Genomic DNA, 53,025 nt, shown 5'->3' on the forward strand with positions numbered 1-53,025 from the left:
GCAGCGTAATGGCATAGGTATAGTTACCAGAACCACCCACAGTAAATGAAGCAGCGGCAACCGGACCCGTATTGTTCGGAAGTGTTACACCACCTGATGAACTGCGGAGACCGGTCGGGGGAAGGGTAACCGTACCGACGGCTCCATTTGTCGCCACATTACCGAAGTTCATGTCGACGTTTTTGGCAATACTGATTGGCGCAACAATTGTTGCTGTTGCACTTGCAGTGACTGAAGCTTGCGCGAAAGCGGTGGTAGCGAAAGCTACGCCAATAAGGGCGATGCCCATGGCAGTAAATAATTTTTTCATTTTATTTGTTTGTTTAGAAGATAAAGCGTGTCAAAAATTCTTTGTATGGTATTGTAAAGGTACAGTCAAGTTGCATCGCAATAAATGATAGCTATCACAATAGAGAGAGATCGTGATCACATTTTGCAAAGTCAGGTATTACACTGAGCATATACCAGTACGTTTGCTAATGTTAATAAACTCGATTATAAATCGATCTTGAAGGGTTTACCAAAAGAATATGCAGAAAGCATTATCACAATGCCAGGAATTGCAGGGAGTTAAAATGTTGGAAACAGAAATTTTAGTCAGGCTTCACTTTGGGTCTAGTGTGGTTTGCTTAGTTATGCTAAAATTTCTTAATCAAATATACATAATAATTAAATCATAATAGCTAGTGATTTCTTTTTATTTTATCATTTTTATTACATAGTATATATATTAATCAATAATATGCAGAAATAAAAAATATTCCCGTACCTTTCTCAGTTCCTGTCCCTTTCCTGAATTTTTGGCTTCTGACGATCGGCGAGTTTTCTGATAGAAAGGCTTTTGCTTTCAGTATGATCCCTTTCTATTACTGCAACCATGTAGGGAGTTCTTTGGACTTTCCCTTTGGCATTGTATCATAATACCATCAAATTAGCAGCAGTAAGGAAGCAGATGAAAGGTTAAGCGTGAGAATAGTCTATGAGTGGAATAAGTCCTTTTCCAAGATTAAAAAACAATATTTATTTAAAAAAATAAAAAGACCAAAACCCGTTTCATTTCAAAAACCAACTTTAAATCGTTTAAACCCATATTTGAAACGGGAGTTCAAAAAGCGCCTAATTTGGTTATTTTGAGGGGTTTTGATTACATTTGGAACGTACCAAAATGAGAAATTATGTATCAGTTAACGGTAAATCCTGAACAGGTAAATGAAACTTTGAGCAAACATATTTTAGCCGATGGCTTTGACCTGACCTATGACATGGAAAAAAGCCAGGGTGCTTATATTTATGATTCAAAGAACGAGCGTACATTGCTGGACTTTTTTACCTGCTTTGCTTCCGTGCCTTTGGGCTACAATCACCCGAAAATGGTCAATGATGAGGGATTTAAAAAGAATCTGCTGCTGGCAGCTTTAGCAAATCCTTCAAATTCTGATGTCTATACCCAGCAGTATGCACAGTTTGTGGATACCTTTTCCAAACATGGAATCCCGGATTATCTGCCGCATGCTTTTTTTATAGCAGGCGGAGGACTGGCCATAGAAAACGCATTGAAAGTAGCGATGGACTGGAAGGTACAAAAGAATTTTGCCCGGGGCTATAGTGAAGAAAAAGGTTTTAAGGTCCTTCACTTTGAAAAGGCTTTTCATGGCAGAACGGGCTATACACTTAGTCTCACCAATACATTGCCGGATAAAACCAAGTGGTTTGCCAGGTTTGACTGGCCGAGGGTTTCAACTCCTGTTCTGAAATTTCCATTGGAGGGCGATCACCTGCGCCAGGTTATGGAAACTGAAGCGCAGTCCTTATCCCAGGTAAAACAGGCTTTTATTGATCATAAAGACGACATCTGCGCAATTATCATTGAACCCATTCAATCGGAAGGCGGAGACAACCACTTCAGGGAAGAGTTTTTGATTGAATTAAAGGCACTTGCCGATAAGAATGAAGCCTTTCTGATCTATGATGAAGTGCAGACCGGCGTAGGACTGACCGGTAAATTCTGGTGCCATCAGCATTTTAGTGAAAAGGCGCGTCCGGATATTGTGGCATTTGGCAAGAAAATGCAGGTATGTGGAATATTGGTCGGAACAAAGGTAGATGAGGTCGAAAGCAATGTTTTTAAAGTGTCATCCAGGATCAATTCTACCTGGGGAGGGAATCTGGTAGATATGGTGCGCTCATCGCAGATCCTGCAGATCATAGCGGAAGATCATCTTTGTGAAAATGCTGCCGTAGTCGGCGAATACCTGAAATCACAGTTGGAGAAGCTTGCTGCGAAACATAGCCATATGAGTAACGTACGCGGGAGAGGTTTACTATGTGCCTTTGATTTTGAGGATAAAACCATGCGCGACACTTTTATAGAAAAAGGTTTACAGCACAACGTGATGTTTCTGGGCTGCGGCAACCAGACGATAAGGTTCAGGCCGGCACTCTGCATTGAGAAAAAACACATCGACGAGGGTGTAGCGGCGATGGAAAAGATCTTGCCGGAGCTAAACAAAAGCTGAGAAACCAGTAATGGCACGGCCGACAATCAGGGTATTGATCTCCTTGGTTCCTTCATAGGAATAAATGGCCTCGGCATCGGCCACGAAACGGGCCACATCATATTCGAGTAATATGCCATTGCCACCCATAACTCCACGGGCACGGCTCACTACATCCCGGGTGCGCATGGAGCAGAATACTTTTGCCAGTGAAGCGTGCTCGTCTGTCAGCAGACCCTGGTCCTGCAACTGAGACAAACGGAAACACAGCGTTTGCATCGCAGTCAGATTGGACAGCATCTCCACCAGGTGGTTTTGAATGAGCTGATAGGAAGCGATGGGTTTGCCAAACTGTTTCCTGGTCCTGGTATAGTGCAATGCACTTTCATAGGCGCCGCGCGCACAGCCCACCGCCTGCCAGGCTACTCCGGCCCTGGTCATCCTTAGTACTTTAGCGGTATCTTTAAATGAATTTGCATTTTGAAGTCTGTCTTCTTCATCTATCTGACAGTCGGTCAGTGTGATCAAACCGTTTTGAACAATCCGGAGTGCCATTTTATCCATCATCTTCTCGACGGCAAAACCTTTGGTTCCTTTTCTCACCAAAAAACCCTTTACTTCATTGTCATCCACATCACGGGCCCAGATAATCGTAACATCAGCAAATGTAGCATTGCCGATCCATTTCTTCTGGCCGTTGAGTACCCATTTGCTGCCCTGTCTTTTGGCTGTTGTGGTAAGGCCGCCCGCTACACCTGAGCCAACTTCCGGTTCTGTTAAGCCAAAAGCGCCTATGGTCTTCAGCTGCTGCATCGAGGGCAGCCACTGCGCTTTCTGTGCTTCTGAGCCCAAAAGGTAGATCGACCCCATGGCCAATCCGCTCTGAACACCAAAAAAAGTAGAAATCGAAGTGTCTATCCGTGCCATCTCCATAGCCAGAATCCCCTCCATGAGATTTGATTTATTGGGGCAGCCATAACCCTGATAGGTAAGGCCGCAGATGTTTAGTTCGGCTATTTTGGGAATGAGCTCAAAGGGAAATTCTGCCCGCAACCAATAATGGTTCACTATTGGTTTCACCTCTTTTTCTAAAAAAACCCTGATCTTCAATTGCAGTTCCCTGTCCTCGTCTTTGAGTGCTTCATCCCCAAGGTGATAAAAATCACCTTCTATTGGAGGCAGCTCTCTCTTTTTGGAAGGGGTATTCATCATTTTCATTAAACCCTGCAATTGGGCATCATCGAGGCCGGATACGGAGTCAACAATCTTTGTAAGGTCTACTTTTTTAGAAAGCGCATCCAGTTTTGCAAAATCAACACTTTTAAAAAGTGCGTATGCTGTTTTTAAGGACGAGAAGATACTGGCCATATTTGGAGTTTGCTGATTAAAACAAACCAGAACCCTTTTTGTTGGCTTACAGTAAATTAAAAAGGCTATCGACCCCCAGCAGCTTACGGGAAGTAAAACCTTCTGCATAGGTAGTACCTATGGATTTACCAAACTCTCTTGCCCTGCCGATCACGCTTTCAAAGAAATCCGGTGAGGAGATATATGTTTCAGGGCCGTCTTCATCCGGGTTAAAAAACTGGGTCCTGAATGCTTTTATGGAGGCGATTTTTGTTTCTATATATGGAGTAATGTCTATGATGATATCGGGCCTGATGTAACTGTCCTGGATGTATTGCAGCATCAGGTTGGGACGCCAGGCTTTTTGCTCATTTCCGTCCAGCTGTGTACTGATCTTTGAAAGGCCTGACAGGAAACAAGTGTCATTGGCAAGATCTCCTGCCCGGGCATGATCAGGGTGCCTGTCATGCAGCGCATTGGTCAGTACGATCCCGGGCTGATATTTCCGAATCATTCTGATGATTTCCAGCTGATGCACTTCATCATTTTTGAAGAACCCATCTCTGAACTTAAGGTTTTCACGGGCATGCAGGCCAAGTATTTTTGCGGAATCTGCAGCTTCCCTGTCGCGGATTTCTGCTGTACCCCGGGTACCAAGCTCACCCCTGGTAAAATCAACTATGCCAACCTTCTTTCCTTCTGCTATATGTTTTAAAATAGTTCCTGAACAGCCCAGTTCAGCGTCGTCAGGATGAACGGCAAGCACCAATATATCTAATTTCATTTTAACAATTTTTGTATTTTCTTTTTCACTTTGGAAGATTGAGGGCCGGTGAAGGGAAAAAAGTAATCAACGACTTCTCCTTTTCTGTTGATCAGATATTTATGAAAGTTCCACCTTGGCGTGGAGGTTTTGGTCAGGAACTTAAAGATAGGATTCGCCTCTTCGCCCCTTACCATCATTTTATCAAATACCGGAAACTGTACTCCGTAGTTGTCTTTGCAAAAAGTACTGATCTCGGCACCCTCAAGCGGCTCTTGCCTGCCAAAATCGTTAGAGGGAAATCCAAGCACTTCAAAACCCTGCTCCCTGAACTCTTCCCTGAGCTCCTGCAGTTCTTTGAGCTGGCCAACAAAACCGCATGCTGAGGCGATATTTACCACCAGGAGTACTTTGTCTTTATAATCGGAAAGGTTTTTGTCCTTACCAGTGATCAATTTTGCTTTAAACTGGTGTATACTTTTTGAAGGTTCAGACATGGGCTACTGGTAAAAACCTGATGATATAATGATGGATTCTATGTCTCTTTCTTCCTGGGGATTATAAGTGCTCTTTAAATTGTGCCCGACTACCCTCGCTACTGATTGATACAGAAAGGCAGTAAAGCCTCCCTTTGTTTCCTTCACGATATCGAATGTGGTCCTGCCCACTTCGCGGTCTATCAATTTGGTCAGGATCTGGCCCTGCGTGATGGTAAGTTCTTTGATTTCCCGGTTGAACATCTCTTTGATCTCCTTATCGCATTGTTTTACCAGTGCTTTCTGCTGTTTTTTTTCTGTGGTCAGTGCAATGTCCTTTTCCAGCTGCTCATATCTTCTTTTAGCATACAGGGCATAAGGCATTACTTTCATTACGTTATACCTGAGCCTGTTATAGGCAGTCCTCTCGGCCGGGGACTTAAATATGCGGTTTGCATAGATGACCACTTCATGGAGGGGTATCCAGGGGATCATTTCTCCGTCAACATTAGTACCGGCTACGCGTATTGTGTCATTTTTGCCAAGTACAGGCAACTTTACAGACGCATATCCACTCTGCGCGTTTGCCCTGGCGCAAGTAATAATGACAATTAACAGAATAAATAACCTATAAAATTTCATAAATTTATATCCCCTGCAAAAGTACGGCTAATTTTATATTTTAGTTTTTATTTATGTTCTAATATAAGGTTTTAGCGGCATATGGCCATATATTTTACGTAATTAATACAATGGTATGTTAACTATGAGAAAACATAATTATTGAAAAATTATTGTTCATATTAGTATCATATTTGCATAAAAATGAAATGAATATTTCATTGGGCCGGGATAAGTTAACAAACAAATTGAAACAGACAGATAGATGAAGAACGCATTGGTGATAGATTTAGAAGCGGAGAAACTAGAAATCCTGAAACGGTACAGGGCGCTTTTGCGCGCCTGTAAGCCAACGATGCAGAGGGGAGACAAAAAAGAGATCAGAAAAGCATTTGACATGGCATTGGAAAGCCATAAGAACATGCGCAGGAAATCCGGAGAACCTTATATTTATCACCCTATTGCGGTAGCACAGATCGCCGCCGAAGAAATAGGCCTCGGTACCACTTCTATTGTTTGCGCACTGCTTCACGATGTAGTGGAGGACACAGACATCACCCTGGAAGACATAGAGCGTGAGTTTGGAAAAAAGACAGCCAAGATCATTGACGGTCTGACTAAAATATCCGGGGTATTTGACTACAACAGCTCGCTGCAGGCTGAAAATTTCAGGAAGATGCTGCTTACGCTGGCAGATGATGTAAGGGTGATCCTGATCAAGCTGGCAGACCGTCTGCACAACATGCGTACCATGGATTTTATGCCGAGGCAGAAACAATTGAAAATAGCTTCTGAAACGATTTACCTGTACGCCCCGCTGGCTCACAGGTTGGGGCTATATGCCATTAAATCAGAATTGGAAGACCTCTCCATGAAATACCTGGAGCCGGATACTTATAAGTACATTGCCACGCAGCTTAACGAGAAAAAAACGGAAAGAACTTTGTTCATCAAAAGATTTGTGGAGCCCATCAATGAGATCCTGGCTGAGCAGGGACTAAATGCCGATGTTTATGGCAGGCCAAAATCCATCCACTCGATCTGGCACAAGATGAAAAGCAAAAACATTCCGTTTGAGGAGGTCTATGATCTTTTTGCCATCAGGATCATACTGGACAGTAACCCGGAACGTGAGAAAGCAGATTGCTGGAAGGCTTATTCTATTGTGACCGACTTATATCGTCCCAATCCGGACAGACTCCGGGACTGGGTGTCTTCTCCTAAAGGAAATGGTTATGAATCGCTGCACACTACCGTAATGGGACCGAAAGGACAGTGGGTCGAGATCCAGATCCGGACCCAGAGAATGAATGAGATAGCGGAAAAAGGCTTTGCGGCACACTGGAAATACAAAGAATCAAGTAATGACAATGGCCTTGACCAGTGGATCATGAAAGTAAGAGAGATGCTGAACAACCCGGAAGCCAATGCGCTCGATTTCCTGGACGATTTCAAGATGAACCTGTTCTCTGATGAGATCTTTATCTTCACACCTAAAGGCGCTTTGCTGCAGCTGCCCCTTGGGGCCACAGCACTCGACTTTGCCTTTGAGATCCACACTGATGTAGGTGCCAAATGTATCGGTGCCAAGGTAAACCATAAACTGGTCCCGCTGTCGTACAAATTGCAGAACGGGGACCAGGTAGAGATCATCACCTCGGGAAAGCAGGTTCCAAAAGAGGACTGGCTGAACATAGTGGTGACAGCCAAGGCAAAATCAAAGATCAAATCTTCTTTAAAGGAAGAAAAAAGAAAGATTGCGGAAACCGGTAAAGAAACCCTGGAGCGTAAACTCAAATCCCTGAAGATCACTTACAATACCGATAATTTAAACAAACTCAGCTACTTCTTTAAATTGCCGTCCACACAGGAACTGTTTATAGCCGTAGCTAATGGAAAGATCGAACTGAAAGACCTGAAGGATTACCTGGCCAGTGAAAAGGAGATAGAAAACAGGGGACATGCGGAACGGAATGAACATCAGCAGATAGAAACCATGCTGAGCAAGATCAAAGGTCCGGAGTCTGACACTTTGCTTATCGGAGAAGACCTGCAAAAGATAGACTATACGCTGGCCGCCTGCTGCAATCCTATCCCAGGAGATGATGTATTTGGCTTTGTAACGGTAAATGAAGGGATCAAGATACACCGGACCAACTGCCCGAATGCTGCGCAGCTGATGGCAAATTATGGCTACAGGGTGGTGAAAGCAAAATGGAACAAACAGCAGGAGCTGACATTTTTGACCGGACTGCACATCATCGGTATTGACGATGTGGGACTGATCAACAACATTACAAAAGTAATTTCGAACGATTTTAAGGTAAATATGCGTTCTATAACTGTGGATACCGATAACGGGATCTTTGACGGATCTATTATGATCTTTGTAAACGACAAGGAGCACCTGGACAACCTGATTGAAAATCTATTAAGAGTAAAAGGGGTTACCGGGGTTACCAGGTTTGATGCGTAATTTACTATAAATCATTAGTGTTTTATATAAAAATTGGTACCTTTGAAAGGAGTTTAAAAACTATGTCTACAAACCATAACAGCGAGCTGGTTAGAAAAATATTCGAAGCCTATCTCGAAAATAAAAGCCTGAGGAAAACGCCTGAGCGTTTTGCCATCCTGGAAGAGATCTATTCAAGAGATGATCACTTTGATGTAGAAACCCTCTACATCCACATGAAAAATCAAAAATATCGTGTGAGCAGGGCTACAGTATACAATACACTTGAGCTATTGGTTTCATGTGACCTGGTCACCAAACATCAGTTTGGCAAGAACATGGCGCAGTTTGAGAAATCTTACGGTTATCACCAGCATGATCACGTGATCTGTATCGACTGCGGAAAAGTTGTAGAATTCTGTGACCCCCGTATTCACCAGATCCAGAGTATGGTGGGAGATCTGTTGAAATTTGAGATCAAACACCATTCTTTAAACATGTACGGCGTTTGCTTTGATTGTGCCGCGAAGGCAGCGATGAACAGCCAAAATACCGACATTAAACATGCAAGTTAAAAACCAATTATAATATTTCTATTCTTAAATTTAAATAATGACGCAAGTAGACGTGCTTCTTGGCCTGCAATGGGGCGACGAAGGCAAGGGAAAAATTGTTGATGTACTAAGTCCGCAATATGATTTGATAGCTCGTTTTCAAGGCGGTCCGAATGCCGGACATACTTTAGAGTTTGATGGCAAAAAGTTTGTTCTAAATACCATTCCATCAGGTATTTTCAATGAAAAAACAATGAACCTTATAGGAAATGGTGTGGTAATAGATCCCATTATTTTAAAAAGAGAGTTAGACAATCTGAGAACTGCAGGTCACGACCCGGTTGCAAAAGGCAAACTGGTTATCGCGCGAAAAGCACATCTTATACTGCCAACCCACCAATTGCTGGATGCGGCAAATGAGCAAAAAATGGGCAAGGATAAGATCGGCTCTACCCTAAAGGGTATAGGTCCGACTTATATGGATAAAACAGGCCGCAATGGACTAAGAGTCGGCGATACTACGCTGCCTGATTTCAAAGAACGCTACAGCAGACTGGTTGAAAAACACAAAGAGATCCTTTCTCACTATGAATTCGAATACGACCTTACTGAAAAAGAAGCCGCATTTTTTGAAGCAATAGAATTCATCAAGAGCATCCCTCATGTAGACAGTGAGCACTACGTGAACGGGTTCCTTAAAGAAGGTAAAACGGTACTTGCTGAAGGTGCACAGGGTACTTTACTGGATGTTGATTTTGGATCGTACCCTTTTGTCACTTCTTCCAATACTACTACTGCTGGTGCGTGTACCGGATTAGGCATTGCACCAAATACGATTGGGCATGTCTTCGGAATATTTAAAGCTTACTGCACCCGGGTAGGGGGCGGTCCTTTTCCTACTGAACTTGACAACGAAACGGGAGAAACCCTGCGCAGTGTAGGTCATGAATTTGGCGCCACTACCGGCCGTGCACGCCGCTGCGGATGGATAGACCTTCCGGCATTGAAGTATGCGATCATGCTCAATGGCGTCACTGAACTGATCATGATGAAAGCCGATGTGCTGGATGGTTTTGATACCATTTATGCGTGTACTCATTATGAGCACAATGGCGAGACGATTGACTATATGCCTTATGACATCATTTCTGTAAAGCCCGTCCCTGTATTGAAGGAAATAGAAGGCTGGAAAACAGATGTGACTAAAATCACTAAGGCCAGTGAAATTCCTGCAAAGCTTGCTGATTATATCACATTCCTGGAAAAAGAATTGCAGGTGCCTGTTAAGTTCCTCTCAGTAGGACCAGACAGAACACAGACATTGATTTTAAACTAAGTAATTAAACATATATGTTTAAAGAGGCTGTATCATAAGGCGATCGTCATATTATACAGCCTCTTTTTGTTGCATATTATATACATTTGCGCAACAATAAATGAAGGTCCGGGATTTACATTCTTTTAAACAACAAGCACTGCATTGGGCTGCGACATTTGATGCCTGCTGCTGCTTTGATTCGAACAACTATCCTGACAGATATGGCAGATTTGATTTTCTGATAGCAGCGGGAATTGACGATGGCATGGAGTGTAAATCATCAGGAAATGCATTTGAGTCTTTAAAGTCGTTTTATAACGATAAAAAGAACTGGATGTTTGGGTTGATGGGGTACGATCTTAAAAATGAGGTAGAACAGTTGCATTCGGACAATTCTGACAACCTGGGCTTCCCTGAAATGTTCTTTTTCGTTCCAAAATACCTGCTTTCCGTAAAGGGTGATGAAGCAACTCTGATTATTGGAGAACCGTATATACTCGACGCAATACAAAAACAGAAAGTCAGGTACGGAGAAAACAGCCCCTTAAATATTCAGAGCAGAATACCTAAAGGTACTTACATAAAAACTGTAGAGGAATTACAGCAGCACATCCTCCGGGGAGATATATATGAAGTAAATTTCTGCCAGGAGTTTTTCGCAAAAAATGCTCAGATAGATCCCTTATTTGTCTTAAAAAAGCTAAATGAGATCTCTCCGACCCCATTTTCGGGTTTTTTCAAGATTCGGGATCAGTATATTTTATCGGCCAGTCCGGAAAGGTTCCTTTGCAAACGTCACAGCCAGCTGATCTCTCAGCCTATAAAGGGGACCGCCAAAAGAGGATTGGATCCGCAGGAAGACGAACTGATAAAAGCTGGATTGAAACAGGATACCAAAGAACAGGCAGAAAATGTAATGATCGTTGACCTGGTAAGGAATGACCTGACCAGGAGTGCCATTAAAGGTAGCGTGAAGGTAGAAGAACTGTTTGGCATCTATGGCTTTCCGCAGGTTTACCAAATGATCTCGACCATAAGCGCTGAACTGAGGCCGGAAGTTCATTTTATTGATGCCATTCGGAATGCTTTTCCAATGGGATCCATGACGGGCGCGCCTAAGATCAAAGCCATGGAGCTGATAGAGCAGTTTGAATTCAGCAAACGCGGAGCATATTCAGGTGCTTTTGGATACATTAGCCCGGAAGGAGATTTTGATTTTAATGTCATCATCAGAAGCATTCTTTACCAGGCAAATACACAGTATGTTTCTTTCCAGGTTGGAGGTGCTATTACTTATGCAGCAAATGCCGCCGCTGAGTATGAGGAATGTATGCTTAAGGCATCAGCGATGATCAAAGCGCTGGGAAACTAAAAGGGCTGCCTTGTATGAGACAGCCTTTCTGTGACAATAACTTCTGATTCGTTTGCCCTTTACTATCTGGGTTTATAATATTTCTGAGCTTCCGGTAACGCATTTTGTATTCTTCCGATACGGGTGTCATCACTTGGGTGGGTACTCAGGAATTCAGGTGGTTTCTGACCTCCCTGTGAGGCTGCAGACATTCTTTGCCAGAAACTTATTGCATTTTGAGGATTGTACCCCGCCATGGCCATAAAGATCAGCCCTAATCTGTCCGCCTCTAATTCCTGGTTGCGGCCATAACTTAACATGGCCAAAGGCGTACCTATACCGTATAATGTATTGAAGATGGATTGCGTTTTGGGATTTCTGGATAAGGCAACACCGCCCGCTGCGCCAATGCCCTGCGCAACCATCTCCTGCGACATGCGTTCCGCCGAGTGACCTGCTATGGCGTGTGCGATCTCGTGCCCCATTACCGTGGCAAGACCTGCGTCATCTTTAGTAACCGGCAATATACCTGTGTATACAACGATCTTTCCCCCCGGCATACACCAGGCGTTCAATTCTTTGTTCTGTACAACGTTTACCTCCCATTTGTAATTGGCAATCAAATCGGCATGACCATTAGTATTCATATAATTTTTTACAGCCGAAATAAGCCTGTTACCAATATTTTTCACATTTTGTGCCTGTGCATTTGTGGAAGGCAGGACGGCACTTTTGTTTTGTGTCAGAAACTCACCGTATGCCTGAAAAGCCATCGGGAGTACTTGTTCATCGCTCACAAGGTTCAGTCTGCTCCTGCCGGTTAGCGGCACGGTCGAACATGATGAAAAGGCCAAACCAATAGCCATAACACCCATTATCAATATTCTTTTCATAAAACTGTGGTTTTAACTTGTCTTTTTTCTAAATAAATACACTTTAGATTCTTTGCCTTTTAAAAGACGCTCAAGGTTTTTCTGATGGGTAATTAAGATCAGGATACATACGCACATGCCGTACAGCACTTCAGATTTTATAGAAACCTGAAACAGGAACACCACACTTAGCGGGAAAGTAAACCCTGCACATATTGAGCTTAGTGAAACATATTTTGTTAAAAGTAATACCACCACGAAAACCAGAACGCAAAGCATAGATGCTTCGAAGTTAACTGCCAAAATCATTCCAAAAAGCGTAGCGACACCCTTACCCCCCCTGAAACCGGCGAAAATTGGAAATAAATGTCCCATAACGGCTGTTACGCCCAAAGCAAGTTCGTAGTTTACAAATTGTGCGGAATGCTGCGGACCCGTAACCGAAAGACCTATAAAATAGGCAAGTTTGGTAGCGGTGTATCCTTTCGCAATATCTATGGTCATTACTGCAATACCCGCCTTCTTGCCCAATACCCTGAAAGTATTGGTGGCACCGGCATTACCACTGCCGTATTCCCTGACATCTACCCCATAAAAAGCCTGGCCCAGCCATACAGCCGTAGGTATTGACCCAAACAGGTACGCTAAAATAACTGCGGATATAGAATAGATGGAAATCATCTCCTAAAATGCTTTTAAACTCATATCTAAACTTTTTACAGAGTGGGTAATGGCACCTATAGAAATATAATCTACTCCGCATTTGGCATATTCCGTAACATTCTCCTCAGTAATCCCTCCTGATGCTTCTGTGATGTATTTGCCTGCTATGCGACTTACGGCTTCCTTCAGGTCTTCATAATTAAAGTTATCAAGCATGATCCGGTCAACATTTCCATATTGCAAGACCTCATCAAGCTCCGGAAGGTTCCTCACTTCTATTTCTATCTGAAGCGTTTTATTTTTATCTCTGAGGTATTGATTTGATGCTTTAATGGCATTGGTAATGCCCCCCGCATAATCAACGTGGTTGTCTTTGATCAGGATCATATCATACAGACCTATGCGGTGGTTTACCCCTCCGCCAATGCGAACCGCCCATTTTTCAATATACCTGAGGCCGGGTGTAGTTTTCCGGGTATCTAGTAATTTGGTTTTGTAAGGGGCTAATGACTGAACGATACTATTGGTTTTGGTAGCGATCCCGCTCATCCGCTGCATGCAGTTTAGCACCAGCCTTTCTGCAAGCAGGATAGCATGAACGCTTCCGGAAACTGTTAACGCAATATCTCCATATTTAACTTTGGATCCGTCATTGATGAAGATCTCTAATTTCAACGAGGGATCGATATGAGCAAAGATCTGCTCCGCAAGTTCAACTCCGGCTATTATGCCGGGTTCTTTGATGAGCAGTTTGGCTTTGCCCTGAGCAGAAGCTGGTATGGTAGAAAGAGAGGTCTGATCGCCGTCACCCTGGTCTTCGGCGATTGCATTTGTTATAAAACTATCTATAATCTGCTTATCCAAAACTTTAATTTAAACCCAAAAATAGCATTTTTAGAACTATTTCTCAGTCTCAATTCTCAATTCTGTTATAAAAAAAGTACTTCCAGTCTTTTTCATGGTAATGGAGACCCTGAAAGTCCCGTTTTTTGTGGCCAGTGAAAGCGCACCATATCTATAGTTAGGATTGGTATTTAAGCGGTGAATAACGGCTGATTTTACCGGAGGATATTTTGAAAAAAAACTTCTCAAAATTTGTTCGGCCTGTGCTTTTGAGTACACATCTTCTTCATCTATTATAATTAAATCTACAGATGGAGAAAAGCTGGCAGCAATTTCCTTAGAATTTCCGGTTTTAAAATGTGCCGATAAACCATCAATAACATCCCCCTGGAAAGCAATAGAAGAGGACATATTGACGAAAAGTACAATTAAAGAAAGTAAGGGCTTCATAATCTCTACATAGCTAACAGTTGTACAAGCACATAAATTATGCCATTAATAGATCACAAAAAACAAATTGGTTCAAAAAAAAGCACCAATAGGCTTATATTTGTCCAGTCAGTTTGACCTTTTTTAAATCAAAGCAACAGCGAATGAACAACAAGAAATTAGCACTAATTATCCTGGACGGATGGGGATATGGGAGAAAAGACAATTCTGATGCGGCATACGCCGCAAATACCCCATTTTTTGATTCTTTATTGCAAAAATATCCGAATTCTAAATTAGAAGCTTCCGGAGAAGCAGTGGGCTTGCCTGCAGGACAGATGGGAAATTCTGAAGTCGGCCACATGAATTTAGGTGCAGGCCGTGTGGTGTATCAGGAGCTTGGAAGGATAAATAAGGCGATAAGTGACCATACCCTTCATGAAAATCCTGTTCTTTTGGATGCTTTTAATTATGCGAAGCGCAACAATAAGTCTGTTCACTTCATAGGTCTCTTGTCTGATGGGGGTGTTCATGCCCATATCAATCACCTGAAAGCGCTTTGTGATGCTGCAGATGAACAAGGATTGACGAAGACATTTGTCCATGCATTTCTGGACGGCAGAGATACAGATCCCAATTCAGGAATTAAATTTATTGGAGAGCTGCAGCAGCATTTGCAAACATCAGCGGTGAAACTGGCAAGTCTGATAGGCCGGTATTATGCGATGGACAGGGACAATAGATGGGAAAGGGTGAAACTTGCCTACGACCTGCTGACCAAAGGTACCGGACAGCCCACACATGACCCGATCGCAGCGATTGCTCAATCTTATAAGGATGGGATAACGGATGAGTTCATTAAGCCCCTTGCCATTACCGGTCCGGACGGGTCTGCGCTGGCAACCATTCAGCCGGATGATGTTGTGATCTGTTTCAATTACAGGACAGACAGGGGAAGAGAGATTACTTCGGCGCTTAGTCAGGCTGATTATCCTGATTTTGACATGCACAAACTGAACCTTCACTATGTGACCATGACCACTTATGACGAAAGCTTTGAAGGGGTGAATGTGATCTTTACCAAAGATGATCTGTCACAGACACTTGGTGAGGTGCTTGAAAATAATCATAAGAACCAGATCAGAATTGCGGAGACTGAAAAGTATCCGCATGTTACTTTCTTCTTCTCCGGGGGAAGGGAACAGGAGTTTAAAAACGAAAAAAGAATCCTGATCCCCTCTCCTAAAGTTGCTACCTACGATCTGCAGCCTGAAATGAGCGCGGCCGGCATTACGGAAGCCATTTCGAAAGAACTGGACAGCAGGTGGGCAGATTTTATATGCCTGAATTTCGCGAACCCGGATATGGTTGGTCACACCGGTGTATTTGATGCGGTTGTAAAGGCCGTCGAAACTGCGGATCGCTGCGCTGAAGAGGTAGTAAAGAAAGGACTTGAAAATGGTTACTCTTTTATCATCCTTGCCGATCACGGTAATTCGGAGTATATGGTAAACGCAGACGGCTCCGTAAATACAGCTCATACAACCAATCTTGTGCCTTGTATTCTGATTGACAACGATTATAAGACTATTGCAGATGGCAAACTGGGAGACATTGCGCCTACCATCTTACAAATAATGGATATCCGGAAGCCAGAGATCATGACTGGAAACAGCTTAGTTTAATGAAATACAACACCCTGTTAGCTGGCAGCATTCTTTTGTTTTTACTCGGTTGCAATGCAGGAACTGATGAACGGCAAAAGAATGCCTCCCCATATTTTGACCTTAAAGGCTATTTTGAAAAAGAGGCAAACAGGCTGACTAAGGCCAGTCCCGCCGTTAGGAAAACGGTAGGTATTAATGGTTTCAGTGAAACAAAAACCTTGAAAATAGCGGATTGGAAAAGAGAGCTCTCCTCCATTTCCAATGCTGACATCAACAAGGCATCCTGGAGGGGGGCGTTCAGGATCATCCGGTCTGAAAACAAAGTGATGTACAGGTCTGATGACAGGAAAGTACCGGTTAAAGAACTTTGTATATTTTACAGAGACACCATAGCTTCCGGATTCCTGGTGCTCATCAGAAATAGCAATGCGCTTTATACATCGACAGATAGCCTGATTTATTATCCGGACAGCTTATACCGGATTAAAAAAAATCAGCAGATAAAATTGTTATCCGAAAAAAATTATGAGATCACTATAAAGTTCAGGTAGTTATTTCAAACTCTTGATTTGAGCCTTTACATATTCTATCAATGAAATAATGTCTTTGCGCTGCGGCTGAACCAAAAGGATCTTATTAAAATCAGCAACAGAATTATTAAATAAACCTATACACGCGGTTTTTTCGGCCGACTTTTTAATTTTGTAGGATTTATAGATCGCATAATCTTTAAACGCCAGCCCTCTGTTTTGCAATAATTGAGGGTCTTCTTCTCCGTTGATCTCAATGGCTTTTGTAAAATCCTTAATCGCTGAAAGGTAAAAATTTTCACGAAGCTGGCTTAATGATTCCTTAGGATCATTGGCGACATTCAGCCTCGCTTTTCCGCGGTAATAATAAGCAGAATAATCTGATGGTTTTAAAGTGATGAATTTGCTGTATGTTGAAATCGAGTTTTCATAGTCCCCGCACTGGTAATAGGAATAGCCCAGCATTTTTAACACATTGGCGTTGTTAGGGTCTTTTGTATCTGCCTTTTCCAGTTGTGTCACTGCCCCCTTAAAATCCCCCTTTACCAAAGCCTGCATGCCCAATTTATCATATGTGTTTTGCGCAAGGCCACGGTTGGCAGAAATAACTAACAATATGATTATCGTTTGTTTGAAATAGTTCATTAACTTTTATTTAAAAAAATAAATATATTTAGTTTACTCAATCCCTTAACAAATGTAATAAACTATTTTAATAAAGGCATGTGCAGGTCAACTATCGTACCACTTAATAAATATGCTTATTAACGCTGAATGAATAAAAATATGATGAACTGCCGGATTATTATTTTGCAGCCTGACTTTTTAACATAGATAAACACATATTCTGCTTTTGGCATAGGAGTTGAAAATATGCATATTCAATACAATTATTAATTTCATGAACGACATGCTGTCAGATTGTCGTTTAAATTTAGATGAGCTAATTAATGAGTAAACAAGATCAATTCGATTTTAGCAATGCACTTCCTATTATAAATGAAGATACTGAGTTCTTTCCGCTAATGTCCCAGCAGGACGAAGATGATATGAACAATGAAGAAACGCCCGAAATACTGCCAATACTGCCACTCAGAAATACAGTTCTTTTTCCAGGTGTAGTTATCCCGATAACAGTCGGCAGAGATAAATCTATAAAGCTGATCAAGGAGGCCTATAAGGGAGACCGAATAATCGGGGTGGTTTCACAGCGTGATGTAACTATTGAAGATCCTTCGTTTGAACAGTTAAACAATGTGGGAACCGTAGCACACATTATAAAAATGCTGCAAATGCCGGACGGAAACACTACTGTGATCATCCAGGGAAAACAGCGTTTCCGTTTGGTGGAAGAAGTACAGTCAGAACCTTATATCAAGGTGACCATCAGCAAGTTCAACGAAACAAAGCACAAAGCGGACAAAGAGTTCAAAACACTAGTGGCTTCTATCAAGGAAATGTCCTCGCAGATCATACAATTGTCTCCCAATATCCCCAGCGAAGCAGGTATTGCACTCAAAAACATTGAAAGCACATCTTTCCTGATCAATTTCATTTCTTCCAATATGAACGCGGATGTGGCGGACAAGCAAAAAATGCTTGAAATGACAAATCTGCGTGAGCGTGCAGCAATGGTAATGGAACTGCTTACGCTTGAACTGCAAATGCTCGAGCTCAAAAACCAGATACAGTCTAAAGTGCGCACGGATCTGGATAAACAGCAAAGGGATTATTTCCTGAACCAGCAATTGAAAACCATCCAGGAAGAGCTGGGTGGTAATTCCTCTGACCTGGAATACGAAACTTTGCAGATCCGTGCCAGGAAGAAAAAATGGTCTGCCCCCGTTGAAAAGCATTTCAGTAAAGAATTAGAAAAATTAGGCAGAATGAACCCTGCTGCGCCTGATTATTCAGTTCAGATCAATTATCTTGAATTGTTACTGGATCTTCCCTGGAATGACTTTACAAAAGACAATTTTGACCTGAAACGCGCACAGCGCATTCTGGACAAAGACCATTTCGGCCTGGATAAAGTCAAAAAACGCATCATAGAATATCTTGCCGTTTTAAAATTAAAACGCAATATGAAGGCCCCTATCATTTGTCTGGTAGGTCCTCCGGGTGTCGGCAAAACTTCCCTTGGAAAATCAATAGCGAAAGCACTGAACCGCAAGTATGTCCGTATGGCACTGGGTGGTATCCGTGATGAGGCAGAGATCCGCGGACATAGAAAGACTTATATCGGCGCCATGCCTGGCCGAATCATTCAGTCTATAAAAAAGGCAGGCGCCGCTAATCCTGTATTTGTATTGGATGAGATTGACAAGGTCGGAACAGATTTCAGGGGCGATCCTTCATCTGCTCTCCTTGAGGTATTGGATCCTGAACAAAATAGTGCATTTAACGATCATTATGTTGAAACTGACTATGACCTTTCCAATGTGTTGTTTATCGCTACTGCCAATTCTCTGAGTTCCATACAGCCGGCTTTACTCGACCGTATGGAAATCATTGAGGTCAACGGTTATACAATTGAAGAGAAGATTGAAATTGCAAAAAAATACTTGCTGCCTAAACAAAGAGAGCAACATGGGATCAAAACAAAAGACATCACGGTAAAAAATGCCCTGATTGAAAAAGTAATAGAAGACTACACCAGGGAATCGGGCGTAAGGGGGCTTGAAAAAAAGATAGGCTCTTTAGTCAGAGGCGTGGCCACCAAAATAGCTATGGAGGTTCCTTATGAGCCAAATCTAACCGCCGATGATGTGGAGGCCATTCTTGGGGCACCCTTGTACGACAAGGACCTTTACGAAGGCAATGAAGTAGCTGGTGTAGTGACGGGCCTTGCCTGGACATCTGTTGGCGGTGATATTCTGTTTATCGAAGCGAGTTTAAGCCCTGGTAAAGGAAAACTGACCCTGACAGGTAATTTGGGTGAGGTGATGAAAGAATCAGCAATTATAGCTTTAGCTTACCTGAGGGCACATGCGAATCTGTTCAACATAGACTTTGCGTTATTTGACCAGTGGGATGTCCATGTACACGTTCCAGCAGGAGCAACACCCAAAGATGGTCCTTCGGCAGGTATAACAATGCTTACAGCGCTGACTTCTGCTTTTACCCAGCGGAAGGTAAAGTCCAATCTGGCCATGACGGGAGAGATTACACTTAGAGGGAAAGTACTTCCTGTAGGCGGGATCAAAGAAAAAATACTGGCCGCAAAACGTGCAAATATTAAAGACATCATATTGTGCAAATCAAACCGTAAGGATATACTGGAGATCAAAGAAAGTTATATTAAGGACCTGAACTTCCATTATGTAACGGAGATGGATGAGGTAATCAATTTGGCGCTGACAAAAGACAAAGTAAAAAACCCGCAAAACATTGTGGTTAAAACCGCAGTGATTGCAAACTAGTTAATTTTTACCTAATATTGGGATAACCAAATATTTCAAAACCAACAAACTCACACATGAAGAAGATCACAGTATTATTAGGGATTCTTTTTGCAGCAGTTAGTCTGCAGAATGCTTCGGCGCAGGATATTATTGCCGTACAGAATAATGGCGCACCCTCAGTGAAGCGCGCACAAAACATTTTTGTGGAACTCGGAGGGCAGGGCCTTACTTTCACCGCAAACTATGATTCCCGTTTCACCAACCGGAAAGATGGACTGGGGGGAAGGGCAGGTATTGGATATTTCGCGTTGGATGGCGATAAAATTACCACTATTCCCCTGTCATTAAACTATCTTCTGGGAAAGGGCAATAAATTTTTTGAACTCGGGCTGGGGGCAACTTATATCAGTACAAGTGGCAACAGTGAAGTTCTTTTCAATGAAAATGAAAGTAATGTGATAGGTACCATGAGCTTTTTTTACCGGGTACAGCCTGAAGATGGCGGTTTTTCTTTCCGTGCAGGCTTGAGCCCGGTCTTTAGTAAAGACTTTTTCCTGCCCTATTATGGCGGTATCAGTTTCGGCTACTCATTTTAAATTCTGAAAATATGTTATCGAACTCCGGCAAACCGCCGGAGTTTTTTTAATCAACAAATGAACCATAAACTTCTCCTTGCTTTCGTCTTTTTCTTCTTCTTGTCAGGAGGTACTATTTTCGCACAGACCTTCAACAATGAATTTGGCTTTAAAAGTGACAATGACTCCTATTTGGCACAGGGCTCAGACAGATACTACACCAATGGACTTTTTATCAACTTCAGGCATGCTACTGATCAGCAAAAGCTGAAGCAGGGACTGGAAAAAAAAATATGGGAGATTTCTGCAGGTCAGAAGATGTATAACCCAATATCAGGCTATGCGCCAAACCCCGATAATCAGGACAGGCCATTTGCTGGCTATCTTTATGCCGGAGCTGCCTTAAGCTGGTTTCACAGCGATGAGCATATCTTAAAAACCAGCATCGAATTAGGAACAACCGGACCAAATTCTCTTGCTGAAGATGGTCAGGAACTACTGCACGACGTGGTAGGATTCTACGAACTCGGAGGCTGGGATTATCAGATAAAAAATGAACTTTCAATAAATCTTTCCGCCCAATATACCCGGTTACTTCACCGGGCTTCCGACCAGGCTACGGATTTTTCTTTTGAAGGCTATGTCAACGCGGGCACTACATTTAGCGGTGCCGGGGCAGGAGTACTATTCAGAGCTGGCAGGATCAATCAATTGTTCAATTCGGGTTATACAAACGCCGTTATCGGAAACAACGCAAAAACGAGAGCGCTCGTAAAACGTGAACTCTTCTTTTACGCCAAACCACAGCTTAATTTTGCAGCCTACGACGCGACAATACAGGGAAGTATGTTTAATGATGACAGCCCGGTTACTTTTGACGTTAAACCCGTAGTATTTGCACAGCAGTTTGGTGTCAATTACAGCTCACAGCGCTTTACATTTGATTTTGGAATGATCTTCAAGACAAAAGAGATCAAAAGTCCTGCAAGAGCACACCAATACGGATCGATCAGCATGTTCTACCGGTTTAATTAATTTGTACTGCAGTTTAAAATCTAATCAAGCTGCGGACGCTTACGCAATTCTTTTTTGGAACCAACGGACTGCTTATCAGCAAGTCTTTTTCTGATCACCGCTTTGGGGATTTTGGTAGGCTTTCTCTTTTTTTGAATATGAAGTGCGGATTTCAGCAGGGCAATCAGCTTTACGAGTGTTCTCTCTTTGTTCATCAGCTGACTCCGGTCTTCCTGCGAAACGATATGCAGGCATCCCTCAAGATCAAGCCTGTTTGCCAGTCTCTCCTTTAAGAGCACCCGCTCCTCTTCTGTAAAAAACGGTGTAAGGTTCAGGTCCAGGATCAATTCTACTTTACTGGAAACCTTATTTACATTTTGTCCTCCCTTCCCTCCGCTTCTCGAAGTTTTGAAAGTAACAACCTTAATGAGCTCTTCTTTTGACGGTAACATGCTGCAAAAATAACAATTCAAGTTCAGTGTAGTGCAATATGAAAAATAAACAGAAGCCAATTGTCTAAAATACTAACTTTGCTTTATATGAGAAAAAACCTGGTTGTAGCAATAGATGGGTATTCATCTTGTGGGAAAAGCACTTTAGCTAAAGCTCTGGCTAAAAAACTTGGGTTTATTTATATTGACAGTGGTGCCATGTACAGGGCCATTACCTTATATTTCCTTAGAAATCATATCGATGTAAACGACGCCCAGTCGGTAAAAGATGCACTTGATCATATCGAACTGAATTTTCACTCCAGGGATTACGAATCACATATCACTTTAAACGGAGAGGAGGTTTCTGAAGAGATCCGTCAAATGCCCGTATCCGAAAATGTAAGTGAGGTTTCTGCCAATAAACAAGTGCGTCACGAAATGGTAAAGCAGCAGCAGCGCATGGGGAAATCCAAAAATATAGTCATGGATGGCCGGGACATCGGCACTACTGTATTTGAAGACGCCCAGGTAAAGTTTTTCATGACTGCCGACCCAAAGATCAGAGCCGAGCGCCGCTTTAAAGAATTGCAAAGCAAAGGAGATGACGTGACCACCCTTGAAGAAGTATTTGAAAACATCGCTCACAGGGATTATGCGGATACGACGAGGCTCGAAAGCCCGCTGGTGCGCGCAGAGGACGCTATAATACTCGACAATACTGACCTGACACCCGCCGAACAGCTGGAATTTGCCTTGCGGCACGTTCACAGACACATGCCGGTATAGTAAATTATTATTCTTTTTCTTAAAGTCAAGTGTTTTTTTAAAGGTTTTTGCAAATGTTTAGTTACAAAAGCCCACATGCAGTTAAACATTACAATCCTATGTTTTAATTGAAATGCGGGATTAATACTTTTGTTTAACAATTTTGTCAAATCCAGCAAATGACCACAAGAGATACCGGCACGGAGCAATTAATTAAAGATACGGCGAAACGCATCTTTTTCTCTGAAGGGAAATTGCATGCCACCACCCAGGATATCGCAGACGCGGCCGGCGTTAACAGAACATTATTAAACTACTATTTCAGAACAAGAGATGTTCTTTTCGAACAGGTAGCAACAGAAGCAAGGACAGAAATGTCTGCGGTAATGGATTCTGTTTTTTCTGCTGAATTAAAGTTTAAAGAAAAAATTCATCAGCTGATTACTGTTTTTATGGATCAGGCTATGAAATACCCTTACCGCGAGATGTATGTAGTAACTGAATTAAATCGGGGTGACAAGGCAATTCCGGAAGAAAAGAAGACCAGATTAAAGGCCTTCCTGAAAGAAATAAGTGCAGAAATGGAAAAAGGGGAAATCAAAAAAATGGATCCGCGTCAGTTTTGCATGAATTTGTTCGCCCTGATGGCCTACCCACTAATAACCAATTGCTTAAATAAATCGTTATACAATATCGGCGATGCCGAATATTTGAAATTAATGAAAGAACGGAAGCAACTTATTTTTGAAATGATATATCAATGCTAACAGCCGAAGCAACAATGTATATCGCTCTTGACAGCTTCACAACCGATAAAAAACAATTATATATACTGATGAAAATGAAACTCAAAAGCAACTCCAACATAAAGATGAAAACAGCAATTCGACTATCAATTATATTATTTTCGGGAATAGTCCTTGCCTCTTGCAGCGGTAAAGATGAAAAAGCCGCTCAGGCGGCAGCGGGACAGCCGCAGCCTTATCCGGTTTTTGCGGTGACTACACAAGAGACGACTTTAGATTCGGATTATCCGGCAACAATAGAGGGTATTCAGAATATTGATATCAGACCTAAAGTTGATGGTTTTGTAGAACGTATTTATGTTGACGAAGGGGCGGTTGTCAGAAAGGGGCAACCTTTGTTTTCCATTAACGCACCACAATATGAGCAAGCGGTAAGAACTGCCGCTGCCGCCATTAGCAGTGCCGAAGCTGATGTAAATGCTGCCCAGCTACAGGTAAACAAGACCAAACCTCTTGTTGAAAAAGACATCATCAGTAAATATGAACTGGAAGCTGCCCAGCTTACGCTGCAGAGTAAAAGAGCTATGCTATCACAAGCAAGGGCATCTTTGGCAAATGCAAAAATAAACTTAGGTTATACCAATATTACCAGTCCTGTTGACGGGGTTGTAGGCAGCATACCTTATAAAACTGGCAGCTTGGTGAGCAGCAGTAGTGCACAGCCCCTGACAACTGTTTCTAATACTGCAAAAGTTTACGCTTATTTCTCATTAAATGAAAAACAGCTTTTAGATTTTTCTAATGTTTACAACGGAAAGAATTTAGCCGAGCAGATGAGAAATATTCCACCTGTAAGTCTGGTATTGGCCGATGGAAGCAGTTATGCACAAAATGGCAGAATAGAATCCATTAACGGACAAATTAACACAAGCACTGGATCTGCAAGCTTAAGGGCAACTTTTCCAAATCCAGTTTCAGTATTAAAAAGTGGGGCAAGTGCATCTGTCCGTATCCCCCAGCACGTTAAGAATGTCATCTTAATCCCTCAAAAATCTACAACAGATTTACAAGGAAAGAAATTCGTATACATCCTTGGAGATTCTGCTAAGGTAATGAACACGCCGATCGAAGTAATGGAAATTACAAAAGGCAAGTTCTATGTGGTTACCAAAGGACTTAAAGCAGGAGATAAAATTGTTTTAGAAGGCTTCCAGTCCTTAAAAGACGGAACCAAAATTAAACCGGAAGACAAAAATACTGATTCAGTTTACGCTGAAATTAAATAATAAAATCACCGTAAACCTTAAATCATAATTGTAAATCAAACCTTATGTTTAAAAAATTTATAGATAGACCTGTATTGTCAACTGTGATATCAATTATCATAGTGATACTCGGTATACTTGGTCTGATAACATTACCGGTATCGCAATATCCTGAAATTGCTCCGCCAACGGTACAGGTTTCTACGTCATATCAGGGTGCAAATGCTGATGTGGTAATGAGTAGTGTAGTTATACCGCTCGAAGAACAAATTAACGGGGTAGAAGACATGACTTACATGACTTCCAGTGCAAGTAATGATGGGTCTGCCACAATAACAGTAAACTTCAAGTTAGGAACCAATCCGGATTTAGCTGCGGTAAATGTCCAAAACAGGGTTGCAAGAGCAACCAGTTTATTACCTGCCGAGGTGACACGTTCTGGTGTTGTTACGGCTAAAAGACAAGCAAGTAACGTTTTAATCTTTGTGATCCACAGCGACAACCCGAACTATGATCAGAAATTTTTGCAGAATTACGCGAATATTAACATCATTCCTCAAATCAAAAGAATTACGGGCGTGGGTGATGCGAGTTCATTTGGACAAATGGATTACAGCATGCGCATCTGGCTTAAGCCAGATGTCATGGCCACGTATGGTTTAATTCCTGCCGATGTAAATACCGCGTTGGCAGAGCAAAATGTCGAAGCCGCACCTGGGCAGCTTGGTGAACAAGGCGATCAGTCTTTTCAATACACGCTAAAGTACACTGGAAGATTAAAAAGCGAAGCCGAGTTTAGCAATATCATTATCAAAGCTGATGCAAATGGCCAGGTTTTACGTTTAAAAGATGTTGCGCGTATAGAGTTAGGCGCTTTAAGTTATGCAAGCACATCAAAATACAATGGGAATGCTTCTATCGGTATTGCGATTAATCAAACAGCTGGTTCAAATGCAAAAGAAGTCATCGAAAACTCGATTAAAACATTAGAAGAAGCTTCTAAATCTTTCCCAAAAGGCATTCATTATACTTCGCTGGTAAATGTTAATGATTTCCTGGACGCTTCTATCGAAAAGGTAATCCATACTTTAATCGAGGCTTTTATTTTGGTTTTCCTTGTGGTGTTTATCTTTCTTCAGGATTTCCGCTCTACTTTAATTCCGGCAATCTCTGTTCCGGTGGCCATTGTGGGTACATTTTTCTTTTTAAGTTTATTTGGTTTTACAATCAACCTGTTAACACTGTTTGCTCTGGTATTGGCCATTGGGATCGTGGTAGATGATGCGATTGTAGTTGTGGAGGCGGTACATGCCAAATTAGACCAGGGTTACAAATCTGCTAAGAAAGCAACGGTAGATGCAATGGAGGACATTACCGGGGCAATTATTTCGATCACATTGGTAATGGCTGCGGTATTTATTCCGGTAAGTTTTATTCAGGGCTCTTCTGGTGTATTTTACAAACAGTTCGGCTTAACATTGGCCATTGCGATTATCTTATCGGCAATCAATGCTTTAACGTTAAGTCCAGCCTTGTGTGCCTTGTTTCTAAAACCGCATGAAGACGATCACAATAAGCCTAAGAATTTTTTACAGCGCTTCTATATAGGTTTCAATACTTCATTTGATTTGATGACAAACCGCTATAAAAGGTCAGTTGGCTTTTTGTCGCATAGAAAATGGATTGCTGGTTTAGGTATTGTCATATTTACCGTTGTTTTGATCTGGACGATGAATACAACGCCAAAAGGTTTCGTACCTAATGAAGATCTGGGTGTAATCATGTCTGATATTTCATTGCCAGCTTCGACTTCTCAGGAAGAAACAAATAAAATTATCACTCAAATTGATAAAATTGTAAGAGACGTACCTGAAGTGCAAAGTGCTTTAAGGATCGTGGGAAGGAGTATGATCAGTGGTTCAGGGAGTTCTTACGGTATGGTAATTTCCCGTTTAAAGCCATGGAACGAGCGTGAACGTGATGTAAAAGCAATTATCGGTGAATTGTTTGCTAAAACCGCTGGCATTAAAGGCGCTAAGATTATTTTCTTTGCACCACCTACTATTCAGGGTTTTGGTACAAGTGGCGGGTTCGAATTCCAGCTACAGGATAAAACCGGCGGCGATATTAACAAGTTTAATGAGGTAGGAAATTCATTTCTGGCAGCATTGGCTAAACGTCCTGAAATTCAGTATGCGTCAACCTCTTTTAACCCTAATTTCCCTCAATTTCAAATTGAGGTTAACGTGGCAAAAATTAAACAGGCTGGTTTAACAGTAACAGATGTACTGAGTGTATTACAAGGCTATTTTGGTGGTGTTTATGCCTCTAACTTTAATAAATTTGGAAAGCAGTTCCGGGTAATGTACCAGGCTGATGCCAAGTACCGTGCTAACCAGCAGAGTCTGAACAGCATCTATGTACGTACCTCAGCTGGTGTTATGGCGCCTGTTAGCGAGTTTATTAACTTAGAAAAGGTATATGGCCCGCAAGCTATTTCACGTTTCAACTTATATACGTCAATTGCTGTAACTGGCAATCCCAAACCGGGTTTTAGTTCTGGTGATGCTTTAAAAGCTGTACAAGAAGAAGCCGCTATACATTTACCAGCAGGTTATGGATATGAATTCTCCGGTTTGTCCCGTGAGGAAATGGCCGGGGGTAACCAAACCATCTTCATCTTCTTATTGTGTGTAGTTTTCGTCTATTTCTTATTGGCGGCACAGTATGAAAGCTATATTTTGCCGCTGGCCGTTCTAATTTCTTTGCCTATTGGCTTGGCGGGTGTATTTATTTTCGACAAGATCTTTGTAGTAGACAATAATATCTATACTCAGATCACACTGATCATGCTCGTGGGCTTACTTGCTAAAAACGCAATTTTAATTGTGGAATTCGCCGTAGACAGACGCAGAAAAGGGATGAGCATTGTTAATGCCGCAATTGAAGGTGCAACTGCGCGTTTGCGCCCTATCCTGATGACATCCTTCGCGTTCATTTTAGGTTTATTACCACTAATGCTTTCTACCGGTGTTGGTGCGGCGGGCAATAAATCAATCGGCACGGGGGCAGTTGGAGGAATGTTAATCGGCACAATCTTCGGTATTTTTGTAATTCCTGCATTATTTATCATCTTCCAGACTTTGCAGGAAAAAGTAAGTAATAAGTCTCCTTTTGAAGAAGGAATTGTCAAGGAACAGGCTGAACTGGCATTTCCGGAACCTGATGCCCGCGAACATTAATTTATCGAAAAACATGAATTCTATCCATAAAAAGTCATATGTCATCATTGGTTTCTGCATACTTGCTTTAACCGCGTGTGTTACTAAGAAATACGAACGGCCGGCACTGAACAGCAATGGCCTGTACCGCGACAATGCCGGTACAGACACGACTACCATTGCCGATCTGCCATGGAAAACCTTATTTGCAGATCAAACCCTGCAAACATTAATCCAGCAAGGCCTCAATGAAAATCTGGACCTGAAACAGGCCATAGAAAGGATTAAAATTGCTGAGGCTGCCCTGCAGCAAAGTAAAGCTGCCTTTTTACCTAGTCTTTCAGGTGATCTTTCTGTCACTGATGCCAAGCAGTCTAAAGCTGCGTTAAATTTTCCTCCGGGCGTAAACATCAATACAGAGACCCAAACTTATAGAGCACAGCTCAGCACCAGCTGGGAGGCAGACATATGGGGTAAACTGAGCAGCAGCAAGCGTGCTGCATATGCATCACTACTTCAAACAGATGCTGCAAAAACCGCTGTTCAAACACAGCTGATTGCTAATATCGCCAATATTTACTACAACCTGCTGGCATTGGATAAGCAGCTGGCCATCACCGAGCAGACCGTTAGTATCAGGGAGAAAGATGTAGAAACGATGAAGTCACTGAAAGAGGGTGCCGTAGTAAACGGAGCAGCGGTAGTGCAAAGTGAGGCCAATCTGTATGCTGCCCAGGTCACTATTCCTGATCTTAAAAGAAGCATCAGAGAAGGTGAAAATGCACTGAGCATCCTGCTCGGAAAGGGTCCCGGAAGTATTGAAAGGTCTAACCTTGACACTCAGACCCCATACAGCAGTTTACAAACAGGTGTATCTGCCCAGCTTCTGCAAAACAGGCCTGATGTACAAGCCGCTGAATTTGCTTTCCGTGCAGCATTTGAAAACAAGAACGTAGCTAAAACATACTTTTATCCCGCCCTTACACTGACGGCAAATGGTGGCTTGTCCAGCCTGGATGTCAAAAACTTTTTCGACAATTCAATATTTTATAACCTCATCGGCGGACTTACCCAGCCTATTTTCAACAAGGGTCAGAACAAGGCCAGGCTAAGAACTGCAGAGGCACAGCAGCAGCAGGCATTTTACAGCTTCCAGCAAACATTATTAATTGGTGGACAGGAAGTTTCCAATGCTTTATTTGCCTATCAGACCGCAGCTGAAAAAGAGGCCACCAGGGCAAAACAGATCGCCGCTCTGACCAAGGCCGTTGATTTCACCAAAGAATTACTGCGTTACAGTTCTGCAACAAACTATACTGATGTACTGACCTCAGAGCAAAGTCTTTTAGCTGCCCAACTCAGCAGCATCAATGACCGGCTGCAAAAGCTGCAGGCTATTGTGAATTTATATAGGGCGCTTGGGGGAGGAAGTAAAAATTAATGTGTTTTTCGGACTCGAAATCTTTTGAAGGAAAAGATTTCACATGTCCTCAAAACACATTAATTTTTTTGGAAGTTATGGAAGGAGCAGATAGGAACGGGACAATTGTGAAGGATGTAAATGTATAGGGTACAAATATGAATGGCGCAATGTTTAAAAAATTGTTAATTTGATCTGATGAACATCCTGATCGTTGAAGACGAAAAGATCCTCGCTCTGGAAATGGCTGAATTCCTCGGAAAAGAAGGATACACCATAGAACATGCCTGGAAAAAGTCTTCAGCAGCCGAAAAGATCTTTGTCAATACCTACGATTTTATATTGCTGGACCTGAGCTTGCCGGGTGGTGACGGACTAAACCTTTTAAACCAATTGAGGGGCACCAAAGGCAGAGAAGATTCTGTAATTATATTGACAGCCCGTGGTGAAGTGGACGACCGCATTAAAGGATTAGAGGCGGGAGCCGACGATTACCTGGCTAAGCCGTTTTCTCTTTCAGAACTTCTGGCAAGGATGCACGCGATCATCAGGCGCAAACATAAACTGGAAAAGAATGAGATCAGCATTCATAAATTTATCCTTGATATCAAAAACCACTTGCTCTGCTTTAATGGGGAAAGGCTAAACCTGACCAACAAGGAGTTTGAAATATTTAATTATCTGGTACTGAATAAAAACAGGGTGATATCAAGAGTAAACCTGACTGAGCATGTATGGGGCGATATTCTGGAAATCAACTCGGACTCCAATTTTGTGGATGTACATGTGAAAAATCTCCGCAAAAAGCTGTCGGCCCATGCGCCGATCGACTGGTTTGAGACTGTCAGAAGTATTGGTTACCGAATTAACTTGTAGATGATGGCATTTCAGCGGTCAGGCATGAGGTTACAGTTTAAGCTTGCGCTTTACAATACCCTTACCAAAATTGCCATCATCGCATTCCTGGGGGTGCTGATCCTGATATCCATCAACCGCATTTCCATACATCACATTCAGCAGCGCCTGCTCCAAAAGAAAAGCAAACTCATCGCCAATCTTTCTACTGCGGAGGTCAATGACCTGCTTACACAGCAGCGGACTTTTACCGATTATAACCTGCTCAAGGAAGAATACATTATCCTGAAAGAGATTAAGAACCGGCGGACGCCACCGGGACAATATTTTAGCCAGTCCGTCAGAAACATAGAGGGACAGGAGGAGGAGTATCAAATCCTCACAGCAGACTTCATCTATAAAGGTAAAAGGTACAGGCTCGAACTCGGAGAGACCACATCAACCATAGCCCAGCTGGAACATACCATCTCTGTATTCACATTTTGCGTATTATTTGCGGGAATCACGCTCACACTGATCAGTGATCTGGCATTTACCCGGTACCTGCTTGCGCCCTTTTACAAGATAATAGATCAAAAGCTGAATAAAGTAGATGACCCCATCAGCTTCAATTACCAGGCGGTGAAGACAAGTACGGAAGATTTTCGCATTCTTGATCAGAGCATTAGTATCCTGATGAAAAGGATCACCGATCTGTTTCTCACTGAAAAGGAATTTATAGCCAATGTATCACATGAACTCCTCACTCCCATTTCTGTATTGAACAGCCGGCTGGAAAACCTGCTGAATGATGAACAGCTGTCCGCAGCCGGTGAGAACAAGATTGTCTCCTGTCTGAAAACACTTAACCGGCTAAAATCAATCATCAACAGTCTCCTGCTCATCTCCAAAGTAGAAAACAACCAGTATGTCAAATCGGATAACATATCTGTAAAGGAAGCTATAAATGAGGTATATGAAGAACTTGAGCACCGGTTATTGATGATGAACCTGAAAGTGGACATTACACTGAGGGATGATTTCAATTTTACAGGAAACCGCTCACTGGTCCATATACTGTTGTCGAACATCCTGAGTAATGCGATAAAGTATAATGTGCAATCGGGTACGATAAAAATTTACGGCGGGTATCAAAAAGAAAATTACTTCTTGTCTATTGAAGATACCGGCCGGGGAATGGATGAGGAAGAAGTTAAAAGTGCATTTACCCGGTTTGAAAAATTGAGGTCCGACAGAGAAGACAGTTATGGTCTTGGCCTGGCAATTGTAAAAAGCATTGCGGCTTTTCATCATATAAAGATCAGTATAACCTCCCGGAAAAACAAAGGGACGCTGGTACATTTGGATCTGGAAAATTAACGTCTTTTATCTTCATTAAATCTTCATGTTTGATGAGCAACTTTGACTCAACAAATAACACTAAATAACTTTAGACATGAAAAGAACAATTTTAGCATTGACATTAGTTGCGGCAACTTTCGGTGCATTTGCGCAAACTCCTGTAACTACTCAAAAACCGGCAGTTCACAAATCCAGAACTCATAAAAAAACTGAGGTGAAAAAAGCAGATAAAGTAACTTCTCCGAAAACGGATGCTGCTGCCCCAAAAACTGACAAAAAGAAATAAGGCAAATAAATAGGTTTTAGGATTTGTCTAAACCGTCTGTATGCTAGCAGGCGGTTTTTTTTATGCTTGTTTTTTTTGCTGTAGACTGTCTCAACGTCATTGCGGTCGGCAAGACAATCTGGCTATATTCATGAGCCACTTTCGGGTTGTTTAACCGCTGCATTAAAATCGTCATGATATTTTCCGCAATATCTTCCAGCGGCTGAGCTATCGCTGTGATGGTGGGCAAAACAAATTCAAGCAATTCAAAGTCATCAAAAGAAAGCACGGCAAGGTCATCCGGAATGTTCAGCTCCAGATGTCTTATGGCACGAAGGCCATCCATACAAAGATAATTTGCTGAAAAGATAACCGCATCCAGTTGCTTTTGTTCTGTCAGATAATCTATGATCGCGGGAAGTCCGGTGGCAGCGTTTATATAATTGATTTTTAATATACTTGGGATCAATCCAGCCCGGGTTATGGCATCTTCATAGCCTTTTAACCGGTCCAGCATCTGCTGTTCTATGGTGTCTATAGTCACAAAACCTATATTTTGATAACCGTTATCCACTAAATGACAAGTAGCTTTATAAGTGCTCTCCTCATTATTGATCACTACATAATCGGTATTCAGCTCCCTAAAATACCTGTCAAACAGCACTACCGGCTTACGGCTTTCTGTCAATGCCTCCACTTCCGTTTCCAGACCTTCCGGCAATGCGATGATATATCCATCGACATGTCTGTCCTGAAAGATCTGCAGGAGTTCTATGGCCTTCTTTCTATTGCCGCGTGTACTGCTGTAGATGATCTTATATCCATTTTTTGCTGCTTTTTCATCAATAAATCTGGCCAGATTGGAAAAAAATGGCCTGGAGATGTCATCCACCAAAAACCCGATGATATTGGTCTTGCCTGTCCTGAAGCTTCTGGCCAGTGCATCTGGCTTATAACCAAGCTCTTCTACCAGCTTCAATACCCGTTGGGTTAGCTCCTCACTAATTCTTTTTTCTTTGGCTTTGCCATTTACAACAAACGAGACTGTACTTATTGAAATTCCCAGGTGTTTTGCAATATCTTTAATTGAGACCTTTTTCTCCATCAAACCATGATCAATTGATGTTGCAATATAGGAAATCGATCTTAAACATTTCTCCCGACTCCAATAACAAGAGCTTGTTAATGGGATTGATACAATCAGAGGCCTTTATCTGGATTAAGTCTAATTTATTTTGTTTATAAAAATTTTCATGCTTTCTTTGCACTAAATTAGAATTAGTCCAGATAATACAAGCCCATAAAATGATTAAATTCAGACCATTTAATTTAACAGTGCTCTTCATCCTTTTATCATTGAATCTTTTTGCTCAGCGAGCAGTCTACCAGGTAAGCGGAAAAGTGATAACCCGGGACGGTAATCCGGCATCAGGTATCAGCATTATCCTAAAAGGCAGCGGACAAGCTACCATGACCGCTGAAGACGGTGAGTTTACATTTAAAGAGGTGAAGACCGGGAGTTACGTGCTGATCGCTTCTGCAATCGGACTTAAAAAACAAGATCAGGCGGTTCGGGTCACCAGTTCCGATGTCTCTGGTATTCACCTTACCCTTGATGAAAGTTCTTCTCAGCTGGACGAAATTGTCATTTCCAGTACCAAAGCCAACCGGTTTAATAAGAAACAGAGTGAGTTTGTTGCCAAAACACCGCTTAACAAACTTGAAAATCCTCAGGTATATACTACCGTTAGTAAAGAACTGCTTACAGATCAGTTGATCTTTAATGTTGATGAGGCAGTAAGGAACGTACCCGGTATGCAAAAGATGTGGGAGGCCACCGGTCGCGGCGGTGATGGCGGCAGCTATTACAACACCCGCGGATTCATTGTGCAAAGTAATTTAAGAAATGGTATTGCCGGTATTGTGACCAGTGAGATCGATGCGGTAAACCTGGAAAAACTGGAAGTGATCAAAGGCCCCTCAGCTACTCTTTTTGGCAGTGCCTTAACCTCTTACGGTGGCCTGATCAACCGCGTAACTAAAAAACCTTATGAAACTTTTGGCGGAGAAGTCGCCTTTTCAGGTGGCAATAATGATTTCCAGAGAATACACCTAGACTTAAATCAGCCTGTTAATGATCAGTTGCTGTTTCGTGTCAACGCTGCCTATAACAATGAAGGTACTTTTCAGGACATCGGCTTCACTAAAAACAGTATCTTTGCTCCGAGCCTGACTTATAATGCTTCCGACAGACTTACAATAAACCTTGATGCTGAAGTATTTTACGGTACGAATACCGGCAAACAGGCTTTTTTCTTCTATTTTCCTGCTGCCGATCTTGGTGTGAGGAGTGCAGATGAGCTTCCTGTCGATTATAAAAAATCTTACCTTGGCGATGAATTGTTTCAGCGTTCAAGAAGTTCAAACTTTTTTGCACAGGTCAACTATAAGATCTCTGAAGCTTTTACTTCATCAACCAATTTTACCTCATCCAACAGTTTTTCTGATGGCTTCTCACCTTATTTTTATCTGATACCTGACGGAGTGATCAGCGGCAACCCGGCTGACAATGGCAAAAGCAATTACATGGCGCGCGCAGATCAATCTACCGGCAACAGCAAGAACAACGTCCTCGAATTCCAGCAAAACTTCAATGGGGATTTCAAGATCGGAGGACTGAGAAACCGGATGGTACTTGGGCTTGATTTTATCCGGGCCGATGCCAAACAGAATTTTTATGGAAGCAATTGGGATATCGTTCCGCTGAATGTTCCCGGGTTTGATTACAGCGGTTTCAACGGCGCCAATATGTCTGAAAAATATGCGACTTCAGCACCTGATTTTACTTACCCTATCGTAAACATTACCAATACGTATAGCGCATACCTCTCCGACGTCATCAACATTACAGACAGGTTCAGCATTCTGGCTGCTGTGCGTGCAGACAGGTTTGAAAGCAAAGGTGGAAAAACTGGCGGAGCAGACGACGCCGTTTATAACCAAAATGCCTTTTCACCTAAGTTTGGTGCAGTATATCAACCTATTAAAGACGTGATCTCTATTTTTGCCAATTATCAGAACAGTTTTACGAATCCTGGTGCATATAGCAAATATGATCCTTCATCAGCATCAAAGATCACCACAATAATCGCTGAACTTGAACAAGCCAATCAAATTGAGGGCGGAGTAAAGCTGGACGCATTTAAAGGTAAACTAAGTGCCACTATAAGCTATTACGACATTAAGGTAAAAGACATGCTGAGAAGTGATGTAAGTCTTCCCGCTGCCGGATTATTTGCTTCTGTGCAGGATGGAGCTCAACTCAGCAAAGGAATAGAAGTAGAGCTCATTGCCAATCCTTTCAGCGGGCTGAATATCGTTGGGGGCTTCAGTTACAATGACTCCAAAATGGAAACTGAAGATTCTGATGTCAACGGCCGCAGGCCAGGATACGCCTCTTCCCCTACTCTGGCAAATCTGTTCTTCAGTTATCGTCTTCCGGACAACGCCATTAAAGGGCTGGGTTTTGGTTTTGGCGGAAATTACGCAAGCGACAATAAGGTTGTGAACAGCGTAAGCAGCGGCATTTTCATACTGCCCGCTTACACCTTGCTGAATGCGTCCTTATTTTATGAAAACAGCAACCTCAGGCTTGGAGCTAAAATAGACAACCTGACCAACGAAAAATATTGGATTGGATATGGAACCGCAAACCCTCAGAAACTGAGAAGCTTTGCGGGAAGTATCGCTTATAAATTTTAAAAAGTATACCTGGTGATCAATAAAAAATACAGATCTAAATACTGGATCGGACAAATACATTTATGGCTCGGATTGACATCCGGGCTATTTGTGTGTTTTTTAGGAATAACAGGCTGCATCCTTGCTTTTGAACGCGAAATCGAAGACGCAACACAGCCTTATCGTTTTGTTAACTCAGAAAACAGACCTTACATTGAGCCATCCAGGTTGAAAGCCATAGCCGACCGCAAAGTACCCGGGAAACACGCGCATAGTGTGGGCTATGAGAAAGGCAAAGCAACAACGGTAGTATATTATGCTGAGGTGCCGGCATATTACTGGATCGTGTTTATTAACCCTTATACCGGAGAGGTATTGAAAGTGAAGGACATGGATCAGGATTTCTTCCGTTTCATCATCGACGGACATTACTACTTATGGCTTCCGCCTGCAATCGGCCAGCCTGTTTTAGGCACCGCTACTCTGATGTTTGCTTTCCTGCTCTGTTCAGGCCTGATCCTCTGGTGGCCCAAGAATGCGGCGGCCAGCAAAAAAAGGTTTAGTGTAAAATGGAGTGCCAAATGGAAGCGGCTGAATTATGACCTGCACAATGTTTTCGGGTTTTACATGACCTGGATATTGATCTTTATTGCTTTTTCCGGGCTCGTTATGGGCTTTCAGTGGTTTGCCAGATCCGCTTACTGGGTGACAGCAGGCGGAAAATCTATGGTTCAGTTTGAAGAAAGCTTTTCTGACAGTACACTGGTGGGCAGTGTAGCCGGCCGCAAACCAGCAATAGATATTCTCCTGGCCAAAACCATGAAGGAAAATCCCAATTACCCCGGCAGCATAGAGGTGCATGTGCCAGACGGACCAAAGGCCGCCATTGAGGTGGCACTGAATCCTGATACCGAAACCTACTGGAAAGCCGATTACCTTTGGTACGATCAGTATACGCTCCGTGAACTGGAGGTAAAACACAGTTACGGCCGGTTTGCAAAGACGAGTTTTGCTGACAAAATGATGCGGGCCAATTATGATATCCATATCGGTGCCATTGCGGGTCTTCCGGGGAAAATAATGGCATTCTGTGCCAGTCTGGTTGCCGCCAGCCTGCCAATTACCGGTTTTCTGATCTGGAGAGGCCGGCACAGGAAGAAAAAATAAAGCCCTATTTTACAATACTTGCTTATACCCTGCCTGTGTCTTACCTCACATACTGCTTTATTATAACACGTTTTCAACAAGGTAGTAACAGGGTGATAACAGGGTCATTGATATAATTATTATCTTATAGTGATATTACTGGTATCTTAAGTTTATATTAAAATTTCAGAAGGATTTATCTGGAGCCGCTGATCAGCGGCAGATAGAAACTGTATCATTTGGAAACAGCAGGGTAATGAACGTATAAGATATACACAAATCATTCAATATCAATAACATTTATAAAAAAAATCTTTTCTTTAAAAATATTAATTTCTATCTTTGCCGTCCCTAACGGGAAAAAGGAGATTAAATTTTAATGGCTAAAAAACAAGTAGCAGAAAAAGAACTAGAGGCTAAAACAGCTGAACTGCAGGGCGCAGATGCTCGCCTGGCGGAAAAAGAAACCATTGAATCAGAAGCTGATTCAGTGTCGATCGAACAGATCAAATCATCATTAGCAACTCCAGATCAGGATTTTGACTGGGATGCAGATGACAAAGCTTTCGGAAATTACAGTGACGCAGACCGTAAAAAGTTTGAAGATATGTATACCGATACTTTCAATCAAATCACTCAGGGTGAAATCATTAGCGGAACTGTTGTTTCCATAAACAACAAAGACGTAGTATTGAACGTAGGATTTAAATCAGACGGCTTAGTATCTACTTCAGAATTCCGTGATACACCTGATTTGAAAGTTGGCGATAAAGTTGACGTTTTTGTGGAAGCTCCTGAAGACGCAAACGGCCAATTAATCTTATCTCGTAAAAGAGCTAAAACACAGAGATCATGGGAAACCATCAATGAAGCCCTTGACAATGACAGAATCATCAACGGATTTGTTAAAAGCCGTACTAAAGGTGGTCTTATCGTTGACATCATGGGTGTTGAGGCGTTCCTTCCAGGTTCTCAAATTGACATCAAACCTATCCGCGACTACGATGTATACGTGGGTAAAACCATGGAATTCAAGGTTGTTAAGATCAACCATGAGTTTAAAAACGTAGTTGTTTCTCATAAAATCCTTATCGAGGACGATCTGGAAAGCCAAAAAGTGGAGATTGTATCTAAACTTGAAAAAGGCCAGGTTCTTGAAGGTACCGTTAAAAACATCACTGACTTCGGTGTATTCATCGATTTGGGCGGCGTTGACGGATTACTTCACATCACTGATATTTCTTGGGGCCGCATAGAGCATCCAAAAGAAGTATTGAGCCTTGATGAGAAAATCAATGTGGTTGTTCTTGACTTTGATGACGAGAAAAAACGTATCGCATTAGGACTAAAACAATTGACTCCACATCCTTGGGAATCACTGGATACTAATTTAGCTATCGGTTCACATGTAAAAGGTAAAATTGTTACTGTTGCTGATTACGGTGCTTTCTTAGAAATCATCCCTGGTGTAGAAGGTTTGATCCACGTTTCAGAAATGTCGTGGTCACAAAACCTGCGCAGCCCTCAGGAATTCCTGAAAGTTGGCGATGAGATAGAAGCTGAAATATTGACTTTGGACAGAGACGAGCGCAAAATGAGCTTGGGTATCAAACAACTGACCCAGGATCCTTGGCAAAATGTTGCAGCAAAATATCCTATCGGAAGCAAACATACTGCTGTAGTTAAAAACATGACCAACTTCGGTGTATTTGTTGAAATCGAAGAAGGTATCGATGGATTGATCCACATTTCTGATCTTTCATGGTCTAAAAAAGTAAACCACCCTAATGAATTCACTAAAGTAGGTGATACACTGGCGGTAGTTGTTTTAGAACTGGATGTAGAAAGCCGCAAACTGAGCTTAGGACACAAACAACTGGAAGAAAACCCTTGGGATACTTTTGAAACTATCTTTACTGTAGATTCAATTCACCAGGGAACTGTTGTGAAGGTAACTGATAAAGGTGCTGTTATTGCTTTACCTTATGGTGTTGAAGGTTTCGTACCGACTAAACATATGGCTAAAGAAGATGGTGGTACCATCAAGGCTGAAGAAACCAATGACTTCAAAATCATTGAATTCAACAAAGATGCCAAGCGTATCGTTGTGTCTCATGCCCGTATCTGGGAAGAGGCTAAAGCTGAAGCTGCCAATGAGGAAAGAAATGCTAAGAAAAAAGAAGCTAAAGCATCTAGTACTGCAGTGAAAAAAGTGAAAGATTCTGTTGAAAAATCTACATTAGGTGATTTAGGCGTGCTTGCACAATTAAAACAACAAATGGAAGGTGAAGAAAACAAGGCTAAAAAATAAGCTGTAATCTTTAAAATCTAAATATTAAGAGGGTTGTTCATCTGGACAACCCTCTTTTTTTGCTTAATTTTGAAACGCACACAAATTCTACCATCAATGAAAACATTGCTAAGTGCTTTATTTAGCTTGCTGCTCTTTACCACATCGAAGGCTCAGCTTCCGGCAATTATTCCTCAGCCCGTTGAACTACGTATTAATGCTGCCGGGGATAAGTTTACAATAGACAACGGTACCCTGATCCTGGTTAGCGATACTGCTTTAATCAGGTCGGCCGTGTATCTGAAGGATTATCTGCTGAAGTATTATGGCATCACATTACATACTGATGTATATGCTGCAAATGAAAAGAAAAAGAATACCATCAGATTGATCAGAACAGCAAGTACTGCTCTTAATCCCGGTCAGTATATGCTGAATGTCCTGAATAAAAACATCAGCATCAATGCACCAACCGATGAAGGGATATTTTATGCTGTTCAGACACTTTTGCAGTTATTGCCTGTAAAACAAAACTTGCCGCTGGATATACCTTCGGTCGATATTACTGATTACCCCCGCTTTACTTACAGAGGCATGCATCTGGATGTTAGCCGTCATTTCTTTGACGTCGCTTTTGTCAAAAAATACATCGATTACCTGGCTATGCATAAACTGAACTACTTTCACTGGCATCTGACCGATGACCACGGGTGGCGCATAGAGATCAAAAAACATCCGAAACTGACTGATATAGGTGCGTGGCGAAATGGGACGATAACGGGCTTGTATCCGGGAACCGGAAATGACGGGCTCAGGTATGGCGGTTATTACACCCAGGAAGAGGTTAAAGAAGTGATAAAGTATGCGGCAGACCGTTACATTAATGTAATTCCGGAAATCGAAATGCCCGCACACAGCATGTCAGCTTTAGCTGCTTATCCTGAATTTGGGACTGAGCCATCAAAAAAATATGAGGTTGCCCAGACCTGGGGAATCTTTAATAAGTTTAACAATGTGTTCCAGCCTACTGAACAAACTTTTAAGTTTCTTGAAGAGGTTTTAACAGAAGTAATTGAGTTATTCCCCTCTAAATACATTCATATTGGCGGCGATGAGGGCTCAAAGATCTGGTGGAAACAATCTGCCCTTTCGCAGCAGATCATGAAGGAAAACGGACTGAAGGACGAGAGCGCCCTGCAAAGTTATTTTATACACCGCATAGAAAAATTTGTGAACAGTAAAGGCAAAACCATCATTGGCTGGGACGAAATTTTGGACGGCGGACTGGCACCAAATGCCATTGTAATGAGCTGGCGCGGTGAGAAGGGCGGCATTGCGGCAGCCAAACAAAAGCACATGGTAGTGATGACTCCGGAGAATGCTATGTATTTTAATCACAGCCAGTTTCTGAAAGAAGATTCCCTGACAGCCGCTAAATTCCTGCCATTAAGCACAGTATATAGTTATGAGCCTGTGCCGGCAATATTAACTGCGGAAGAAAGCAAATACATTTGGGGTGCTCAGGGCAATTTGTGGTCAGAATACATTGCAAGCTCTGCTAAAGCAGAATATATGCTTTTCCCGCGGCTTGATGCACTGAGTGAAGTGTTGTGGAGTCCGCGGGCGAAGAAGGATTACGGAAATTTTCAGCAGCGGCTAAAAACACAGCTGAAACGTTATGACCTTTTGAAAATCAATTACAGTAAGCAATACCTGGGCAATTAGATTTTTAAAAAGCACATTCGGGGTTTGGGGTTACAACTTTTTGGCTATATTTGTGCAATTATTTAGTCAATGCAAAAGAGAATCCTGCTAGACGGACAAAAATTCCAGATCACAATTAAGCGACTTTGTCACCAGTTAATTGAGAATCACCATGATTTTTCCAATACCGTTTTAATCGGCATCCAGCCGAGAGGTCCGTACTTTGCCAACAGGGTACAACAGGAACTCTCAGAGATCCTTGGAAAAAACACAATAAAAAAGGGTGATCTGGACATTACTTTCTTCAGGGATGATTTCCGAAGAAAAGACGGCATTGTATCCGCAAGCAGCAATAACATAGATTTTATCATAGAAGAAAAAAATGTGATCCTCATAGACGATGTACTGTGGACAGGCAGGACCATCAGGTCTGCTATGGATGCGCTACTGGCCTATGGCAGACCAGCCAAGGTAGAACTCATGGTATTGATCGACAGAAGGTTTTCCAGACAGCTCCCGATCGAGCCTGATTATATCGGGCATCAGGTAGACAGCCTGAATTCACAAATGGTAAGGGTAAGCTGGAAGGAAACCGAGGGTGAAGACAAAGTTATCTTATTATCAGAAAGCAATAAATAGTATGGCAGCAGACAAATTATCAACCAGGCATCTTCTAGGTATTAAAGACATTAACCGCGATGATATTGAATTGATTTTTGAAACTGCAGATAACTTTAAAGATGTCATCAACAGGCCAATAAAAAGGGTACCTTCTTTACGCGACATCACCATAGCAAATATTTTCTTTGAAAACTCTACCCGTACCAAGCTTTCATTTGAACTGGCAGAGAAAAGGCTTTCGGCCGATGTGGTGAATTTCGCTGCATCTTCTTCATCTGTGAGCAAGGGCGAGACACTGATCGACACAGTAAACAATATCCTGGCCATGAAAGTGGATATGGTGGTGATGAGACATCCTTATGCAGGAGCTGGTCAATTTCTGAGCAGACACATAAAAGCACAGATCGTAAACGCAGGAGACGGCGCGCATGAGCATCCCACCCAGGCTTTGCTTGATGCTTTTTCAATTCGCCAGAAGCTCGGCAGTGTGGCAGGCAAAAAAGTAGTGATCGTTGGTGATATCCTGCATTCAAGGGTAGCGATATCAAACATCCTGTGCCTTCAGAAACTGGGTGCAGAGGTAATGGTCTGCGGACCGACAACTTTGATTCCCAAATACATTTCCAGCCTTGGAGTGAAGGTAGAGCATGACCTGATCAAAGCTTTGAACTGGTGTGATGTCGCCAATATGCTCCGCATTCAACTGGAGCGCCAGGACATCAAGTACTTCCCTTCTTTAAGGGAATATGCCATGATGTATGGCCTCAACAAACAAATCCTCAACAGCCTCGTTAAAGAGATCATCGTCATGCATCCGGGACCAATAAACCGCGGTGTGGAGATCACCAGTGATGTAGCCGACAGTAAGCAGTCCATCATTCTGGAACAAGTAGAAAACGGCGTTGCCATACGCATGGCGGTACTTTATTTACTGGCTTCGCAAAGAGACTAGGTGACTATAAAAGCTTCCTTATACCAATTTCTCTTTCTTTTCGTTAAACCAGTGTTATCAACACATGTTAATTTCTTGTAACCGTAAGACACAATACTATATTTATATTAGTACCAACCATATTTGAAACAAATGCAGAAAAAATACCTTTTTATTCCGCTGTTACTAGCAGGGGGCGTTACCTCCGCTTTTGCGCAGTCAAGCGTACTAGTTAACCTCAATAAAAACTATAAAACCGGGCTGGAGTTACTGGATAACGAGAAATTCGTTGCTGCTGCACAGCAATTTAAGCTGGTAGAACAGATCAGACAAAAGCCCGGAGCTCAGCAGGAAAGCAACTCGGAACTATCCCTGCTTAAAGAAAATGCCAAATTTTACGCGGCAGTTTGTGCCCTGGAATTGGGCAACGATGATGCGGAGAGTCTTTTTCTGAATTTCATCAAAGACTACCCGCTGAATCCGAATGCCAAACTCGCCTATTTTCATGTGGGTAAATCTTACTTTGCGCAAAAGAATTACGAGAAAGCGCTGGAGTGGTTTGGAAAAGCCGACCCTAACCTTTTTTCGGCAAAGCAGCGATTGGAATACCAGTTCAAACAGGGTTATGCTTATTTCATGAAAAATGATATTGAAAAAGCTGAACCTTTGTTTGAAGCAGTTAAAAAAGACGATTCGCCGTTTCAGGAAAGCGCTACTTATTATTTTGCGTACATCAATTACCTGAACAAGGAATATAAAACTGCACTCAGCAATTTTGAAAAATTGAAAGGCTCCCCTACTTATGAAGCCAGTTATCCATATTACATCACTTCTATGTATTACCTGGATGAGCGTTATGATGACGTAATCGAATACGCTGTCCCAATTCTAAAAAGCTCCAAACAGGAATACGAATCGGAAATGCTGAGTATCATTGCAGCTTCTTATTTTGCGAAATCCGACTACATCAACGCCGAGAAGTACTTTAAGGAGTTTTATGCTAAAGATAAATCGGGTAAGAAGAACAATTTGTATATCTATCAGTATGGGTACTCCTTATTCTTTCAGAAAAAGTATGCGGAATCCGTGACAATCCTTGAAAAACTGGATACTGATGATGTCTACCTCCAAAGCGGTATGTATACGTTAGGTCGCTCATTCATCGAATTGAAAAATAAGGAGAAAGCCAGAAGTGCATTTTTCAGGGCCTCAAGACTTGACTTTGATAAGGTGATACAAGAGGAAGCGTGGCTGAACTACACGCGTCTGAGCTATGAGCTGGATTTTAATCAGCAGGCGCTGGAATCTATTCAAAATTTTTTAAAGCAATTCCCCAATTCAAGGAAGATCAATGAAGCAAAAACATTACTGGGCGAGATCTTGCTGACCAGCAAAAACTACCAGGTTGCCGTTGATATTTTAGAGCCGCTGCAAAATAAATCGCCTGAAGCGAAGGAAGCCTATCAGAAGGCAACCTATTTCAGGGGACTGGAATTTTACAATGAGCGTGCTTTCCCTAATGCATTGTCGATGTTCCTAAGGTCAGAAAAATTTCCGCAGGATGAAGAAATCCTTGCTTTAAGCACTTACTGGAAAGCTGAGGCATCTTATGAGCTTCGGAAATTTGGTGAGGCTGTAAAACATTTTGAGACATTTTTGGCTATGGAGGGCGCGAAAAAAACAGGTGTATATAATTTTGCCAATTATGCACTTGCCTATGCTGCGTTTGAGGATGAGAAATACGTTAAAGCTGCAAATTATTTCGAACGTTTTCTTGGCGGCAATGACAAGGATCAGAAAACTGTAAATGATGCTGTAGTCAGGCTGGCAGATTCCTATTTTGTAAGCAAAAGCTATGGCAATGCAATGGCAAACTACAACAAGATCATTAGCAGCGGTGCTACAGGCGAGGATTATGCGTTATTTCAACGCGGAATGATCCAGGGCCTGGAGAACCAGAATGACGCAAAGATCGCCACTATGCAGGATCTGCTAAAGCAATATCCAACCTCTAACTATGCAGACGATGCTGGTTTTGAGACTGCTTACACTTACTTTAACAAGGGGGATTTTGAAAAATCCAAATCTGACCTGATCACGCTGGTGAGCCAATATCCGCGAAGCAGCTATGTACCGAGGGCCCTGGTAACGATAGGCCTGGTTCAGTATAACCAGGATAAAGATGACGATGCGCTGGAATCATTTAAGAAAGTGATCAGAGAATATGCCAGTACTGAAGAAGCGAAACAGGCGCTGGAATCTATCAAAAATATCTATGTAGACCGGGGAGATTCCGAAGGCTTTATTACCTATGCCAGCTCCACTCCTCTTGGAAACTATTCTACCGCCGAACAAGATGGAATTGTATTTCAGGCTGCTAGCAACCGCTATTTAAAAGGAGATTTCCAGGGCGCCTTTGAAGCCATCAATGCTTACTTTGATAAATATCCGAAGGCGATACATGATAAGGAAGCGAAGTTTATCAGGGCTGAATCGCTGGTGAAGCTCGGAAGGCCTTTGGAGGCTGTGCCTGATTATGAATACATTTTGAACGACTGGACCAGTGATTATACCGAGCGTTCCCTGGTAAGTATTTCAGAACTGTTTCTGAATCAGAAAAAATACAATGAAGCCATTGTTTATTTAAAAAGGCTGGAAACTACTGCCGATTACAAAGCTCACTATAGTTATGCGATCAACAACCTGATCAAAGCTTACGATGCATTGAATATGCCCGATGATATGCTGAAATACGTCAAGCTGATCAAGGAATCTGAAAAAGCATCTGAAGAAGAGAAGAACAGTTCAGACCTGTACGCCGGTAAAGCTTATTTGCTGAAAGCAGATACTGCACAGGCGGCAAAAGCCTTTAGTACGGTTGTAAGCAAAACCAAGACTGTAGCAGGTGCGGAAGCGAAATACAATCTTGCCTTATTGCAATACGCCAGGGGGGAATACAAAACCTCTACCAAGACCTGCTTTGACCTGATCAATAACATGCCTTCCTATGATTACTGGGTAGCCAAATCTTTTATACTATTATCTGATAATTACGTAGCATTAAAGGACAATTTACAAGCTAAAAGCACACTGCTGAGCCTTATAGACAACTATGAAGGCAAGGATGATATCGTTCCGACTGCTAAAGAAAAATTACAAAAAATCAAATAAGATCAAGCAACATGACATTTCATAAAATAATATATACTACCATTTTACTGATCACCGCCGGCACGCTGCACGTAATGGCACAGGACCCCACGAAACCCAAGACTGAGGAAAAGGCAGTTACAGAAGAAATTGAAGTAGTAAGACCTTACAAACCTGTCTTGGCCGAGGCTGTAAAATTGAGGAGAAGTCCGGATCTGAACGATGTAAAGACCTATAAAGCACGGTTCAATTACAGCCTTACCGACAGGAAGCTGGAACTGAATTCTGACATCAACAAGCTACAGGCCCAGGAAGTAGCAGCCGAAAGAGAAGCAGAGCTGATCAACAATTATGTAAAAGGTGGCTTTGGTACAGCCAAAACTATATTTGGCGAAGCTTATGTAAACATCGGCAAGGATGAAGCCATGCAGGCCGGGGCTTATTTGCAGCACCTCAGCCAATCCGGAAAACTCAACAAACAGCAATCGAGCCAGCAAAGACTAAGTGTTTTCGGCCGCAGTATCGGCGAAACGGCTACGCTCAGCGGAAGGGTCAACTTTCAACGGAATGGCCTGTATTTCTATGGCATTGACGAGGCAAACCCTGCATTAAATCCGAATCCTGAAAAGCAAACGCTAAACTTCTTTGAAGCTGAAGGCGAAGTGGTTAATAAATACACCGATGATCCGGATGCATTTAGCTACGCGGCTAAGGTAAACGGCTATATCTGGAGTGACAAGTTCTCTGCAAAAGAGAATTCTATTGTTTTGAATGGCTATATGAACAAAAGGATCAGCAGTTTCAACCTCGGACTTGCAGCTTCCGCAGAATTTGGCGGGACTAAAGATTCCATCACGGATGTGGGCAATAATATTTTAAAACTGAATCCATATATCAGGCTGCAGACACACGGCGTTAAGATCAATGCCGGAATTAATTTTGTGCAGGAATTTGGTGATTTTTCATCAACCAGGATCTTTCCGGCTGTAACTGCTGACTTCACGCTGATACCGGACTACCTTCAAATATTTGGTGAAGTGAAGGGAGATGTGAACCGCAATTCACTAAAACAGTATACTGATGAAAATCCATGGCTCAACAGCAATATAGAGATCAGAAATACTGTTGAAAAATTAAGCATAAGCGGTGGAATAAAAGGCACAGGCGGACCTGGATTTGGCTATAAAGCAAGGATCTATCACAAAAGGATTGAAGACATGCCGCTATATGTAAACAGCTTTTCCAGCTTCAATAAGTTTGACGTGATCTACGATTTTGGCACGATGAAGCTTACAGGTCTGGAGGGTGAGCTTTCTGTTCAGGTAAGTGACGCATTAAAATGGACGGGCAGACTAAATTTTGAGGATTACAAGCCTGCCGCTGAAACACAAAGCTGGTTCAAACCGCAAATGCGTTTAAGTTCCGATCTCTTGTATAATATTACCAAACAAATCTCGCTGACGGCATCGGTAGCTATTCAGGACGATAGTAAAGCTAAAGTTTACCTGGCAGCGCCCGCCAAACCTTATTTGATTCCTGATCCCTTAAATGAACAGGTCGTAACCGTAAAAGGATTTGTAGATCTTGGCGCAGGAGCCAATTACAAGATCAATAATAAATTTTCGGCATTTATAAAGGTTAACAATTTACTGGACTCATCTTACAGCAGGTTCCTGTATTATCAAACCATCGGGATGAATATTTTTGGGGGAATAAGTTATTCGTTCTAGACGGGTTTTTAATTAATAGTTGGTTGATACGGAATTAAAATTTATTTTTACCAGAATGGAGATCTCATCATACCTTACCGAGCTTATCAGAACCCGAAAAGAAGTCGGAATCACAGGGCTGGGGACTATTTACAAAAAGAAATCTCCGGGAAGATATGATGCTCAGGCACATGCTTTTTTACCACCGAGCTATACACTTGAATTTACTGAAGAAGTAAAGGAAAACAATGCGCTGGCAGAATTCATCAGCAAAAAGAAAAATATATCTTTTGACTCCTCCTATTATTTTGTAGAACAATTTGCTGAGGAACTGCTCAGGCAACTGAAAGACAGCCGGGAAGCTGATCTTGGTGAACTTGGCCGGCTTTCGGCTTCGGATAAGGGGCTGACCTTCTCTCCTTCGGGAGCGACAGATTTAGGGTTTGAATTTTATGGATTGCCGTCTTTTAAAGATGAATCCGCTCAAGGAGAAGAAAGCTATGCGAAGGAACAGGAAGAACATTTTCATGAACGCTTAGATTTGGAAGATCACAACGCTGATCTGAGTGATGGAACCGCTGAACCTGACGAACAACCTGTGTATGATGAAATATCTGAGATAAAGCATAAGAAAATTCCCGAATCTCCTCTGTTTATAGAAACTGCAGAGAATTTGGAAGAAGATCCGGCAGACGATACGGCGATTCCTGAAAATGAAATCCCTGCCACTGAGTCAAGGGCAGATCATTACTGGAATTTTGACGAAGGTCATAACTTTAGTCAGGCTGGATCTGCAGATGGCCCCGAAGAAGCAGAAATTGAAGATAAACCAAAAACACCAGCATACATAAAGATTATTATCGCCGGCGCTATTCTTTTAGCTATTGGAGCAGTTGTATATTTTGTAAAACCCGGGCTTTTTAAGGGTGAAGCGGAGAAGGAACAAGAACAAACAAAAGGTCTGGCTACAAACCCCGGTCAGTTAAAGATTGATTCTGCTGCAAAAGCAGACAGTATTTTGAGGGCCGCTCAAACAGCGGTTGTCAACCCCGATTCTTTAAAAGATACCACTGCAGCACTAAACCCGGCTTTAAGTACAGATACTGCGACTACATGGGAAGTGATTGGGGCTTCTGTCATCAACCAGAAAGAGGCAGACTGGTTTATTACACAGATGAAAGCCATTGGCATTACCGCAAAAGTAATTCCTAAAGTTCCGGGTAAACGCAGAATAAAGATCAGTATTGCAACGTTTCAAGATGAAGCAAGCGCCATGAAAGGGCGTAAAGAACTTGTCTTGAAGTTAAAAAACCCAGAGTTATATATCTATCAAAACAAACACACAAACACACAAATAAAATAATATGATCACATTACTACAAGGTGCCACGGATACCGCAAAACAGCTCGTTGATACCGCTAATAACTTAACGCAGGCAGTAACTACCGCACCTCCAGAAATCCACTTTATTGACCTTCTGTTTAAAGGTGGCTGGGTAATGCTCCCCCTGGCTTTTTTAGCTTTTTTGGGATTGGTAATCTTTGTAGAAAGGTACCTTACCATTAGGAAAGCATCTAAAACTGAATCTAACCTGATGCTGCAGATCAAACAATATATCCATGACGGAAGACTGGACAATGCCATCGCCCTATGCAGAAACAACAATTCTCCTCTGGCCAGAATGCTTGAAAAAGGGTTAAAACGTATTGGCAGACCCATTAAAGATATAGAAGCTGCCATCGAGAACAATGGCAAGCATGAGGTCTCGAAGCTGGAAAAAAACATAGGCATACTTGGTATCATCGCGGGTATTGCGCCAATGCTTGGTTTCGTCGGTACTATTATTGGGGTAATTACCATTTTTCATGATGTATCTATTAAAGGAGCTATAGAAATCGGAACAATATCGGGTGGTTTGTATACCAAAATGATCACTTCCGCTACTGGGTTGATCATTGGTATTATCGCATATGTGCTCTATCATATTTTGAATATGATGGTTGAACGAATCATACTAAGAATGGAGACAGACGCCATTGAATTTATTGATCTACTAGAGGAGCCAGGAAAATAATGAATTTACGCAAGAGAAATAAAGGAACTGTGGAGGTGCATACTTCTGCTTTGAACGACATCATGTTCTTCCTGCTTTTGTTTTTTCTACTGGCGTCAGCTGTAGTTAATCCACAGGTAGTAAAGTTACTGCTTCCGCAGTCTTCCAGCGGTCAACAGTCTACCGCTAAAAAGGCAGTTACGGTAACCATAGACGAAAATTTAAAATATACCATCGATAAAAAACCGGTAACCATCGAGGAATTAGAGCCTGCACTGGCAGCCTACCAGAAATTGGCTCCAGATATGACCATTCTTTTATACGTTTCCCGGAATGTAACCTATCAGGATGGTTTTGTCGTGAATGATATCGCCAACAAATTGAAATTAAAACTTGTTGTAGCTGTAGAACCTAAAAAATAATGAACCATAAAGCGTATAACATGCCTGAGGAAAACAATTACCCAAAAGCTATTGCTATTGCCAGCGGGATAATGGGCTTCTTATTATTGATTAGCTTTTTTATTGTGATTGGATCATTCCAACCCGTTGAAGAAGGTATGGGTGGTATGGTTGTCAACTATGGGACCTCTGCAGAAGGCATGGGTGACGATTACACGAGCATAGAAGAACCTTCAGCAGATCCCAATGCCAATCAAAAAGCACCAGATAAGGTCACTCCGGAAGATAAAGTCACCCCAACTACTTCCAGTGAAAATAGCGATAAAACAATTGTGACACAAAATACAGAGGATGCCATTGCAGTAAACACAAAACCTACCAAAACTACCACTAAGGCCCCGACGACTGTAACTGAAGATAAGCCGTCAAAACCAGTGATCAATCAAAATGCTTTATATAAAGGCAAGTCAAACAAAGGCACAGGCGGCGGTGATGGTACGGGAACAACTCCAGGTAACCAAGGTGATAAAGACGGTGATCCTCTTGCTACGAATTATGGCGAAGGAGGCTCAGGTTTTGGAGAAACGCCAATTCCCCTGAGAAGGTTTACGAACCTGGTCACACCGCAGGATGACGGACAGAAAACAGGCAAAATTGCGGTGCGAATTAAAATCAACAAGGCAGGTGTTGTGGTAGATGCTACCCCTGGAGTAAAGGGAACAACCTTGAATGACAGGGAATTGTGGCAAAAATGCAAAACTGCGGTAATGGGCGCCAGCCTGTCTCAATCCGATGCTGCGCCAGATATACAGATAGGTATTGTGATTTTCAACTTTAAAGTTAAATAACCGGCAAAGCATTTTCTATTTTTGTGTTATCCAATCTTCTTTGATGAATTACGAGCAAACCCTGGATTATCTGTACAGCAAACTGCCCATGTTTACCCGCGTAGGTGCGGTGGCCTTTAAAAAGGACTTACACAACACCATTGTGATGTGTGAAAAGCTAGGCAATCCTCAGGATAAATTTAAGACCATCCACGTAGGCGGAACCAATGGAAAAGGTTCCACATCACATATGCTTTCAGCCATTTTTCAACAGGCAGGATTTAAAACAGGGTTATATACTTCACCGCATCTAAAAGACTTCAGAGAACGTATCAGAATCAATGGTGCTATGATATCCAAGGATTTTGTAGTTGATTTTGTCGCCTCGCAAAGCAATATTATTGAAGAACTCAGCCCCTCTTTTTTTGAAGTGACTGTGGCAATGGCTTTTTCATACTTTGAAACCCAACAGGTAGATATTGCTATTGTTGAAGTAGGACTTGGCGGCAGGCTGGATTCGACAAACATTATTATTCCCGAGCTCTCTGTCATTACCAACATCAGTTTGGACCACACCAATATTTTGGGAAATACACTACCTGAAATCGCAGCAGAAAAGGCCGGAATTATTAAACCCGGGATTCCTGTAGTGATTGGCGAACGGCATCCGGAAACAGACCAAACCTTTATAAAAAAGGCGGAAGAAACCGGAAGCGAAATTGTATTTGCTGACGAACAATTGAACATTCAGCATTTTCAAAGAGAAAATGAGGTGCTGAACCTGTCAGTAGGAGATAAAGATCATGTGCTATTTCAGGAATTAACGCTTGACCTTACGGGATCATATCAGCTTAAAAATATATTAACGGTGATCCAGTCTGTATTGGTTTTAAGCAAATTGGGGTACCAGATCAGCGATCAGGATATTCGCACAGCGCTGAGAGGTGTAAAACAGCTTACAGGCCTGCAGGGAAGATGGCAGGTGATTGGTACCCATCCGCTCATTATCTGTGATACAGGGCACAATATAGCTGGTATCACTGAAGTGGCGCAGAACATCCGGGAAACCCCGCATGACCATTTGCATATCGTAATAGGAATGGTTAAAGACAAAGATATCGGCGGTGTGCTCAAATTATTACCTTCGGATGCCCGGTATTATTTTTGTCAGCCAGATTTAGAAAGGGCATTGCCCGCTGCTGAACTGGCCAGGCAAGCCCTCGATCATCAGCTCATCGGTGAGGTATTTCAAAGTGTTCAGTTTGCACTGACGGCTGCAAAAAACGACGCAAACGACGATGACCTGATATTTGTCGGCGGGAGTACTTTTGTGGTGGCAGATGTGCTATAAAATCTTTACATAATAGTAATTCGATCTTCTCTTTGAATAAGTACCTTTAAAATCTTTAACACATAATAATGAAGAAAACATACCTTTTATTTGCTGCGCTTATTTTTATTTGCAGTTCCTCAATCGCTCAGAAAAAAGCAGTTAAAACCACATTAAAGACATCATCTGCTGTAGAATTGAGCAGACCGAAACTGGTAGTCGGGCTGGTAGTAGACCAGATGAGGTGGGATTACCTTTACCGTTACTATAACAGGTATTCAAATGGCGGTTTCAAACGCCTTGTAAATCAGGGATTCTCTGCTGAAAACACTTTTATACCCTATACTCCAACGTATACCGCATGCGGACATTCCAGCATTTACACAGGTTCGACACCAGCTATTAACGGCATCATCGGCAATGACTGGTATGACCCTCAACTGAAAAGAAATGTTTATTGCGCTGAAGATACTACGGTAAAAACTGTAGGCAGTGATACCAGGGCCGGATTAATGTCCCCAAAAAACATGCTGGTTACCACGATTACAGATGAGCTGAGACTGGCTACAAATTTTAAGAGCAAGGTCATAGGTATTTCTCTTAAAGACCGTGGTTCTATACTTCCGGCAGGTCATTCGGCCAATGCCGCTTATTGGTTTGATGGCGGCACTGGTGACTGGATCACCAGCACACATTACATGACCAAACTTCCTGCCTGGGTAGAACAGTACAACAAACTGAAAATGCCAAATAAGTATTTTGAGCAGAACTGGAATACTTTATATCCCATAGGAACCTACACCCAGAGCACGGCCGACAACAAACCATATGAAGGAAAAGCCAGAGGCGAAGAAACGCCTACCTTTCCTCATCCGACTAAACTATATATTGACAAAAACTTTGACATGATCAAAAGTCTGCCGTATGGCAACACCATGACCCTGGATCTCGCCAAAACGGCTATTCAGGCAGAAGGGCTTGGTCAGGGAAGCTCCACAGATTTCCTTGCGGTCAGCTGCTCATCGACGGACTACGTAGGCCATCAGTATGGCGCCAATTCAGTCGAAGCAGAGGATACTTATCTAAGGTTAGATAAAGACCTGGAAGACTTCTTCAATTACCTGGATGCCAAACTTGGCAAAGGAAATTATTTATTCTTCCTGTCAGCTGACCATGGAGTAGCACATGTACCTGGCTTTATGAAGGAAAACAAACTGCCAGGAGGGCTGTTCAGCGATTCGCAGGTGCTCAAAAGCCTAAATGCAACCATAGCCGAACAATATAAAGTTAAAAAAGCGATCATTACTTCCAGCAACAGCCAGCTTTATTTTGATCATGAAGCCATTAAAGAAGCCAAAGCTGATTTTGAAGCAATAAAAACCCTGACTATGGAAACCTTGAAAAAACAGGATGCAGTTGCCGATGCAATTGA

General features: G+C 42.2%; 44 protein-coding genes. 32 read left to right on the plus strand and 12 right to left on the minus strand.

Annotated elements, in window-relative coordinates:
- On the minus strand, positions 1-310 hold a 310-nt coding region (locus VK541_RS23475; RefSeq protein WP_324373022.1), incomplete at its 3' end, for a DUF4402 domain-containing protein.
- A gap of 865 nt (positions 311-1,175) precedes the next feature.
- Here VK541_RS23475 and lat point away from each other — a divergent pair.
- Positions 1,176-2,516, plus strand: coding sequence for an L-lysine 6-transaminase (lat, locus tag VK541_RS23480; protein ID WP_324373023.1), 1,341 nt, complete (start codon positions 1,176-1,178; stop codon positions 2,514-2,516).
- Here lat and VK541_RS23485 read toward each other — a convergent pair.
- Genes VK541_RS23485 through VK541_RS23500 form a run of 4 tightly spaced genes read right to left on the minus strand, consistent with a single transcriptional unit; the run spans position 2,502 to position 5,723 of the window.
- Positions 2,502-3,863, minus strand: coding sequence for an acyl-CoA dehydrogenase family protein (locus VK541_RS23485; protein ID WP_324373024.1), 1,362 nt, complete (start codon positions 3,861-3,863; stop codon positions 2,502-2,504). The two genes, lat and VK541_RS23485, sit on opposite strands and share 15 nt — an antisense overlap.
- Before the next feature lie 46 nt (positions 3,864-3,909).
- Positions 3,910-4,626 (minus strand): bacillithiol biosynthesis deacetylase BshB1, encoded by a 717-nt coding sequence (gene bshB1, locus VK541_RS23490; RefSeq protein WP_324373026.1) that lies wholly within the window; start codon positions 4,624-4,626, stop codon positions 3,910-3,912.
- Positions 4,623-5,102, minus strand: a complete 480-nt coding sequence (locus VK541_RS23495) for a glutathione peroxidase (RefSeq protein ID WP_324373027.1) — start codon at positions 5,100-5,102, stop codon at positions 4,623-4,625. Before VK541_RS23495 ends, bshB1 begins: the two co-directional genes overlap by 4 nt.
- A 3-nt stretch (positions 5,103-5,105) precedes the next feature.
- Positions 5,106-5,723: a DUF4294 domain-containing protein gene (locus tag VK541_RS23500; protein WP_324373028.1), complete on the minus strand. Its 618-nt coding sequence runs from the start codon at positions 5,721-5,723 to the stop codon at positions 5,106-5,108.
- 244 nt (positions 5,724-5,967) lie between these two features.
- Here VK541_RS23500 and VK541_RS23505 point away from each other — a divergent pair, with 244 nt between their 5' ends.
- The 4 genes from VK541_RS23505 (at position 5,968) to VK541_RS23520 (ending at position 11,401) form a co-directional block, all read left to right on the plus strand.
- Entirely contained in the window at positions 5,968-8,178 is a 2,211-nt protein-coding gene (locus VK541_RS23505; protein ID WP_324373029.1) for a bifunctional (p)ppGpp synthetase/guanosine-3',5'-bis(diphosphate) 3'-pyrophosphohydrolase, read from the plus strand.
- Positions 8,179-8,240: 62 nt separating this feature from the next.
- A complete protein-coding gene (locus VK541_RS23510) occupies positions 8,241-8,732 on the plus strand; it encodes a Fur family transcriptional regulator (protein WP_285056983.1) in 492 nt (163 codons plus the stop codon).
- 37 nt (positions 8,733-8,769) lie between these two features.
- Complete coding sequence (locus VK541_RS23515) at positions 8,770-10,047, plus strand: adenylosuccinate synthase (RefSeq protein ID WP_324373030.1); 1,278 nt, start codon at positions 8,770-8,772, stop codon at positions 10,045-10,047.
- A gap of 100 nt (positions 10,048-10,147) precedes the next feature.
- Positions 10,148-11,401, plus strand: a complete 1,254-nt coding sequence (locus VK541_RS23520) for an anthranilate synthase component I family protein (protein ID WP_324373031.1) — start codon at positions 10,148-10,150, stop codon at positions 11,399-11,401.
- A 62-nt stretch (positions 11,402-11,463) separates the two neighbouring features.
- On the opposite strand, the gene VK541_RS23525 is transcribed toward VK541_RS23520, so the two are convergent.
- The 4 genes from VK541_RS23525 to VK541_RS23540 are packed head-to-tail and all read right to left on the minus strand — an operon-like array spanning position 11,464 to position 14,208.
- Positions 11,464-12,273, minus strand: coding sequence for a M48 family metallopeptidase (locus VK541_RS23525; RefSeq protein ID WP_324373033.1), 810 nt, complete (start codon positions 12,271-12,273; stop codon positions 11,464-11,466).
- A gap of 12 nt (positions 12,274-12,285) precedes the next feature.
- On the minus strand, positions 12,286-12,933 hold the full coding sequence (gene plsY, locus VK541_RS23530) for a glycerol-3-phosphate 1-O-acyltransferase PlsY (protein WP_324373035.1): 648 nt from the start codon (positions 12,931-12,933) through the stop codon (positions 12,286-12,288).
- Positions 12,934-12,936: 3 nt separating this feature from the next.
- Positions 12,937-13,779: a carboxylating nicotinate-nucleotide diphosphorylase gene (gene nadC / locus VK541_RS23535; protein ID WP_324373036.1), complete on the minus strand. Its 843-nt coding sequence runs from the start codon at positions 13,777-13,779 to the stop codon at positions 12,937-12,939.
- Positions 13,780-13,815: 36 nt separating this feature from the next.
- A complete protein-coding gene (locus VK541_RS23540; RefSeq protein WP_324373037.1) occupies positions 13,816-14,208 on the minus strand; it encodes a DUF4783 domain-containing protein in 393 nt (130 codons plus the stop codon).
- 143 nt (positions 14,209-14,351) lie between these two features.
- Here VK541_RS23540 and gpmI point away from each other — a divergent pair, with 143 nt between their 5' ends.
- Both gpmI and VK541_RS23550 read left to right on the plus strand, forming a co-directional pair.
- Entirely contained in the window at positions 14,352-15,872 is a 1,521-nt protein-coding gene (gpmI, locus tag VK541_RS23545) for a 2,3-bisphosphoglycerate-independent phosphoglycerate mutase (protein WP_324373038.1), read from the plus strand.
- A complete protein-coding gene (locus VK541_RS23550) occupies positions 15,872-16,405 on the plus strand; it encodes a hypothetical protein (RefSeq protein WP_324373039.1) in 534 nt (177 codons plus the stop codon). The genes gpmI and VK541_RS23550 overlap by 1 nt, the downstream gene beginning before the upstream one ends.
- Here VK541_RS23550 and VK541_RS23555 read toward each other — a convergent pair whose 3' ends face one another.
- Positions 16,406-17,029, minus strand: coding sequence for a tetratricopeptide repeat protein (locus VK541_RS23555; protein ID WP_324373040.1), 624 nt, complete (start codon positions 17,027-17,029; stop codon positions 16,406-16,408).
- 305 nt (positions 17,030-17,334) lie between these two features.
- Between VK541_RS23555 and lon the strand changes: the two genes are divergently transcribed.
- The 3 genes from lon to VK541_RS23570 are packed head-to-tail and all read left to right on the plus strand — an operon-like array spanning position 17,335 to position 21,398.
- On the plus strand, positions 17,335-19,806 hold the full coding sequence (gene lon, locus VK541_RS23560; protein WP_324373041.1) for an endopeptidase La: 2,472 nt from the start codon (positions 17,335-17,337) through the stop codon (positions 19,804-19,806).
- 56 nt (positions 19,807-19,862) lie between these two features.
- Entirely contained in the window at positions 19,863-20,384 is a 522-nt protein-coding gene (locus tag VK541_RS23565; RefSeq protein WP_324373043.1) for a hypothetical protein, read from the plus strand.
- A gap of 57 nt (positions 20,385-20,441) precedes the next feature.
- On the plus strand, positions 20,442-21,398 hold the full coding sequence (locus tag VK541_RS23570; RefSeq protein WP_324373044.1) for a lipid A deacylase LpxR family protein: 957 nt from the start codon (positions 20,442-20,444) through the stop codon (positions 21,396-21,398).
- A gap of 20 nt (positions 21,399-21,418) precedes the next feature.
- Here VK541_RS23570 and arfB read toward each other — a convergent pair whose 3' ends face one another.
- Positions 21,419-21,829: an alternative ribosome rescue aminoacyl-tRNA hydrolase ArfB gene (gene arfB / locus VK541_RS23575; RefSeq protein ID WP_324373046.1), complete on the minus strand. Its 411-nt coding sequence runs from the start codon at positions 21,827-21,829 to the stop codon at positions 21,419-21,421.
- A gap of 87 nt (positions 21,830-21,916) precedes the next feature.
- Here arfB and cmk point away from each other — a divergent pair, with 87 nt between their 5' ends.
- The 8 genes from cmk (at position 21,917) to VK541_RS23615 (ending at position 31,710) form a co-directional block, all read left to right on the plus strand.
- Positions 21,917-22,597: a (d)CMP kinase gene (cmk, locus tag VK541_RS23580; RefSeq protein WP_324373047.1), complete on the plus strand. Its 681-nt coding sequence runs from the start codon at positions 21,917-21,919 to the stop codon at positions 22,595-22,597.
- Positions 22,598-22,755: 158 nt separating this feature from the next.
- Positions 22,756-23,343 carry a TetR/AcrR family transcriptional regulator gene (locus VK541_RS23585; protein WP_324373048.1) on the plus strand — a complete coding sequence of 196 codons (588 nt, stop codon included), beginning with the start codon at positions 22,756-22,758 and terminating at the stop codon, positions 23,341-23,343.
- A 104-nt stretch (positions 23,344-23,447) separates the two neighbouring features.
- Positions 23,448-24,608, plus strand: a complete 1,161-nt coding sequence (locus VK541_RS23590; protein ID WP_324373049.1) for an efflux RND transporter periplasmic adaptor subunit — start codon at positions 23,448-23,450, stop codon at positions 24,606-24,608.
- A gap of 44 nt (positions 24,609-24,652) precedes the next feature.
- Positions 24,653-27,829 (plus strand): efflux RND transporter permease subunit, encoded by a 3,177-nt coding sequence (locus VK541_RS23595; RefSeq protein WP_324373050.1) that lies wholly within the window; start codon positions 24,653-24,655, stop codon positions 27,827-27,829.
- The gene (locus tag VK541_RS23600) at positions 27,762-29,249 is read left to right on the plus strand and encodes an efflux transporter outer membrane subunit (protein WP_324373051.1); all 1,488 of its coding nucleotides are present in this window, start codon (positions 27,762-27,764) and stop codon (positions 29,247-29,249) included. The genes VK541_RS23595 and VK541_RS23600 overlap by 68 nt, the downstream gene beginning before the upstream one ends.
- A gap of 177 nt (positions 29,250-29,426) precedes the next feature.
- Entirely contained in the window at positions 29,427-30,104 is a 678-nt protein-coding gene (locus VK541_RS23605) for a response regulator transcription factor (protein WP_324373053.1), read from the plus strand.
- Positions 30,105-31,442, plus strand: coding sequence for a HAMP domain-containing sensor histidine kinase (locus VK541_RS23610; RefSeq protein WP_324373054.1), 1,338 nt, complete (start codon positions 30,105-30,107; stop codon positions 31,440-31,442).
- Positions 31,443-31,518: 76 nt separating this feature from the next.
- A complete protein-coding gene (locus VK541_RS23615) occupies positions 31,519-31,710 on the plus strand; it encodes a hypothetical protein (RefSeq protein WP_324373055.1) in 192 nt (63 codons plus the stop codon).
- A 43-nt stretch (positions 31,711-31,753) separates the two neighbouring features.
- Here the strand turns inward: VK541_RS23615 and VK541_RS23620 are convergent, their stop codons facing one another.
- On the minus strand, positions 31,754-32,794 hold the full coding sequence (locus tag VK541_RS23620; protein WP_324373057.1) for a LacI family DNA-binding transcriptional regulator: 1,041 nt from the start codon (positions 32,792-32,794) through the stop codon (positions 31,754-31,756).
- Between the two features lie 200 nt (positions 32,795-32,994).
- Here VK541_RS23620 and VK541_RS23625 point away from each other — a divergent pair, with 200 nt between their 5' ends.
- The 14 genes from VK541_RS23625 to pafA form a co-directional block, all read left to right on the plus strand.
- Complete coding sequence (locus tag VK541_RS23625; RefSeq protein WP_324373058.1) at positions 32,995-35,451, plus strand: TonB-dependent receptor; 2,457 nt, start codon at positions 32,995-32,997, stop codon at positions 35,449-35,451.
- A gap of 12 nt (positions 35,452-35,463) precedes the next feature.
- Positions 35,464-36,597 (plus strand): PepSY-associated TM helix domain-containing protein, encoded by a 1,134-nt coding sequence (locus VK541_RS23630; protein WP_324373059.1) that lies wholly within the window; start codon positions 35,464-35,466, stop codon positions 36,595-36,597.
- A gap of 358 nt (positions 36,598-36,955) precedes the next feature.
- Entirely contained in the window at positions 36,956-38,887 is a 1,932-nt protein-coding gene (gene rpsA, locus VK541_RS23635) for a 30S ribosomal protein S1 (protein ID WP_324373060.1), read from the plus strand.
- Positions 38,888-38,983: 96 nt separating this feature from the next.
- Entirely contained in the window at positions 38,984-40,591 is a 1,608-nt protein-coding gene (locus VK541_RS23640; protein WP_324373061.1) for a beta-N-acetylhexosaminidase, read from the plus strand.
- Positions 40,592-40,660: 69 nt separating this feature from the next.
- Positions 40,661-41,209, plus strand: coding sequence for a bifunctional pyr operon transcriptional regulator/uracil phosphoribosyltransferase PyrR (pyrR, locus tag VK541_RS23645; protein ID WP_324373062.1), 549 nt, complete (start codon positions 40,661-40,663; stop codon positions 41,207-41,209).
- 1 nt (position 41,210) lies between these two features.
- Complete coding sequence (locus tag VK541_RS23650) at positions 41,211-42,143, plus strand: aspartate carbamoyltransferase catalytic subunit (RefSeq protein WP_324373063.1); 933 nt, start codon at positions 41,211-41,213, stop codon at positions 42,141-42,143.
- Between the two features lie 132 nt (positions 42,144-42,275).
- Positions 42,276-45,293, plus strand: coding sequence for a tetratricopeptide repeat protein (locus VK541_RS23655; protein ID WP_324373064.1), 3,018 nt, complete (start codon positions 42,276-42,278; stop codon positions 45,291-45,293).
- A gap of 11 nt (positions 45,294-45,304) precedes the next feature.
- Positions 45,305-47,002, plus strand: a complete 1,698-nt coding sequence (locus VK541_RS23660; RefSeq protein ID WP_324373065.1) for a TonB-dependent receptor — start codon at positions 45,305-45,307, stop codon at positions 47,000-47,002.
- 55 nt (positions 47,003-47,057) lie between these two features.
- The gene (locus VK541_RS23665; RefSeq protein WP_324373066.1) at positions 47,058-48,344 is read left to right on the plus strand and encodes a hypothetical protein; all 1,287 of its coding nucleotides are present in this window, start codon (positions 47,058-47,060) and stop codon (positions 48,342-48,344) included.
- Between the two features lies 1 nt (position 48,345).
- Positions 48,346-49,056 carry a MotA/TolQ/ExbB proton channel family protein gene (locus VK541_RS23670; protein ID WP_285056930.1) on the plus strand — a complete coding sequence of 237 codons (711 nt, stop codon included), beginning with the start codon at positions 48,346-48,348 and terminating at the stop codon, positions 49,054-49,056.
- Entirely contained in the window at positions 49,056-49,457 is a 402-nt protein-coding gene (locus VK541_RS23675; protein ID WP_324373067.1) for a biopolymer transporter ExbD, read from the plus strand. The genes VK541_RS23670 and VK541_RS23675 overlap by 1 nt, the downstream gene beginning before the upstream one ends.
- Complete coding sequence (locus VK541_RS23680; RefSeq protein WP_324373068.1) at positions 49,457-50,284, plus strand: energy transducer TonB; 828 nt, start codon at positions 49,457-49,459, stop codon at positions 50,282-50,284. The genes VK541_RS23675 and VK541_RS23680 overlap by 1 nt, the downstream gene beginning before the upstream one ends.
- A 43-nt stretch (positions 50,285-50,327) precedes the next feature.
- On the plus strand, positions 50,328-51,614 hold the full coding sequence (locus VK541_RS23685) for a folylpolyglutamate synthase/dihydrofolate synthase family protein (RefSeq protein WP_324373069.1): 1,287 nt from the start codon (positions 50,328-50,330) through the stop codon (positions 51,612-51,614).
- A 68-nt stretch (positions 51,615-51,682) separates the two neighbouring features.
- The coding region (gene pafA / locus VK541_RS23690) for an alkaline phosphatase PafA (protein ID WP_324373070.1) at positions 51,683-53,025 on the plus strand (1,343 nt) is incomplete at its 3' end.

The sequence above is a fragment of the Pedobacter sp. genome, assembly GCF_035317785.1.
Taxonomy (GTDB): domain Bacteria; phylum Bacteroidota; class Bacteroidia; order Sphingobacteriales; family Sphingobacteriaceae; genus Pedobacter.

Coding starts and splice junctions, on each gene's coding strand:
- lat (WP_324373023.1), top strand. CDS start 1,176: ATGTATCAGTTAACGGTAAATCCTGAACAGGTAAATGAAACTTTGAGC.
- VK541_RS23485 (WP_324373024.1), bottom strand. CDS start 3,863: ATGGCCAGTATCTTCTCGTCCTTAAAAACAGCATACGCACTTTTTAAA.
- bshB1 (WP_324373026.1), bottom strand. CDS start 4,626: ATGAAATTAGATATATTGGTGCTTGCCGTTCATCCTGACGACGCTGAA.
- VK541_RS23495 (WP_324373027.1), bottom strand. CDS start 5,102: ATGTCTGAACCTTCAAAAAGTATACACCAGTTTAAAGCAAAATTGATC.
- VK541_RS23500 (WP_324373028.1), bottom strand. CDS start 5,723: ATGAAATTTTATAGGTTATTTATTCTGTTAATTGTCATTATTACTTGC.
- VK541_RS23505 (WP_324373029.1), top strand. CDS start 5,968: ATGAAGAACGCATTGGTGATAGATTTAGAAGCGGAGAAACTAGAAATC.
- VK541_RS23510 (WP_285056983.1), top strand. CDS start 8,241: ATGTCTACAAACCATAACAGCGAGCTGGTTAGAAAAATATTCGAAGCC.
- VK541_RS23515 (WP_324373030.1), top strand. CDS start 8,770: ATGACGCAAGTAGACGTGCTTCTTGGCCTGCAATGGGGCGACGAAGGC.
- VK541_RS23520 (WP_324373031.1), top strand. CDS start 10,148: ATGAAGGTCCGGGATTTACATTCTTTTAAACAACAAGCACTGCATTGG.
- VK541_RS23525 (WP_324373033.1), bottom strand. CDS start 12,273: ATGAAAAGAATATTGATAATGGGTGTTATGGCTATTGGTTTGGCCTTT.
- plsY (WP_324373035.1), bottom strand. CDS start 12,933: ATGATTTCCATCTATTCTATATCCGCAGTTATTTTAGCGTACCTGTTT.
- VK541_RS23540 (WP_324373037.1), bottom strand. CDS start 14,208: ATGAAGCCCTTACTTTCTTTAATTGTACTTTTCGTCAATATGTCCTCT.
- gpmI (WP_324373038.1), top strand. CDS start 14,352: ATGAACAACAAGAAATTAGCACTAATTATCCTGGACGGATGGGGATAT.
- VK541_RS23550 (WP_324373039.1), top strand. CDS start 15,872: ATGAAATACAACACCCTGTTAGCTGGCAGCATTCTTTTGTTTTTACTC.
- VK541_RS23555 (WP_324373040.1), bottom strand. CDS start 17,029: ATGAACTATTTCAAACAAACGATAATCATATTGTTAGTTATTTCTGCC.
- lon (WP_324373041.1), top strand. CDS start 17,335: ATGAGTAAACAAGATCAATTCGATTTTAGCAATGCACTTCCTATTATA.
- VK541_RS23565 (WP_324373043.1), top strand. CDS start 19,863: ATGAAGAAGATCACAGTATTATTAGGGATTCTTTTTGCAGCAGTTAGT.
- VK541_RS23570 (WP_324373044.1), top strand. CDS start 20,442: ATGAACCATAAACTTCTCCTTGCTTTCGTCTTTTTCTTCTTCTTGTCA.
- arfB (WP_324373046.1), bottom strand. CDS start 21,829: ATGTTACCGTCAAAAGAAGAGCTCATTAAGGTTGTTACTTTCAAAACT.
- cmk (WP_324373047.1), top strand. CDS start 21,917: ATGAGAAAAAACCTGGTTGTAGCAATAGATGGGTATTCATCTTGTGGG.
- VK541_RS23585 (WP_324373048.1), top strand. CDS start 22,756: ATGACCACAAGAGATACCGGCACGGAGCAATTAATTAAAGATACGGCG.
- VK541_RS23590 (WP_324373049.1), top strand. CDS start 23,448: ATGAAAACAGCAATTCGACTATCAATTATATTATTTTCGGGAATAGTC.
- VK541_RS23595 (WP_324373050.1), top strand. CDS start 24,653: ATGTTTAAAAAATTTATAGATAGACCTGTATTGTCAACTGTGATATCA.
- VK541_RS23605 (WP_324373053.1), top strand. CDS start 29,427: ATGAACATCCTGATCGTTGAAGACGAAAAGATCCTCGCTCTGGAAATG.
- VK541_RS23610 (WP_324373054.1), top strand. CDS start 30,105: ATGATGGCATTTCAGCGGTCAGGCATGAGGTTACAGTTTAAGCTTGCG.
- VK541_RS23615 (WP_324373055.1), top strand. CDS start 31,519: ATGAAAAGAACAATTTTAGCATTGACATTAGTTGCGGCAACTTTCGGT.
- VK541_RS23620 (WP_324373057.1), bottom strand. CDS start 32,794: ATGGAGAAAAAGGTCTCAATTAAAGATATTGCAAAACACCTGGGAATT.
- VK541_RS23625 (WP_324373058.1), top strand. CDS start 32,995: ATGATTAAATTCAGACCATTTAATTTAACAGTGCTCTTCATCCTTTTA.
- rpsA (WP_324373060.1), top strand. CDS start 36,956: ATGGCTAAAAAACAAGTAGCAGAAAAAGAACTAGAGGCTAAAACAGCT.
- VK541_RS23640 (WP_324373061.1), top strand. CDS start 38,984: ATGAAAACATTGCTAAGTGCTTTATTTAGCTTGCTGCTCTTTACCACA.
- pyrR (WP_324373062.1), top strand. CDS start 40,661: ATGCAAAAGAGAATCCTGCTAGACGGACAAAAATTCCAGATCACAATT.
- VK541_RS23650 (WP_324373063.1), top strand. CDS start 41,211: ATGGCAGCAGACAAATTATCAACCAGGCATCTTCTAGGTATTAAAGAC.
- VK541_RS23655 (WP_324373064.1), top strand. CDS start 42,276: ATGCAGAAAAAATACCTTTTTATTCCGCTGTTACTAGCAGGGGGCGTT.
- VK541_RS23660 (WP_324373065.1), top strand. CDS start 45,305: ATGACATTTCATAAAATAATATATACTACCATTTTACTGATCACCGCC.
- VK541_RS23665 (WP_324373066.1), top strand. CDS start 47,058: ATGGAGATCTCATCATACCTTACCGAGCTTATCAGAACCCGAAAAGAA.
- VK541_RS23670 (WP_285056930.1), top strand. CDS start 48,346: ATGATCACATTACTACAAGGTGCCACGGATACCGCAAAACAGCTCGTT.
- VK541_RS23675 (WP_324373067.1), top strand. CDS start 49,056: ATGAATTTACGCAAGAGAAATAAAGGAACTGTGGAGGTGCATACTTCT.
- VK541_RS23680 (WP_324373068.1), top strand. CDS start 49,457: ATGAACCATAAAGCGTATAACATGCCTGAGGAAAACAATTACCCAAAA.
- VK541_RS23685 (WP_324373069.1), top strand. CDS start 50,328: ATGAATTACGAGCAAACCCTGGATTATCTGTACAGCAAACTGCCCATG.